This is a genomic window from Kitasatospora sp. NPDC049258 (assembly GCF_040678895.1).
Lineage (GTDB): Bacteria > Actinomycetota > Actinomycetes > Streptomycetales > Streptomycetaceae > Kitasatospora.
This window is the reverse complement of the sequence record NZ_JBFAQT010000009.1, coordinates 57,504-104,542: the sequence shown is the minus strand read 5'-3', so window position 1 is coordinate 104,542 and position 47,039 is coordinate 57,504. Positions and strand designations below refer to the sequence as shown.

Sequence of the window (47,039 nt, the reverse complement as noted above, 5' to 3'; positions counted from 1 at the left end):
GGTCGACGGCCGTGCGGTCGCGGTCACCGGCGGTATGGAGGGGACGGTGCTGGTGTGGGACCTGGCCACCGGGGAGCAGCTCGGCGAGCCGCTGGTCTGCCACATCGGGGACGGCGTCACGGCGTTGGCGACGGCGGTGGTCGACGGCCGTGCGGTCGCGGTCACCGGCGGTATGGAGGGGACGGTGCTGGTGTGGGACCTGGCCACCGGGGAGCAGCTCGGCGAGCCGCTGGTCCGCCACGACGGGGACGGCGTCACGGCGTTGGCGACGGCGGTGGTCGACGGCCGTGCGGTCGCGGTCACCGGCGGCGAGGACGGGACGGTGCTGGTACGGGATCTGGCCACCGGGGCGCCTATCGGTGAGTTCTCGCCCGGTCGCGCCCCGGTCCTCGCGATGGCGACGGCCGAGTCGGACGGCCGGGTCGTCGTCGCCGTCGGTTGCAGCAGTTGGATCGAGGTGTGGGACCTGGCCGCCCAGGAGCGCGTTGGGCGGTGGCGCTCCGGGGCGGATTGCGGAGCCGTCCATGCGGTGGCGACGGTGACGGTGGACGGTCGTGCCGTCGTGATCACCGGCACCGACGACGGGCAGGCGCGGGTGTGGGACCTGGCCACCGGTGAGCAGCTCGGCGAGCCCTTCGGGGGCCACCGTGACCGTGTGTGCGCCGTGGCGACGGCGGTGGTCGACGGCCGTGCGGTCGCGGTCACCGGCAGCGACGGGCAGGCGCGGATGTGGGACCTGGCCACCCGCGAGCAGATGGGGGAGCCGATCCCCGTCGACCGCGGTTGGAAGTGGGCCTTGGCGACGGCGGAGGTGAACGGCCGTGCCGTCGTCGTGACCGGCGGGGACGGAACAGCGCGGGCATGGGACCTCGCCGCCCCGCAGATCGGACGGCCTCGCCGTGACCGGCCGGAGGTCGGTGCGGTCGCGACGGCGGAGGTGGGTGGCCGCACCGTCGTGGTGACCGGTTGCGAGGGCGGGACGGTGGGCATGTGGGATCTGGCGACCGGGGAGCAGGTTGCCGGGCCCGTCGGCGGTCACGCCGGCACGGACGTGCTGGCGATGGCGATCGCCGTGGTGGACGGTCGCCCCCTGGCTGTCGTCGGCACCGACGACGAGCTGGCCCGGGTGTGGGACCTCGCCACCCGCGAGCAGCTCGGCGAGCCGTTCAGGGGACATGACCACGGTGTGTTGGCAGTGGCGACGGCAGAACTCGACGGCCGTACGGTCGCGGTCACCGGGACCATCGCGATCCCCTACCTGTGCGACGGGGCGCTGCGGGTGTGGGACCCGACCACCGGCGAAGCGGAGCGGCAGCCACTGAGCTGCGACGGCGAGGGCGTGGTGCGGGTGGCGACGGCGACGGTGGAGGGCCGCGCCGTCGCCGTCACCCTTGGCGGAAAGGGGACGGTGCGGGTGTGGGACCTCGCCGCCGGGGACCAGTTGGGTGCGCCCCTCGCGGGACCGGACGACAGGGCCTACTGGGTGGCGACCGCCGTCGTCGACGGCCGCCCCTTGGCGCTCACCGGCCACGACGAGGTGCTGCGGGTGTGGGACCTCGCCACGGGTGTGCCGCTGGGTGACCCGCTGGCCGGCGGAGGGGCTACGACCGGGGTGGTGGACGGCCGCGCCGTGGTGGTCGTCCACGAACGCGACGGAGCCCGGCAGATCCGGGACTTGGCCACTTTCGAACCGGTCGGACCGCCACTGGTGCTTCCGAGGCCTCTGAGGGCCATGGCCGTCACGCCGGACGGGCGTCTGATCTTGGCCTTCGGTCAGGAGGTTGCGGTGCTTCGATGTCGCCGACGATGGCCCGCAACGCGCTCAGGTACCGGCTCAGCGCGGTGCGTCCGGCCGGAGTGAGGGCCAACCAGGTGCGCGGCTGCTTTCCGACGTAGCCCTTGGTGACCTCCACGAGGCCCGCCGCCTCCAGCAGGGTGACCTGCTTGGAGAGGGTCGCCGCCCTGATCACCACGGTCTCGCGGACGACACGGAACTCGCTCCGGTCGGTCTTCGCCAGACAGGCCATGATGGACAGCCTGATCGGCGAGTGGATGGTGCCGTCCAGCTGGTAGCGGGGATGGCCCTCGCCGGCCCCGTCCGGGGCCTCGGGCAGCCGCGCCTCGCCGGCAGCTCCGTCGTCCGCAAGCTTCACGCCTCGCCCCTCTCGCTCATGGTCTCCCAAACCGCAGGAACATTACCGAATGTAAATGAGTGGTGTCACCATGGGCAAATGCACCCGCCCGCGGGGACATCAGGAGCCGGGGCCGGAGCGCGGCGTGTCGCCGACGAAGTGGGCGCAGAACGGTCGGCCGACGAGTTTCGGTCGCGGCGCGGCCCCGGGTCCGGTGAACCGGTCTGCTGCGGAGATTTTCGAGGTCGAAAGAAATTGATCGGAGCAAACGCCGGCTGCGCTAGGATTCCGGGATGAGTGGAACTGCCCTTTCGATCGAATTGGCCGGCCCGGTCCCGGCCGAAGACCTTGTGCGACTTCATGAGCTCCTGATCGGCCTTTCGGATGGGATGGAGGTGAAGTCGCCGGAACACTTCGACCTGGTGATACTGCCGCAGCGATTGGGCGTCGGCGGGAGCTGGGGGCCGTTCGATCCGGGCCCGTTCTGCGTCGCTCTCAATGGGCCGGGGTTCGAATGGGAGGAGATTTTCCACGGCGACCACGACTACGGGGACTTGGAACTGAGGAGCCTGATCGGATTCACCCCGGCGTATGACCTCCTTGTCTCGGGTTCCTGCAGTCGGCCGATCGACCACGCGGTCACGGCCCTTCTCGCCGCCTCGGTGATGGACATCGTCGGGGGAGTCGCGAACGTGGAGGTGGTAGCACACCAGATCCCCGTCATCCGAGCTCTTCCAGGATTTCTCGCCCTCGCCACCGAGTGGAGCAGGGCGTTCGGCTCCGCAGAATTCCTGCGGGCCTGGGCCGCGCATCCGGACTTTCGGCTCTGCTAGCCGCACCGACCAGCCCTTGGAGGACCTGTGCCAAGCCACGTACCGCGCGATCGGGCCGGGCGATACCCGACCCCGGCGGATCACCCCGCAGCGCACTACCACAGTCCGGAACTCACGGCCGGCGAAGTGCGCGCCCTGATGCGGAGGAACTACCTGCTGCTGCAGACCGGCGAAGCAGCACTCGGCCTCATCGGGCCGGACCTGCTCGGAATCGCGGTCGAGCCCGGACCGGACACGATCGTCCTCCACTTTGCCGTCACCGCCGGCACGGCCGAGGTGCAGGAATGCCTCGACGACATCACGTTCGAGCTCCAGGCGCTGCTCGTCGGTGGACCTGAACAGAGCTCGGAGATCATCACCACGATCCACCTCGGTGCGCCCGATGCGGCCTGGCCGGGGCACTCCCACGCCCTGCTCCACCTCGCGAAGCCGGGGTCCGAGCAGTGCGGCCGTCAAGTCAGCGTGTGAAGGCGGAGTTGGACGCCCTCGCGACCGCACCTCAGGTCACCTACCCCTGGTGCGGCGCGTGGTCAGCGGGCGAGCGAGCGGAGGAGGCGGACGTACGGGGACCAGCGGGACGGTCGGGCCACCGTGCCGGTGCAGGCTGCCTCGGCGCGGTCCAGGGCGTCCTCCAGGCAGGCGTCGTGCATCCAGCGGAAGGCCAGCGGCCAGCTCAGGCGCGCGGGGCCGGTGGCCCGCATCGCGAGGGTGTGCCGGAGCACCGTGCGCTCCCCGTCGAGCGGCAGCGCCGCGAACTCGTGGAAGCCGTCGAAACCGCGCGGCCCGCTGAAGGCGAACCGCACCCAGCTGCCCGGCACGTACGCGGCGACCGTGTAGCGGACCGGTCCGTGGCCGCCCACCGCGCCGACCGCCAGCGGGCGGTCGAACTCCATCGCGGGCCAGTCCGGTTGCGGCCACAGCCGGTCCGGCCGGTCGGCCGTCCCGCCGGACAGGCTGTCGATGAGCGCGCCAACCTCGCTCGCGTCGGCGGCCAGCACGCGCTCGTGCACGTTGTAGACAGGCATGGGTCTCCCCCGGAAGTAAATTAGAGAACTCTCTCTAGTTGTTCTGGAGGTTACTCTCTTATTCATGGCCAGACCACCCCGCTTCGACACCGGTCAACTCCTCGACGCCGCGGTCCTCCTCGGCGCCGCGGGCGGACCGGCCGACGTGACCATGACCGCCGTCGCCCAGGCGGTCGGCGCGCCGAGCGGGTCCGTGTACCACCGCTTCCCCGGCCGGTCGGCCCTGCTCGCCGAGGTGTGGCTGCGCAGCGTCGAGCGCTTCCAGGACGGGTACTTCGCCGCGCTCGGCAGCGACCCCGACCCCCGGCTCGCCGCCCGTGCGGCCGCCCGGCACGTCGTCTCCTGGAGCCGCGCCCACCCGCAGGAGGCCTCGCTGCTCCTGTACGGAGCCGAGGAGTTCGGCCGCGCCGACTGGTCCGAGGAGCACAAGGAGCGCGCGGACCTGGGCAACCAGCGCGTGTTCGGGTCCCTGGCCACCCTCGCCGAAGCACTCGGCGCGGCCGGCCCGCAGGACCGTGACCGCGTGACCTTGGCCCTGATCGACCTCCCGCTGTCCGTGGTCCGCCGCCATCTGCGCGCCGGCCGCCCGCTGCCGCCGTACGCCGAGGACCTCGCCGAGGAATCCTCGGCGACGCTCCTGGCGCACACCCGCACCGCGTAGCGGTCCGAGGCGGGTTCAGCGCAGGCACTGGGCGAGGGCGCCGGTGACGGCGGTGGCGAGGGTGACGACGGCGGCGAAGGTGGCCGCGGCGCGGGTCAGGGCGGCGGGGTAGCCGGCGCCGTCCAGGCGGGCGAGCGTGCCCGCGGCCGTGGCGGCCAGCAGTGCGAGCACCAGGACGAGGGCGGCGGCGAGCAGGACGACGGCGGTGCGGTTCACGGTGGTCTCCCTTGACGCGGAGGGGTGTCGACCCGGCCCAAGGTGGCCGAAACGGTGTCCGCCGTGGTGCGCGCCGGACCATGATGAACACCGTCGGACACGAGGGCCGAGGGCTTGGGGATCGGATGGGTGGGGAACGGGACCGGGCGCTCGTCGCGCTGCGCGAGCGGCTCGCCGACACCCTGGCCGGCGCACGGCTGACCAAGAGCCAACTCGCCGCCCGGGCAGGCCTGGGCCGCACCACCGTCCACGAGGCACTGCGGCCCGAGGCGGGCGCGCCGTCGGCGGAGACGGTCGCCGCACTGGCCGCCGCGCTCGGCCTGCCGGAGGAGGAGCGCCGGGAGCTGCTGGCGCTGCGACGGACGGCAGCGACGGACCCCGATCCGGCACCGGCGCCGGAACCGCTCCCGGGCCCGGGCAGACCGATCCGCGCCTGGGATCCGCACACGCTGGAGGTCCACCCCGCCGGCGCCGCCGCCGTCCCGGCCGACGCCGGTGCCCCGCGGGCCCTGCCCGGGTACGTTCGCCGCACCCACGACGGCATCCTGGCGCAGGCCGTCCGCGCGGCGGCCGACGGCGCCAGCCGGATGGTGCTGCTGGTCGGATCGTCCTCGACCGGCAAGACCCGGGCGTGCTGGGAGGCCGTACAGCCCCTCGCGGACCAGGGCTGGCGGTTGTGGCACCCGTTCGACCCGACCCGGGCCGAGGCCGCACTCGCCGACCTCCAGCGGGTCGGGCCGCGCACGGTGGTGTGGCTCAACGAGGCCCAGCACTACCTCGGCGACCCCCGGGCCGGCGAGCGGATCGCGGCCGCCCTGCACACCGTCCTCAGCGAGCCCGAGCGGGCTCCGGTGCTGGTCCTGGGCACCCTGTGGCCCGAGTACGCCGACCGGTACGCGGCCCTGCCGTCCCCGAGCGGCCCGGACCCGCACAGCCGGCTGCGCGAGCTGCTGGCCGGCCGCACCCTGACCGTCCCCGAGGTCTTCACCCCCGAGGCGCTGGCCGCCGCCGAGGCCCTCGCCGGCGCCGGGGACGGCCTGCTGGCCGATGCGCTCACCCGGGCCGCCGGGCACGGGCGCCTCGCCCAGGACCTGGCCGGCGCACCGGAACTCCTGCGCCGCTACGAGCACGGGAGCCCCCCGGGCCGGGCCCTGCTGGAGGCCGCGATGGATGCCCGCCGCCTGGGCGCCGGCCTCCACCTCCCGCAGGACTTCCTGGTGGACGCCGCCGCCGACTACCTCGCCGACCACGACTGGGACGAACTCGCCGACGACTGGGCCGAAGCCGCCTTCGCCGATCTCGCCCGCCGCGTGCACGGCAAGCAGGCGCCCCTGCGGCGCGGCGCCACCCGCTCCCCCCGCCCGCCGCTCGGCCGGCCGGCACCGGGCACGGCGGGCGGGCCGCCCGAAGGAGCCGCGCAGCGCCCGGTGTTCCGCCTCGCCGACTACCTCGAACAGCACGGCCGCGCCACCCGCTGGCGGTTCTGCCCGCCGGCCTCCTTCTGGTACGCCGCCCACGCGCACCTCACCCGCACCGACGACCTCGACCGCCTGGCCGACGCCGCCGAGCACAAGTACCACCTGGAGTGGGCCCAGGCCCTGCGGCACCGGGCCGCCGGCACCCGCCCCGGCGCCGGCGTCGCCCCGAGCGTGCTGAGCAGGCTCCGGGCCCAGGTGGCGAGCTGGAAGGGCGCGGAGGTCTTCTACCGGCAGGCCGCCGACGCCGGGTACGCGGCGGCGCTGGCCGAGCTGGCGCGGCTGCGCGAGCTGCACGGTGACCTGAACGGCGCCGAGGCACTCGCCCTGAAGGCCGCCGACGCCGCGTACGCCGCCGCCCTGACCGAGCTGGCGCGCCTGCGGGAGCAGGACGGGGATCCGCAGGGGACCGAAGTCCTCTACCGGCAGGCCGCCGTCACCGGGTACGCGGCGGCGCTGGCCGAGCTGGCGCGGCCGCGGGGGCAGGACGGCGGGCCGACGCGGGCCCAAGCGGCGCTCGCCCGGCAGGCCGTCGACGTCGGGTACCACGAGGCGCTGACCACGCTGGCGCGGGTGCGGGAGCTGTACGGGGACCGGAAGGGCGCGGAATTCCTCTACCGGGAGGTCGCCGACGCCGGGTACGGCGTGGCGCTGGCCGAGCTGGCGCGGCTGCTGCGCGAGCAGGACGGGGATCCGCGGGCGATCGGCCGCACGGGCTGACGGTTCATCGAATGGCGCACGGGCGATGGACGGTCGTTCGCCCACGATGGGGTTCTCCCTGAGGATGGGAGAACCCGCAGGACGGCCGGTGTGCCGGGCCGTCAGGGTGCGGCGCCGGGGCCGCGAGGCAGGAAGTGGACCCGCCGTCCGGGTCGATCGGACCGGCGGCCCCGGCGGCCCCGGTCCGGTCCGTCATCCGTCCGTCCGACGATTGAGGAGAGCATCCGTGGTCGTTCCCGCATGCCCGCAGACCCGGCGTGCCGCCCGGTTCGCCGTGCTGGTGCCCGGAGCCGCGCTGGCGGCTCTGGTGCCGTTCGCCGTGCCCAGCGGCGCCGACACGGGCACCGGTCCACCGCCGTTCCCGGTGGCGCAGGCCCTGGAGGGCGGGACGCCGCTGGCCTCCACCGGGGAGGTGACCGGCCTGTGCGCACAGGCCCCGGCGTGCAGCTTCCGAATGTACGACCGGGCTCCGCGCGAATTCGTGAGCGGGGTGCTGTCGGTGGGGAACGCGGCGATCAACTGCACCAACGGCGACATGGAGATCGACCGCACCGTCACCTTCGTGACCAGCAGCACCGACAACATCGGCGGCGCGATCTCCGGCAAGGCGGCCCTGGAGGGCGGGGTGGACACCACGGTGACCGTCTCGGGCTCGGCCACGGCGACGCCGGGCCTGGCGAACAGCGTCACCAGCTTCGGTCCGAACAAGGACAAGGGCCCGTTCACCGAGGACCAGATCAAGAACACGGCCGAGGCGACCGGGACGGTGGCGGGCTCGAACGCGCTGCACCTGGGTGCCAAGGCGACCTTCGAATCGGCCTTCGAGGTCACGTTCTCGCGGCAGTGGCAGGCCGTGACCACCGAGACGACCAGGGTGGTGTTCACGGTCAGCCCCGGTGACGAGATCCAGTTCGGGGTGGTGAACGCCATGTCCCGGGCGGCCGGTGAGCTGACGGTGAACGACACCGGCAAGCTGATCAAGAACATCACGGTGGACAGCCCGTCGAGCGTCAACGTCAGCTCGGTCGTCGCGCAGACCTTCGCCGTACCGGGCAAGTGCCTGTCGCTGCGGCCGCCGGGCCGCTCGGCGGGTGGCGGCCTGGTCGAGCTCGCCCCCGGGCGGGCCGAGAGTGCCCGGCGGGCGGCCGACGCGGTGTTCGTGCGGACCGCGCAGGGTGGTTGGAGGCAGCGGTGAGGAGCGGGAAGGAGAGGGATGTGCAGGGAAAGCTGGTCGCGCTGACGGTGGCGGTGCTGGCGCTGGCCACCGGGCCTGCCGTCGCCGAGGACGGGGCCGCCCCGCCGTCCGGACCCGACACGGTGGCGCCGGCCCCGGACGGTGACCTCGCGGTGCAGGACGCGCCCGCGATCGCGCGCGGGTGCGGGCAGGAGTACGACTGCTCGTTCCGGATCATCCCGGGGCTCTCCCGCGAGTTCAGCGCCGCGGTGGTCTCGGTCGGCAACGCGGCGGTGAACTGCACCAACAAGCCGATCGACATCTATCGCACCGTGGTCCTGGAGTCGAGCACCACGGACAACATCGGGGGTGAGATCTCCGGCAGGGTGGCCCTGGAGGGCACGATCGACAACACCACGGACGTCTCCGCGAGCGCCAGTGGCAGCAACAAGACCGAGATCACCCATACCGATCACACCGCGCCGAGCGACAAGGGGCCGAACGCGGACATCGCCAACGGCGCCACCCTGGCCGTCGGCGGCACCGTGACCGGCGCCGGCCAGCTCAAGCTGAGTGCGAAGGCCACGTTCGAACTGGCCTTCAAGGCCACCTACTCGCACGAGTGGAAGCGCTCGAGCACCGAGACCACCCAGGTCAAGTTCACCGTGAAGTCCGGTGACGAGCTGCAGTTCGGCATGCTGAACGCGATGAACCGCACCGTGGGCGAGCTGACGGTGGGGAACATCGGCAAGCTGATCAAGAACATCATCGTGGACAGCCCGTCGAGCGTGAACGTCAGCACGGTCGTGGCGCAGACCTTCAGCGCCACCGACCGCTGCCTGTCGATGCGCCCGCCGGGGCGCTCGGCCGCCGGCGGCCTGATCGAGGCCGCGCCCCGGACCGACGGGGCCCGGCCGATCGCGGTCCACCGGCTGACCGCCGACGGGAGTTGGGTGGCGGCGGACTGACGCCGCGGCGCGGGCCGGCCGCCCTCCCGAGGCCCGGGAGGGCGGCCGGCCCGCGCTCGGGCGCAGCGGCTACGGGGAGAGCAGCGTCGCCCGGCTCGGCACTCCCGCGGGCGGGGCGTCGAGGGTGATCAGGCGCTGGTCCGGCCCGGCCCCGTTGTCCGGGGTGCCGGCGGTCGGCCGGGCGGAGCCGCAGCGCTGCAGCTCGGCCTCGGTGAGCGGGCCGGTGCGCTGGTAGTAGCGGTCCGGGAGCGAGCTCGACGGCAGGTCGAAGGTGGCGTCCAGGCGGTACTTGTTGCGGGCGTTGGTGAAGCTGCCGACCACCCGTTCGCGGGCCGGCTGGACCTCGATCCAGCTCATCTCGCCGGGCTGGATGGTGGGACCCAGCTGCTTGGTGGTGGTCCGGCTCCAGGTCAGCGGATTGCTGGTGGAGACCGCGGCGGAGTTGCCGCCCGCGACGCTGAAGCCGGCGGCGACCTGCCCGGCCAGGTTGGGGCGGCTCTGCGAGAGGTCGGAGCGGCTGGGGGTCAGCGGGGCGCCCTTGAGCGCGTAGTACTGGCTGAGGTTGTCGTACGGGGGCTCGGTGTTCTCCATCCGGCGGTCGTCGACCACGGCGTTGCGGGTGCAGTTGAGGTACACCTCGCCGACGATCCTGGTCCGGCCGTAGTACCGGTAGGAGTACCGGTCGTCCACGGTGAACACGCAGTTGCCGGCGGAGCCCTCGCAGTCGTCCACCGCGACGCCGGGTTCCAGCGGGTCGTTGCCCCGGTACGCCTTGGGGCCGGGCAACTGCTCCTTGCGGACCTTCTGGTCGACCGGGGCGGGCGTCTGCCTGGCACCGACGTTGGTGATCAGGGGGCCGCAGGAGAGCGAGTCGCGCTGCTCGGCGGAGTCGAAGGAGACCATCGGGTTGTCCTCGGTGGCGGTGAACTCGAACGTCCGGCCGGTGGTCCAGTTGGCGACGCCGACGGTGTCGGTGCCCCCGGTGGTGACCTGCGGGTCGGGGGCGGGGCCGGCCGTGATCAGGGAGACGTTGTAGGTCTGGCCGTCCTTGAGCTGTTCGGGCTTGCACCGGCGGTCCACGCCCGGGCTGTCGTCCCAGGTCAACGTCACGTGCGAACCGGCCTTCACGCCCCACAGCCGGGTGCGCAGGGTGAGCGCGGCACCGTTCCAGTTGAGGGCGGCGGCCTGGTACCCGAGGGGGTGCTGGGCGAGGGACTTGCCGAAGACCACCCCGGTGTTGTCCGGTGACCAGTCGGTGTGGCCGGCCGCCGTGCCGTTGTCGGGTGCCACGGGCCGGGCGAAGGTGCCGTTGGGTACCTGGGCGTCCACCGTGTCGACGGCCTGCGCCGCGGGCGGGGCGGCGACGAGCGTCAGGCCGGCCGCCGTCAGCGAGCAGAGGATGCGGTGCGGGATGCGGCGGGCCATCAGCAGAACCACCAGTCGCTCGGGGGGATCACCGTGTCGCCGGGCCCGACCCCGGCGGTCAGGGCGTTCGGCAGGGCGCAGAGGTCGGCGGCCGCCGTGTTCGGGTCCTGGTCGCGGGGCACCTGGCCGAAGGCCTCGACGGCCTGGGTCTCCTTGTCGATGCCGGCGTTCTCCTTCTCGCCCTTGCCCGCGACGCCTGCCAGGCATTCCCGGTCGGTGGGCGGGCACTTGGAGATCTGGGCCTTGTCGTCGGCGACGTCCTTGCACTGCGGATTGCCCGCCGCCTCGCCCGCGCAGGGGTCGCTCGACGCCGCGCCCTGGGGCGCGCCGAGCGGCGGGGCGGTCTGCTTGGCGGCGACGTTGGTGATCAGCGCGCCGCAGCTGGGCTTGTCGGTGTCGGTCGAGGTGAAGGTGATCTGCGGGGCGTCCTCGGCGGCGGTGAAGGAGTAGGTCCGGCCGAGGAACCAGTTCGCCTGGCCGGTGGGGGTGTTGGTGGTGAAGCTGCCCGGCCTGTTGGTGCCGCCGGTCACCGACACGCTGTACGCCCGCTTGGCGTTGCCCGACGTCACGCAGGAGTCGGGGTTGTCGTCCCAACTGAGCGTGACCGTGGCACCGGTCCGGACGCCGCGAAGGCGGGTGGTGAGCGAGATCCCCCTGCCGTTCCAGCCGAGCGTGGCCGCCTGGAGGGCGATCGGGTGAGCAGCACGGGTGGTCGACGCGACGCCGCCGCCGGTCCAGCCCTCGACACCGCTCGCCCAGTCCTGGCCGGCGGGCACCGTCGGGGAGGAGAACGTCCCGTTCACCACCACGGCCGGCTCGGTGTCCTCCGCCCCCGCGGGTACGGGCGCGGCCAAGGCGACGACGCTACTGAGGGTGACGGAGAGAAGTCTGGCTCGTGGTGTCCGCAGCACGGTCGCTCCCACTGAAGTTGGCGGCAACATCGGTCACTTGGGACCTGATGGCCATTCAGTCCCAGCCGCCATGCTTCGGGCATCGGACACGCACCGCAACCATGGCGGTCCGATAGGGCGACGACGAACGATCTTCCTGGGCCATCGGTGTGGAAAATCCTCCGCATCCGCACAATCGTTCCGGCGGGCGGGCAGGGATTCGGGCGATCCGACCATCACGTCCATCTGTGGCCGAGCGGCCAAGGCGCCGCACCCGCGCTGCCCGCCAGCTACCTCCGCCCGACGCTCCCGCCTCCCCCGGTCGACTGACCGGCGGCGAGCCCGTCCGCCGCTGCCCGGTACCGCCCACCGCCTGAGATCCGCCGCGCCGGTCCGACGGCCGGTCGGCCGGGCGTGTCCACCATCCACCCCACCACCGCGAACGTGAGGAAGAGATGCACCCGCCGCACCGAAAGCTCCGCCACCTGACCGCGACCGCCGTCCCCGCCCTGGTCGCAAGCCTGACCCTGCTGTGCTCCGCCGCGCTGCCCACCTCCGCGGCCTCCGCCTACGACCTGCGGGTCCGGGCCTGGGGGAACAACGTCAACGGCCAACTCGGCGACGGCTCCGCCAAGACCCAGCGGCTGACCCCGATCTCCGTGGTGGGCCTGTCGGGGGCCGAGGTCAACGCGGTGGCCGCCGGTGGCACGGCCACCACCGGCTTCGCCCTGGCCCTGCTGGGCAACGGCACGGTCGAGGCCTGGGGAAGGAACGACAAGGGCCAGCTCGGCAACGGCGCCGCCGGTACCACCGACGAATGGTCGGTGCCGGGCCTGGTCGCCGGGCTGGCCGGGGTGGACGCGGTGGCGGCCGGCGGCACCCACGCGCTGGCCCTGCTGAAGGACGGCACGGTCAAGGCCTGGGGCCTGAACGACAAGGGCCAGCTGGGCGACGGCACCACCACCAATGCCAACCTGCCGGTGACGGTGGCCGGGCTCGACGACGTCAAGGCGATCGCGGCCGGTGACTCCTTCAGCATGGCCCTGCTGAGGGACGGCACGGTGAAGACCTGGGGTCTGAACGACAAGGGGCAGCTGGGCATCACCCCGACGCCCGCCAGCTCGACGGCCGCGGTGCCCGCGCCCACCCCGGCCAGCCGCGCCACCGCCGTCGCGGTGCCGGGTCTGACCACCGTCAAGGGGATCACCGCCGGCGCCTCCCATGCCCTGGCGCTGCTGGCGGACGGCACCGTGATGTCCTGGGGCCTGAACGACAAGGGCCAGCTCGGCGACGACACGACGGTCAACAAGCCCTACCCGGTGCCGGTGCTGGAACTCAGGGGCGTGACCGCGCTCGCCGCGGGCGCCGGCCACAGCCTGGCCCTGCTGCAGGACCACACCCTGCGCGGGTGGGGCAACAACGCCAACGGTCAGGTCGGCGACGGCACCACCACCCAGCGCAACACCAGCGTGCCCGTCCCCGGCCTGCCCGGCGTGACCGCCGTCGCCGCCGGGGGCGGCCACAACCTGGCGGTGCTCTCGGACGGGACGGTCCAGGCCTGGGGCCTGAACGACAAGGGCCAGCTCGGCGACGGCACCACCACCCAGCGCAACACCCCGGTCCTGGTGCTGGCCAAGTCGGGCAGCGTCTCCATGGTCGCGGCGCCCAGCAGCGGCAACTTCAGCCTGGCGCGCTGACTCCCCATCACCGAGCAGGAAGGCAGCACATGATGATCTCCCGAACCGCGTCGCGGAGCCGGCTCCGCCCGGCGCTGGCCGCCGGGGTGGCAGCCCTGACGGCGCTCGGTCTGGCGGCCGTGCCGGCCGGCAGCGCACACGCCCAGGAGAAGCGGCTGAAGTCCTGGGGCAACAACCGCGCCGGCCAGCTCGGCGACGGCACCTGGACGGACTTCCGCACCACGGCCACCACCGTGCTCGGGCTGACCAGCGCCGAGGTGGTGAAGATCGCCGCCGGTGGCGCCGGCCCCGCGACCGGCCACGGGCTGGCCCTGTTGACCGATCGAACGGTGCAGTCCTGGGGTGCCAACGGCTCAGGCCAGCTCGGCGACGGCTCGGTGTTCAGTCACAACGCGCCCGGCCAGGTGGTCAACCTCTCCAACGCCACCGACGTGGCGGCGGGCGGCGCGCACAGCCTGGCGCTGCTGGCCGACCAGACGGTCGTCGCCTGGGGGCGCAACAACTACGGACAGCTGGGCAACGGCACCAACGCGGACAGCAGCGTCCCGGTCCGGGTCGAGGGCCTCAACAAGGTGATCGCGATCGCCGCCGGCCTCAGCCACAGCCTGGCGCTGCGCGAGGACGGCACCGTCTGGGCCTGGGGCTACAACATCAACGGGCAGCTGGGCGACGGCACTTCGGCCAGCCGGAATGTGCCCTCGCCGGTCAGCAACCTGGCCGGTGTCACCCGGATCGCCGCCGGCTGCAACCACAACCTCGCCCTGGTCGGGCCGCCCAGTGGCCCCACCAGGCCGACCAGCGGCAACGCGGTGAAGGCCTGGGGCTACAACGCCACCGGCCAGCTCGGCGACAACAGCACCATCAGCCGCTACAGCCCGGTCGACACCCAGGCCATCTGGCTCGGCGGGGTCTCCCAGATCGCGGCCGGCTGCAACCACAGCATGGCCGTCACCGACAGCGACAACCGCCTCAAGGCCTGGGGTCAGAACACCTCCGGCCAGATCGGCGACGGCACGACGGACTACCGGATCACCCCCGTCCCGGTGCCTGGCCTGTCCGGCATCCAGCTGGTCGCGGGCGGCCGGGAGCACACGGTGGCCCTGCTCGGTGACAACACCGTGCGCTCCTGGGGCAACAACGGCTCCGGCCAGCTCGGCAACGGCACCACCACCGACAGCAGCACCCCGGTCACCACGCTCACCGCGCTGACCGGTGTCGACAAGATCGCCGCTCCGGTGGGTGGTGACTTCAGCCTGGCGAACTGACCCTGGCGCGTTCGGCGCGGACGACCGGGCCCCTGTCCCGGCCGGGACAGGGGCCCGGCCGTCGGGGCGGAGCGGGACAGCCGGACGCGGGCGCAGGCCTACGACGAGCCGTCCGGCCGCCCGGCGGCGGTCGGGGCCTCGAGGGATGCCAACGTGCTTCTCAGCCAGGCGAGTTCGGCCTGGGTGGTGGCGCGGGCGATGAGCAGGATGCCGCGCCGGAACGGGTCGTCGAGCTCCTCGGCGCCGACCGGGCGCGGGCCGTCGTAGAAGAAGCTGGCGGGCTCGGACAGGAAGGCCAGCCGGCGCCGGAGCACGGCGGCCTGCAGGGCCGGGTCGGCGAGCTGTCGCAGGAAGGCGAGCACGGTGAACCACCGGTTCTCGTCGCTGATGTCGAGGTCCTCGGGCGTGCGCAGGCGGGCGTCCAGGGCGGCCCGGCCGGCGTCGGTGAGGTGCAGGGTGTGCCGGGGCGCGGCGGTGCTACCCGGTTCGGTCCGGCGCAGCAGGAGGCCGTCGGACTCCAGCCGTCTGATCGCGGGGTAGAGCGTGCCGTCGCTGATCGGGCGGACGTGGCCGGTGAGCGCGGCCAGGTGGCGGCGCAGCTCGTAGCCGTGCAGTGGCTGGTCGTGGAGGAACCCGAGGATCGCGAGCTTGAGCATGGGGCCACTCTGCCAGAGGCCCCGGCCTGGTACAGCGCCGCCGATATACCTCGGTATCGAGGTATGCTCCGCGGGTGGCCCGGCAGGGGCCGATGGCAGAAGGAGTCGGCGATGCGCCATGCCCCCGTGACCCCGAACGGCGACCTGATCCGCTGGGTGGACATCCCCGGTGCCGAACCGGCCCGGCTCTATCTGCACGGGCTCGGTGCCAGCTCGCCCGCCTACTTCGCGGCCGCCGCCGCGCACCCGGTGCTCACGGGCCACCGGTCGCTCCTGCTCGACCTGTTGGGCTTCGGCCTCAGCGACCGGCCGGCCGACTTCCCGTACACCCGGGAGGCGCACGCGGACGCGGTGGCGGCCGCGCTCACGGATGCCGGCCTGGCCGGCGTCGACGTGGTGGGGCACAGCATGGGTGGCGCGATCGCCGTGGTACTGGCGGCCCGCCATCCGCACCTGGTGTCCCGGCTCGTCCTGGTGGACGCCGGCATCGACCCCGCGCCCGCGCCGCAGACGCCGGGCAGCACCGGCATCACCGGGTTCACCGAGGAGGAGTTCCTGGCGGGCGGGTGGCGGCCGACCCGGGAGAGGGTCGGTCCGGCCTGGTGGTCGACGATGCGCCTGGCCGGCCGGACCGCGCTGTACCGCAGCGCGGTCGACCGGGCCCGGGCCACCTCCCCGACCGTGCGCGAGCTGCTGCTCGGGCTGCCCGGCCCGCGCACCTTCCTGTACCCGGCGGCCGACGGCGAACTGCCGGGCGCCGAAGGCCTGGTGGCCTCCGGGGTGACGGTGCGGGCGGTGCCGGACTGCGGGCACAACATCATGCTCGACAACCCCGACGGCTTCGCCCGCGAGGTCGCCCGCGCGCTGGCCACGGACTGACCGACCGACGGAGCGCCGGGCCGGCCCGTCAGGAGGCGTTGTCGGCGGTGAAGATGAAGCTCGGGGAGTGGTAGTAGTCGGGCAACTGGGCGAGGTAGGTGCCGTTGCCGGGAGGGTCGCCGGCGGACCAGTCCTGCGGGCCGAACAGGTGCGAGGGGTAGTCGCTGGAGGGCACCGGCGGCACGAACAGGAGGCGGAAGGACGAACCGTCCGGCTCGGCGCGGAACGTCCACAGCTGCACGGTGCCGCCGGCGGCGGGAAGGCAGGTCGACTGGACGACCCTGACGATGTTTCCGCCGCCGGAGGTGCCGTCGAGGCACTTTCCGGTACCGGTGTTGCGTAGCTGGTAGGCGTCGCGGCCGGCGGCGACGCGTTCCCAGCGCTGGGAGAGGGCCCCGGTGCAGGCCTGGAGCTGGATGAAGGCCCCGTCGGGATCCTGCGGGCCCACGCACAGGCCGGTTCTCGTGTTGCGGAGGCGGAAGCCGGCGGGTCTGCCGGTGGGGGAGGGTGCCGGGGTGGTGGGCGCGGCCGTGGTGGGTGCGGCCGTGGCTGTCGTGCCGGGTACCGGGGGGCGGGTCGCGGCGGTGGTCGGTGAGGCGTCCGGGGACGGCGGGGCGGGCGCCGTGCCGTCCAGCGCGATCGGCGGCGCGGTCACGGGGACGGCGAGCGGCGCGGGGGACGCCAGATGGCCGTCGGCGCCGGGGGACGCCGCGGTGACCGCGACGATGGCCACGACCGTCGTCACGGCCACTCCGATGCACAGGGCCAGCGCGCGGTTGTGGTCGCGCCGGCGCTCTCCGTCGACGGGCGGGGAGGCGCGCCCGCTTGCCGGTGCGGCCGCCTCCGTTGAGCCCGGTACCCGGTCCGTGGTCCACGGCCGGTCCATGGTCCACGGCAGCAGGGCGCCGTACAGCACGTCACGGTCCCACCCGTGGATCGCGGTGAGTTCGGCCTGCGCCCGGCGGCACTTCACGCACCCGGCCGTGTGCCGGTCGAGGCTCTGGTGGGTGACCTGCCGTGCGACGGTGTCGCCCATGGCGGCGGCCAGGTGGCGACAGGCCCGGTCCGAGGTCTGGGCGAACACCTGCAGGTACGCCTCCCACAGGGCGAGCCGGGCAGGCTCGGCCGCCGGATCCTCCGGCGCCGACGCTGCCGGCCCGTCGGTGAGGGCGTGCCACAGTTCGGTCTGCCGGTGCTCGGGCAGGGCGCGCAGCGCCCGCAGCAGCACGGAGTCGGCCTCGGCCGTCGCGGCCGCGGGGCTCCCGTTGCCGGGCAGGTGGGCGATCCAGGCGGTGAAGCCGGTCGAGAGCCGTCCGGCGCGGTGGTCGGCGGCCCACTCGGCGGCGATGTGCCTGACCGAGGAGGCCAGGTAGGGGCGCCAGGCCGCGGCCGGGCCGTCACCCTCGCGGACGGCTTCCAGGGCCAGGGCGAACGTCTCGCCGGTGAGGTGCTGCGCGTCCTGCTCATCAGGGCAGTACAGGCGGGCGTGGGCGAGGACGGCCGCCCGGTGGTGCGCCAGGATCTCGACCGCCGCCGACGGGTCGCCGACGCGGATGCGTCGGGTGATCCGGATGTCGGCGGTCTCGGTGTCCGTGGGTTCAGGCACGGCCTTCCTCCTGGGTGTTGCGGTCGGTCGCTTGCGGTCGGTCGCACGGGAGTGTCACGACAGCGACCAGGTCTGGTTGCTCTGGTGGGAGAAGCAGGGCCACAGCTGGACCGGGGTGCCGTTGCCGGTGAGGCCGTTGTAGACATCCAGGCACAGGCCGGACCGGAGGCCGACCAGGGCGCCGCCGACCCCGACCTGCCACTTCTGGTCGGCCTCGCCGGAGCAGGGCTGCCCGTGCACCGGAGTCCCGGGCCGGGTACCGCCGTTCTGGGGATCGAGGCAGACACCCTCGCGGTTGCGGATCTCTCCGGCCTGGGTGAGGGTCCACTGCTGACCGGCGCCGCCGTCGCAGTCCCGGATGACGACGCTGCTCCGGCCGCTGAGGGTCAGACAGCGACTGGAGGCCGCGCCGAGCAGGGCCCGGGTGGCAGGGGTGGCAGGGGTGGTCGCGGCGGGCGCTGTGCGGGTGGGGCTCGCGGTCGCGCCGGTGGTCGCGGTGGTGGACGCGGACACCGTGGGGGAGGAGGCAGCCGACGGCAGCGCGCCCTGCGGCAGCCGCGCGGCGGCGACGGGTGCCGATCGCACGTCGGGCGTGATCATGACGGACAGGATGGACACGCAGACCGCGGTGGCAGCGGCTCCCGCGGCCATCACCGCGACGGCCTGCGCGGCACGTCCCCGGGGGCGGGGGATCGGCGGGAGCCTGCGGCGCCCCGCCCCGCCACGCCCTTCGGGGCCGGGCACGTGCTCGGCCGTCGGCCCGGTCGGCTGCGCCGGGGTGAAGGGCGGCAGGCGCACCGTGTCCGCCAGTGGGTCCGGTGGGACGAGGTGCCACCCTGCCGCACCCGTGGCCTCCGGCCGGCAGGAGCACCCGCGATCCCGCCAGGTCCGGTCGCACATCGTGCAACGAGGCTCAACCCTCATGACACAGATCCTCTCTTCTGCCCCCGGTGTACGGGGTGGTGGGCGGCGTCCGGCGCTCCCGGGGCGGGCGGGGCCTGCGGCCGGCGACGCCTCGGCCGAGCCGTCCGGTCCGGCCGCACATCTCTGGTGATCCGGCCCGGCGGACGGGATAACGGAAACCGCGGACCTTCTCGGTCGCCGCGGATCTGCCCGCCCGCCGCTCTGGGCTACTGCCGCAACCGCAGCCGCAGGCGTCGCCGCTGCGCCGGACGCCGGCGACGGTGGCCCCAGGTCCGGCCGGGGGCCGGCGCGGCGGTCGCGGCGAGGCCGAGGCTCACCTCCACCCTGGCCCCGCCCATGAAGCTGCGCAGCAGCCGCACCTGCCCGCGGGTCGCGTCGGCCGTGCTGCGGACGACGTCCAGGCCCAGCCCGGTGGATCCGCCGGAGCTGGCGCCGCGGGCGAGCGCGCTGGCCGGGTCGGCGATGCCGCGTCCCCCGTCCTCGACGACCAGGACGACGCCCTGCGCCGTGCGCCGCACGCTCACCGCGAAACCCGTCCCCTGGGGGGTGTGGCGGAAGATGTTGCCGACGAGGGCGTCGACGACGGCCGCGAGGTCGTCGGGGGCCAGCGGCACGGGCGTCGGTTCGTCCGTCGCCGCGAACGCGCATGCGCGGCCCTGCTGTTCGGCGAGCATCGACCAGAACCCGACCCGTTGCCGGGCGACCTCGGCGACCTGGCAGGTCGGGACGCCCGCACCGGGCGGCCCGGCGGCCGGGGCGGCGTCGCCGGCCCCCGGGCGGGCGGCCGGCGACCTCGTGGACAGCGGGGTTCCGGCGGCGCGGATGATGGCGTCGACCTCGGACTCCAGGTGGCCGATCGCCGCCACCATGCGGGGCGCGCCCGGGACCCGGCCGATCTGCTCGGCGGCGATGGTCAGCGCCATCAGGGGGGTTCTCAGCCGGTGGGAGAGATCGGCCACCAACTCCCGTTCGGTGGCGAGAAGTTGGGTGACGCGGTCGGCCATCAGGTTGAACGCCTGGCCGGCCTCGCGGAGTTCGGGCGGCCCGGCCGGCTCGACCCGGACGGCGAGGTCGCCGGCGCCCAGGGCGGCCGAGGCCCGGGACAGGCGGCCGGACGCCCGGACCACACGGGCGCCGAGCCGGTCGGCCACCACGACGGAGGAGATCACCAGGCAGACGGCCAGCAGCACCATGACCGTCCAGGCCCTGGCCACGCCGCGGGTCAGCTCGGCCTGCGGGACGAAGGACTCGACGACGGCGACCTGCTCCTGGTCCACCAGGACGGGCTGCAGGAAGACCCAGCCGCCCGGCACGGTGCCGGCACCGGAGTGCCGCTCGCGCACGACACGCAGCAGCATCTGCGCGGGGGCGTGCGTGGTGCCGACCAGCCGGCCGTCCGGCAGGTGCACGCACGGCCGCTCCGCGGGGGCCGCTCCGGCCAGGGCCTGGGCCAGCTTCTCGGGTTGGGTGGCCAGGGCGAGGGTGGGCAGCACGGTCTCGGCCCGCCGTTCGGCCGCGGTGGTCGCGCGGGTCTCCACCTGGGTGCGCACCAGCAGTGCGAGCGGGACCAGGAAGGACACGGCGACCATGGAGGTCACGACCAGGGCCACCATGGCCAGGGTCGCCCTCATCGCGGTGGCTCCGACTCCGCGCCCACGCCGCGCACCGCGGGCCGGCGCCGATGCGTCGATGCTGCGAACTCCCGCTGGGGGGCCTCGATCGGGTGGGTGGGGTTGGTCGGGTCGTCTTCGGCGACGAGGACGGACGTCATGGCGCACACCGTAGCCGACGATCCGACCACCTCCCACACTCCTGAGCTGCGGGAACGAGGCTTCTGGCGCCGGGGGTTAGCGGAACATTAGGGGTCTGTCAGCGGAACCTGTTGCCGGCGGATCCGAGGCCCGGCGGAGCCTACGATCGCTCTCATCGGTCATGCCGGCCCGTGCGCCCGCCCCGGAGTGCCGGCGGATGTGCGGGTGGTGGGACAGCTCGAGGACGTCGGCGCCGGCGCCCCGGAGGAAGTCGGTGACGGAGTCCGCGGTCCGGTTGTCGAGGGAGAAGACCCAGCGTCCCGGGATCAGCACCGTGTCGATGCGGCCCTCGGCCGCCCGGGCGAGCAGTCGCCGCAGTTGCGGCCGCGGGAGCCGGGAGGAGACGCCGTTGTCCAGGAAGACCTGCGGCACCGGGAGACGGAGCCGGGCGGCGTGCTCCTCCAGCGCCCGCAGGTGCACCGCCATCTGCCAGGAGTCGTAGGGGTAGCACCGCAGGTACACGGCGGTACCGCCGGTGAAACCGTGCGGGTCCTCGGCGGTCCCGCCGGCGGTACCGAGGGGGCGGATGACGGTCATGGTTGCTCCTCGTCGAGCAAGGCGCAGGAAGGAAGCTGCGGCACTCGCATCCGGAACCGCTGCGCGGAGCCGGGGCGGCCGGGGCCGTGACCGGCGGGTGTCGCCGGGAGCGGGGCGGCTCGACCGGGCGGGACGAGAAGCGCTGCGATCGGCAGGGCCCGCCGCTCCGGGGTGCCCGGGGCGTCCGTGCACACGTTCCCGGGCCAGGGCCGCGTGGCGGGCGACCCTTCTTTCCTACCGTGCATTGTGGACCTGACCGCTCCCGATTGTCTAGACCTGTACCCATCCGGGGCTCGGGTCCGCCACCCCGGGTGCCGCGGGGGTTGCCGGGGCTGTCGTCGTGGCTTCCTGGTGGGTCAGCGGGTGGGGACGGCGAGCAGCAGCGCGAAGCGGGCGTCCCGGTCGGTCCACCAGTGGCCGACGGTCAAGCCACCGGTGGCGAGTTCCGCGGTGAGCGCCTCGCGGCGGAACTTGCCGGAGATCTCGGTGCGCAGGCTCTCGCCGGCGCCGAGGTGGAGGACGAGGTCGACGGCCGGGATCTTCACCGTCTGCGCGGAGCGGGAGCGCAGGTGCATCTCGATCCGCTCCTCGGCGCCGTTCCACACCGCCACGTGGTCGAACGCAGCGTGGTCGAAATCGGCGTCGAGTTCACGGTTGAGGACGGTCAGCACGTTCTTGTTGAACGCCGCGGTCACGCCCTGGCCGTCGTCGTAGGCGCGCACCAGCGTCCCGGCGTCCTTGACCAGGTCCACTCCGAGCAGCAGGGCGTCGTCGGGGCCGAGCGCCTGGCGCAGGGCGGCGTAGAAGGACCGGCGCTCGGCCGGGTCGAGGTTGCCGATGGTGCTGCCGAGGAAGGCCAGCAGGCGCGGGCCGGGCCCGTCACCGACGGCGAGCTCCTGCTCGAAGTCGGTCACGGTGGCGGCGACCCGCAGATCGGGGTAGTCGCGGCAGAGCGCCTCGCCGGCCTCGATGAGCGCACAGTCGCTGACGTCCAGCGGTGCGTAGCGCCGCAGGGTGCCGGCGGCGGTGAGCGCGTCCAGCAGCAGGCGGGTCTTGCGGGAGGAGCCCGAGCCGAGCTCCACCAGCGTGCGGGCCCCGGTGAGGGTGGCGATCTCGGGCGCCCGCCGGGCGAGGATCTCCTGCTCGGCGCGGGTCGGGTAGTACTCGGGCAGCCGGGTGATCCGTTCGAAGAGTTCGCTGCCGTGGGCGTCGTAGAACCACTTGGACGGCAGCGTCCTGGGTGCGGCGGACAGGCCGTGCAGCACGTCGGCGCGCAGCGTGGTGGCGAGGTGGTCCTGGGGGAGCCGGTGGTCGAGCGTGAAGCGGTTCGTCATCGTGCTGTGATCCTCTGTGGTGTGGAACGGGCGCGCCACGGCGGGCCGCAGCGGGCTCACCCGGACGCGGCCGGGGACGGCGATCAGCAGGGAGTGGTCGGGGACTTCGTGCCACGCGCCCTCGCCGTCCGGTTCGGAGGCGACGAGCACGCTGTCGGGGGTCGTCCGGTACCAGAGCGTGTCGCCGTGGCGGCTGGCGGTGATGGTGCGGCCGTCGGTGAGCAGCAGATTCAGCCGGGCGTCCGGGCGGACGGCCGCGGTCCGGCGCACCACGGCGGTCAGCGCGTCGGCGGCCGGCTCGCCCCGGCGCAGTCGACGGGCGAGGATCGCCCACAGCAGGGCGGAGTCGCTGCGCGCCTCCAGCGCGAGCAGGTCGGCGGGGTCGAGTCCGCCCGCCGCGCCGAGCGCGGCGGGCAGCCCGGTCCAGTCCGGGACGGCCCCGTTGTGGCCGAACAGCCGGTGCCCGTCCCGGAAGGGGGCGGCGGCCGCCTCGTCCTGGGTGGTCCCCTCGGTGGCCGAGCGGACGGCGGCCAGCAGGGCCCGGGTGCGGACGGTGCGGGCGAGGTCGGGCAGATTGGGGTCGGCCCAGATCGGCACCGCGCGCCGGTAGCGGGCCGGTGGCCCGTCCGCACCCGGCAGGTACCAGCCGAGGCCGAACCCGTCCGCGTTCACCGTGCCGTGCCGCTGCTGCCGGGGCGCCCAGGACTGCCGGTACAGGCCGTGCGGCGGGTCGAGCAGCAGTGCGGCGGCGGTGGTCTCCGGTCCGAGGTAGGCGAGTTGGCGGCACATCAGGGTGCCTCGCCCGGGGTGGCGTCGCGGGCGGTGCGGAAGCCGGCGAAGATCTGCCGGCGGATCGGGAAGTCCCAGTTGCGGAAGGTCCCGCGGCAGGCGACCGGGCCGACCCCGAAGGCCCCGCCGCGCAGCACCTTGGACGCCGGGCCGAAGAACACCTCGGAGTACTCCTGGTAGGGGAAGGCGGTGAAGCCGGGGTAGGGCAGGAAGTCGCTGGCGGTCCACTCCCAGACGTCGCCGATCAACTGCCGTGCCCCGCAGGGCGCGGCGCCCGCCGGGTAGCTGCCGACCGGGGCGGGTCGCAGGTGGCGTTGGCCTAGGTTGGCGTGCTCGGGGGTCGGGTCCACGTCGCCCCAGGGGTGACGGCGGGAGCGGCCGGTCGCCGGGTCGTGGCGGGCGGCCTTCTCCCACTCGGCCTCGGTCGGCAGCCGCCGCCCGGCCCAGCGGGCATAGGCGTCGGCCTCGTACCAGCACACGTGCAGGACCGGCTCCAGCGGTGGCACCGGCTCGGTGCGGCCGAAGCGGCGGCGCAGCCATGCCCCGCCGTCCCGGCGCCAGAAGAGCGGGGCCTCCAGCCCGGCCCGCTGCCGGTGTGCCCAGCCCTGCGCGCTCCACCAGCGCGGGTCGGCGTAGCCGTCGTCCGCGACGAACTCCTGGTAGGCGGCGTTGCTCACCGGTGCGGTGTCCAGCCAGAACGGTGCCAGGTCCACGGCGTGGGCCGGGCGTTCGTTGTCCAGCGCCCATGGGTCGGTGTCGGTGCCCATGGTGAACGGGCCGCCGGGCACCAGGACTTCGTGCGGCAGGGCGGTGGCTTCGGCGCGGGCCGGCGGTGGGGGCGGGGCGTCCAGGACGGCGGGCCCGGAGCGCAGCTGGTGGGTGGCCAGCATGGTCTCGGCGTGCTGCTGCTCGTGCTGGGCGACCATCCCGAAGACGAAGCCTCGGGCGAGCAGGGGAGTGTGCGCACCGGACGAGGTGGCCGACGGGGCGCGGGCGTCCCCGTCGAACACCGCGGCGTCCAGGACCTCGAGAGCCCGCTCGCGGACCTGGCTCAGGTACCGGCGGGCGCCGTCGGGAGGCAGCAGCGGGAGTGTGGTGCGGTCGGCGCGCGGATGCCGGAAGGCGTCGTAGAGGTGGTCGAGGTCGGGGCGCAGCGCGGGGAGCCGGCCGGCCTCGCGGACCAGCCAGATCTCCTCCTGGTTGCCGACATGGGCCAGGTCCCACACCAGGGGTGACATCAACGGGGAGTGCTGGGCGACCAGTTCGGCCTCGTCCAGGCAGTCCGTCAGGGCGAGCGTGCGCTGCCGGGAGGACGCCAGCGCGGCGGCGGCGTCGGCCGGGGTGGGGTGCGCGTTCAGCGGTCCGCTCCTTCCAGGAGGTCGTCGGCGGGACATCGGCCCTGTTCGGTGTAGCGCTCGGCGAACGCGGTGAGGATGCCGCGCAGCCGGCCGCCGGGGCCGGGGCCGGGGTCGGGGTCGGTGGCGGTGGCGGTGGCGGAGTCGGCCAGCGCGGCGGTGGCGGCCGCGAAGCAGCGGCGGGCGGCCTTGCCGATCGCGGGGTCGGCGGGGCCGAGCCGGGCGGCGCGCAGCCACGTCCCGGCGGCCGGCTGGTCGCCGCCGCTCGGGCACAGCGGTGCGGTGGCCTCCCAGGCGGCTTCGGCCGCCGTGGGATCGTCCAGCAAGGTGGCCGCCAGCACCGCCGGGACGATCCAGCCGTCGCCGTCCTGGGCGTCGACCATCCGCAGCTCCAGCCAGCCGCGCGCGCGTACCGGTGGGAACAGCGTGGTCAGGTGGTAGTCCAGGTCGTCCAGGGTGGGCGGGCGCTCGCCCGCTCCGCCGCGCAGCCAGGTGCGGAAGTCGAGGCCGCGCGGGGCGGCCCAGGTCCCGGGCGCGGCGCGGCGCAGGCACAGCAGTGGGGCGTCCAGCGCGTAGCGGGCCCAGGAGCCGCGCGGGTCCTGGCCCGGCTCGGGCGGCCGGGTGCGGCCGGGGTCCGCGTACGCCCAGGCCCGTTGCCGGGTGGAGCGCCAGCCGGTGGGTCTGCCGTGCCACAGCGGGGAGTTGGCGAAGGCGGCGACCAGCACCGGACCGATCCGGTGCGCCAGCGTCCACCGCCGGCGGTAGCCGGTGATGCCGTCCGTGTCGTCACCGCTGTCGAGGTTGATCTGGACGGACGCGGTGGCCCGCATCATCATCCGTCCCCACGGGCCCAGTTCGTCGAAGTGCTGCTCCATGGCCCGGTAGCGCGGATGGTCCAGCAGCCGTGCCGGATCCCGGTGCGGGTCGAGCCCGCGGCCGGTGAGTTCCAGCCCCGCGCGGGAGAGGGCGTCCCGCAGCGCGTCCAGGTCGGCGGCCGTGGCGCGCACGCAGTCGGCGAGCGGGCCGGCCGACCTGGTGCTGAGCTCGATCTGGCCGCCGGGCTCCCGGGTGAGCCCGGAGCGGTGCGGCAGCCCACCGGCGGATTCCAGCGCGGTGAGCGCGGCGTCCAGCCTGGCGGCGGGGACCGGACGGGTGCGGTCGGCGCGGTCGTGCACCAGCCATTCGAGTTCGAGGCCGACGCGGCCGGGCGGGCCGGTCTTGAAGCAGACCCCGCGTACGTACGCCTCGGCCTGGGTCTCCGTCAGGGTGATGTCCATCTGCTCGCTCTCGGTGCGGTCGCGGGTGGCGCGAAGTCCTGCTGACACCCTAGGCACGGGAGCGGCGCATGATCAGGCGCGGATGTCTTACGGACTGCTAACCCCGAGTCACTCGAACGGTGCGGCGGCTGCCTGGAGGGCCAGGGCGATGGTCTCCGGGTCGTACGGGGCGGGCTCGCCGGGCAGGTAGGTGACGGAGTGGAGGGCGCCGGTGCAGCGGAAGCCGCGGTGGCGCTCGAAGACCGGCCGCCGGCACGGCGGTGGCGGGCGCCTCGGACCGGCCGGTGGCCCAGTTCAGCCTGGCGGCCGACGGCCGGGCCGCCGTCACCGACAACGGGAGCTGCACCGACCTGGCGTTCGACTACCCGCCCTCGGTGTGGCTCCGGGTCTCGCTGGTGCTGCACCCGTCGGCCGGCACGAACGAGGCCGTGCGCCTGGCCGCCGGCTCGGGAGCGGCGAGCACGCTGCGGCTGCGGGTCCAGGGCGGCGCCGGCGCGGCGGCCTTTTCGCGGTCGACGACGTCCTGGTCCGACAGCCGGGCTGATCCGGGGAGTTCGGTACGGTGCGGTCCGCTGGGGTCCGCGGTCAGGGAACGGCGGTGGCGGGCGGGGCCATCACCCAGCGGATCGTCCGGGTCAGCCCGTCCGTGGCCAGGCGGACCCCGGTGGCCTCGACCAGGGGCAGCCAGGGCAGCCGCAGCGGTGCCCGCGCCCACCAGGGCAGCAGCGCGACGGAGCCGGCCGCCAGCACCGCGTACGGCGGCCGCGCGGCCCAGGGGAGAGGAGGGCTGAGCAGCAGGAACCGCGCCGCCTCGCGGGCCTGCGGGGTGCTGCGGAGCTCGGCCCGGTACGCGGCGAGCCGGGCGGCCAGCGAGGCCTGGTCGCGCGGCGGGTCCGGGATGCCGAGGGCCGCCCCGATCACGGCGGTGTCCGCGACGTAGCCGTCGTACCCGGCCTCGTCCAACGGCCGTGCGCCGTAGCGCCGGTGGGCGCGCAGGAAGCTGTCGACCTCGCACACGTGCACCCAACCGAGCAGGTGCGGGTCGCTCGCGCGGTACGGCTCACCGGCCGAGGTGGTGCCGTGCACGCGGCGGTGCACGGCTCGGACCCGGTCGACCGCGCGCTGCGCGTCGTCGGCGGTGGCGAAGGTGGTCACGGCGAGGAAGGTGCTGGTGCGCTGCAACCGGCCCCAGGGATCGCCCCGGTAGCCCGAGTGCGCCGCCACCGCCGCCATGGCCAGCGGGTGCAGCGACTGCAGCAGCAGCGCCCGCAGACCGCCCACGAACATCGACGCGTCCCCGTGCACCTGCCGGATCGGCCGCTGCGGCCCGAACCACCGCGGGCCCGGGGTGTCGTGGATCCGCCGCCGTACGGCCTCGCCGTCCGGCCCGGCGATCCGGGCGAACAGCGCGGCCCCCGCGCGCCTGCGCACGGCGTCCAGACCGTCGGGCCGCACCCTGTCAGCCTCCATGCCACCCATGCTACGGGCGCGCCCCGGGCCACCGGGAGCCCGCGGGCCACGAAGCCCGGCCGCCGGGCCGCCGCACCGGCGCCGACCGCTCACGGTCGGTGCGGTCGGCCGTCGTCCGCCCCGGCCGGACCAGGCGGCTCGTCGGGGTCGCCGAAGGAGACGTCCACGTGCTCCTCGGGGCGGCGCTCCTCCTTCCGGGCGACGGAGGCCAGGACCTTCTCGTCGGCCGCGGTGAGCGGTGGCTGGAGGATGCTGCGCGGCCACAGCCGGTGGAAGAGCACCGCGTCGGTCTCGGCCGCGTACACGGTGATCTGCGCGGCGAGGTAGATCCAGGAGAGCAGGCCGATCACGGTCGCGAAGAAGCCGTAGACCTGGCCGGCGTGCCGCAGCTCATGGGTGACCAGCAGGGATCCGAAGGCCTGGAGCACGGTGAACAGCGGCCCGGCGAGCGCGCAGCCGGGCCACAGCGCCTTGGCGGGGATCTCCTTGGGGGTGAGCACCCGGAAGCAGGCCAGGCACAGGGCGGCGTTCAGCAGGGCCGAGACGATCAGCCCGCCGACCCGGGCGGGCGTCCCGGCCAGGGTGGAGCCGACCAGCGCGCCCGCCGCCGTGGTCAGCAGCAGCCCGGTGGCGAGCACCGCGAACAGCAGCAGGCTGCGGCCCAGCCGGGGCCAGTAGCCGGGCCGCTGCACCCCGGGGACGTTCCAGATCTCGGCCATCGCGTGCTGGAGCACCTGGGCGATGCCGAGCGCCCCGTACAGCAGCCCGAGCACGCCGATGACCAGCGCCAGCCCGCTGCCCTGCAGGGAGTGGACGTTCTGGCGCAGCTGGTCGCCGATGATCGGGAAGTCGGCGAGCGCGGAGTCCAGCACCGCCCGCTGCGCCTCGGGGTGGCCGCGCAGGAAGAAGCCGAGGGCGGTGCTGAGCAGGAGCAGCAGCGGGATCAGGGCCACGAAGCCGTAGTAGGTGACCAGGGCGGCGAGCAGCCCGCCGCGGTCGTCGCCGTACTTCCTGACCACCCCGACGACCAGGCCCGCCGTCCGGTGGCGCTGCTGGAGGCGGTCCAGGGCACGCAGGGTTCGCTCGATCGGATTCACGCAGGGGCGTCTGCCCCCCGCCGCGCGGTCGACACCTGGCCGGTGGCGGATATGACGGAGGGGAGGGCGGGTCAGCGCCCGAACTTCGCCCTGGCGGCGGGGGTGACCGGGGTGAAGAGGTTGACGAGGTTGCCGTCCGGGTCGCGCAGCAGCAGCGAGCGGTTGCCCCACGGCATCGTGGTCGGCGCGTTGACGAATCCGTCGACCTGCCCGTCGAGGGCGGCGTGCAGCGCGTCGACGTCGTCCACCAGGAACTCCACGATGCTGCTGCGGTTGGCGCGGGCCTGCGCGGTGCCAGGCCCGAACAGCGGGACGGTCCGGATGCCGGCGATCGCCAGGGTGGCCGACCCGAGGGCGAGTTCGGCGAAGTCCTCGGTGCTCCAGGCGGCGGACGCGCCGGTGACGCGTTCGTAGAACCCGACGAGGCGCGCGACGTCCTCGGTGATGACGCGGATCGAGACGAAGTCCATGGTGACTCCCGGTGGTCGTTGCTGTCGTTGCTGGGTCGGGATTCACGCTACGAGGGATACCGGACAGTTTCCGCCCGGTATCCGCAGGAGAATGTCGGTATGACGAAGCCGACCTCCCGCGTGCTGGCCCTGCTGGAGCTCCTCCAGGCGGGCGGGGTCCGCACCCTCGCCGAACTGGCGGGCCGGCTGGAGGTGGACGAGCGTACGGTCCGGCGCTACGTCGCTCACCTGGTCGAGCTCGACGTGCCGGTGGTGTCGGTGCGCGGCCGGTACGGCGGCTACCGGCTCGCGCCCGGATACCGGATGCCCCCGCTCATGCTCGGTGACGACGAGGCCGTGGCCGTGGTGCTGGGGCTGGTCGCCGGCCGGCACGCGGGGCTGCCGGCGCCGGGCACGGCGGCCGAGACCGCCCTGGCCAAGATCCGCCGGGTGCTGCCCCGCCGCCTGTCGGGCAGGGTGGACGCCGTGCTCGGCTCGCTCGCGTTCACCTCGGAGCCGGCCGGCCCCGCCGTGGACGGCACCGTCCTGCTCGCCGTCGCCGATGCCGTCCGCCACCGCACCCCGGTCGAGATCGGCTACACGGCCGCCGACGGGCGGCGCAGCGTCCGGACGGTCCATCCGTACGGGCTGGTCGGCCACTTCGGCAGGTGGTACCTGACGGGGCTGGACCCGGCGGCCGGTGAGGAGCGCACCTTCCGCCTGGACCGCGTCACGGAGGTGCGGAGTCGGCCCGGGACCTTCGAGCCGCCCGCCGACCTCGATCCGGCGCGGCGCGTCGTGGCAGGCTTCGCCACGGCCGGGTACCGGCACCGCGTGGTGCTGCGGATGCGGGCGACTCCCGAGCAGATCCGTACCCGGCTTCCCGTCACCGTCGCGACGGTGACGGGACTCGCGGCCGACCCCGACGCGGGCCCGGACGGTGAGGGTGCCGGCTGGTCCCGGGTCGAGCTTCGCGTCGAGCGCCTGGACTGGCTCCCCGCCGTGCTCGCCGCGCTCGACCGGCCGTTCGAGATCGAGCAGCCGGCCGAGCTGCGCGCGCTCGTGCTCGGCCTCGCCGAGCGCTTGGCGGCGTCGGCGGGCCGGGGCGGGCCCCCGGAGCGGCCCGCGCCCTGAACCCCGGTTCAGGCCGGCAGGGCGTCGACCGTGCGGACGACGGTGCCGAACAGGTCGGTGATGGTGGTCAGCGCGGCGGCGTGCAGAGCCGCGGCGGGCAGGACCGACCCGTCGGGGGCGGTGAGCGCGCGGGTGGCGGTGGCTTCGGCGACCACGGTGGGGCGGTAGCCGAGGTTGAAGGCGCGCCGGCGGGGCGCGGGGTGGCCCACGACCTGCGGGAGATCCTCGACGCACGGCTGCCGGACGCGCCGAGGCTGGAGGAGGCCGCGCGGCTGGTCCACGCCCACCCGACCCACCTGGTCCGCGCGTTCGGCGCCGCCTTCGGCCTCGCGCCGAACCAGTACCTGACGGCCCGCCGGGTCGACCTGGCCCGCCGGCTGCTGCTGGACGGGCTGCCGCCGGGCGAGGTGGCGACCGCCGCGGGCTTCTACGACCAGTCGCACCTCACCCGGCACTTCCGCCGGGTCGTCGGCACCACCCCGGGCCGGTACGCCCGCACCGGGGCGGCCGCGGCGCCCTAAGCTGGGAGGACAGGGTGGACGACCGTGGGAAGGTTGGGCGCGACCATGCAGCCGAGCGAGATCTCCGAGGTACTGAACCGTCCGCTCAGCCAGGAACTCCTGGCCCGCGACCTGGCCCGCCTGGCCTACGTCGCCAAGGACGGCACACCCCGGGTCGTCCCGATCGGCTTCCTCTGGAACGGCGCGGAGCTCGTCATGTGCACCGCGAAGAACGCCCCCAAGCTGCCGGCGCTGCGCCACCACCCGGCGGTCGCCCTGACCATCGACACCGAGGCCCACCCGCCGCACATCCTGCTGGTCCGCGGCCTGGCCGAACTGGACGTGGTCGAGGGCATCCCGGACGAGTTCCTCCGGATGAACGGAGCCCTCACCATGACCCCCGAGCAGCGGGTCGAGTGGGAGGCGGGCGTCCGCGCGCTCTACGACGGCATGGTCCGCATCGTCGTGACCCCGACCTGGGCCAAGCTGATCGACTTCGAGACCACCCTCCCGAGCGCCGTCGAGGAACTGGTCCGCCGCCAGGCCGACCGCACCTGACGCACCTCCCGAACGGTGCCCGGCCGGGCGTACTGTGGTGGTCCCGGGTGGCGAGGGGCGGGGGCGGACATGGTGGGGTCGGGGCGTGGTGCGATCGGGTGGCGTAGGCCGGTTGCCGTGCTGCGGGGGCGGCTGCTGGCGGAGATCAATGCCACCGTGCACGGGCAGGACCTGCATCTGGAGCGGTACGACCGGCCAGCGGGGGATCCGGGCCTGTTCGGGCCGGACAGCGTGGTGTGGCGGGTGCACGGACACCCGGCCGGGATGCTGGTGGGCGGGTTCGCGGCGCTGCTGCTGCAGTCCCTGCACCCGCTGGCGATGGCCGCCGTCGACGCGCACTCCGACTTCCGGGAGGACCCGACCGGGCGGCTCAACCGGACGGCCCGGTTCGTCACCACCACCACGCTCGGGTCGACGGCCGCGGCCGAGCGGGCGATCGAGGCCGTGCGCAGGATCCACCCGCGGATCCGCGGCACCGCGCCGGACGGCCGTCCCTACCGCGCCGACGACCCGGAGCTGCTCACCTGGGTGCACACCGCCGAGGTCCGCTGCTTCCTGAGCGGGTACCAGGCCCTCGCCGCGACCCCCCTGACCGCCGCCGAGTGCGACCGCTACCTCGCCGAGGCGGCCCGGGTCGCCGAGCGGCTGGGCGCCGCCGCCGTGCCTGGCTCCCGCGCCGAGGTGGCGGCCTATCTGGCCCGGATCCGGCCGGAGTTGCGGGCCACCCCACCCGCTTCGGAGGTGCTCCGGCTGCTGCGCGGCTTCGGTCGCAGCCGCCGCGAGCGGCTGGCCGTCCGGCTGCTGACGAACGCCTCGATCGGCCTCCTGCCGGACTGGGCCCGGTCCGAACTCGCGGTGCGGCGGCCTTGGTTGGTCCGCGCGGTCTGGGACCGCCCGTTGGCGCGGGCCGGCGGCCGGATCATGGTCTGGGCCTGTGGTCCGTCGCCGATCCGGGCGGCCGCCGAGGCCCGGGCCGCCGCCGGCGCGCAGGGGACCGGCTGAGGACGGGGCCGCGTCGGCGGGACACGTCCGGCTGTACGGCGCGTTCGGGGCACCGAGCACCAGGGCCCGCCGCCACCTGAGGACTCACCCAGGCGCACCGTCCCGACGCGCCGCCAGGATCACGACAGCAGCTTCGGGGTGGGCGCCGCCCCGGCGGTGAGCGCGGCGAGCAGGGCCACGCCGTCGGCCGACGGGGTGCCCGGTTCGGCCTGGTAGACGACGAGCTGCTGGCCGGGTGCGGCGTTGACGGTGAAGGTCTCGTAGTGCAGGTCCAGCTCGCCGATCCGGGGGTGGTGCAGCAGCTTGGCCTCGCGGGCCTTGCCACGCACCTCGTGGCGGGCCCAGAGGATGCGGAACTCGTGGCTCTTGATGGAGAGTTCGCCGACGAGTCCGGTCAGCCGAGCGCTCCCGGCGTGCCGGCCCGCGGCGACCCGCAGGGCCGCGACCGAGGCGCGGGCCGCGCGGTCGTGGTCGCGGTGGAAGGAGCGGGCGGCCGGGTCCAGGAAGGTCATCCGCGCCAGGTTGTCGACCCGCTCGAAGCCCTCGTACAGGGCGGCGGCCAGCGGGTTGAGCGCCAGCACGTCCAGCGCGTGGCCGAGGACGAGGGCGGGGGAGCCGGCCAGGCCGTCCAACAGCTGCCGCAGCGCCGGGGCGACCCGCTCCGCCGGCGGCCGACGGGTGCGGCGCGCGGCCGGGCGGGCGATCCGGACCAGGTGCGCCACGGCCTCCTCGTCCAACTCCAGTGCGCGGCCCAGGGCCTGGAGGATCTGCTCGGAGGGGTTGCGCTCGCGGCCCTGCTCCAGGCGGGTGTAGTAGTCGGTGCTCACCCCGGCCAGCAGGGCGACCTCCTCGCGGCGCAGCCCGGGGACCCGGCGGTACCCGGTGCCCGCGAAGGCCGTCGGCGCCGCGGTGAGCTGCCCGCGGCGGGCGCGCAGGTAGTCGCCGATCGGATTGCCGCCGATCGGGTCGTGGCCGATGGGGTCGGGGCCGATCGGATCGTGGTGGTGCGGGGCCTGGCCGGTGTCCATGGCATCGAGGCTAGTGGGCCCCCCGGTGTGGGTGAAGCGATGTGCCGGGGTGCGCCGCACCCCGGCACACCGCGGCCTGGTGGCGGCCCGGGCCGCGCACCACGCTGGTCGGCATGGACAACGAGCAACCGCATCCCTTCGTCGGCATGTGGGTGACCGCCGACGGCTACATCCGGCAGGAGCTGAGGGCCGACGGCCGCTACGACGAGGCGCGTGGCACCAGGCGCAGCGCCTACACCGGCAGTTACACCGTCACCGGCACCCACCTCGACTACCTCGACGACACCGGCTTCACCGCGACCGGTGACGTCCGCGAAGGGGTCCTCCACCACGAACACCTGGTCCTCCACCGGGAGGACCCGCACCACCACCGGCGCCCGGCGTGAGCCACCGACCGACCGAAACGAACGGACCCACCGTGCACCCCACCGTCCACCCGACCGACACGCCGCGCGAAGCACTCCTCGACCTGCTGCGCCGCACCGCGGCCGACCCCGAGCGCCGGATCCTGTTCACCGGTGCCACCGTCCTCACCGCCGACCCGGAGCTCGGCACCCTCGCCATCGGCGACCTGCTCGTCCGCGGTAGCACCATCGCCGCCGTCGGCCCCGACCTGCGGGCCCGCGGCGCCGCCGAGAACGCCATCGTGATCGACGTCGCGGGCGCGGTGCTGACCCCGGGCTTCGTGGACACCCACCGCCACGCCTGGCAGGCCCAGCTGCGCCGGATCATGCCCGATGTGGACGACCTGGGCGGGTACGTCACCGCCACCCTGGCCGGGTACGCCCCCGTCTACCGGCCCGAGGACATGTACGTCGGCACCAGGCTGGCCGCACTGGGCGCCATCGACACCGGCATCACCACGATGCTGGACTTCTCGCACAACTCGCGCAGCGCCGCCCACTCCGACGCGGCCGTCCGCGCCTTGGTCGACAGCGGGATCCGAGGGGTGCACGCCTCGATGGGCCCGCACTTCGGCGCCTGGGACCACCAGTGGCCGGCCGACCTGGCCCGGCTGCGGGCCGCGTACGCGGGCGACCTGATCACCTTCCGGCTGGCCGCCCTCGCCACCGCCGAGATCGCCGGCCCCGGCCTTGCCTACGGCCCCGAACTGGCCCGCCGGGCAGCGGAGTCGGGGGTCGGGGTGAGCGTCGACGCGGTCTTCGGGGCCGCCTCCTCCCGGGCGGTGCTCGACTGGGAGCGGCAGGGCCTGCTGGGGCCGGAGCTGACCCTGATCCACGCCACCGGCCTGAGCGCGGACGCCTGGCGGGCGATCGGCGCGAGCGGCACCACCGTCGCGCTGGCCCCGAGCTCCGATGCGCAGATCGGCCTGGAGAGCGCCGTGCCGGCCGTCGACGAGGCGCTCTCGGTCGGGGTCCGGCCCGGGCTGAGCATCGACGTCGAGGTCGCCCTCGCCGGCGACATGTTCACCCAGATGCGGGCGCTGCACACCATCCAGCGGATGCGCGCCGTGAACGGGGCGTACGGCTCCGCGCGCGAGCCCGTCCGGATCGGCACCGCCGACGTGCTGGACTTCGCCACCCGGCAGGGGGCCCGTACCAACGGGCTGGGCGCGGTGACCGGTTCGCTCACCCCCGGCAAGCAGGCCGACCTGCTGGTGATCACCGCCGAGGAGATCAACAACCTGCCGCTCAACGACGCCGTCGGCACCGTGGTGCTCGGCGCCGACGCCCGCAACGTCGACACCGTCCTGATCGGCGGACAGGTCCGCAAGTGGGCCGGCCGCCTGCTCGATCTGGACCTTCCGGCGCTGCGCGGCCAGGCCGCCGCCTCCCGCGATCACATCCTGCGCACGGCCGCCGCCGTCCGGCGGCCCGGTCAGGTGCAGGAGGGGCACAGCCCGCGGTAGGTGACCTGGGCCTCGGACACGGTGAAGCCGAAGCGCTCGTCCGCCGGGAGGTCGGCGAGCGGGTCGCCGGTCGGGTGGACGTCGCGGATGGTGCCGCAGCCGGAGCAGACCAGGTGCTGGTGCGGACGGTGGGCGTTCGGGTCGTAGCGCTTGGCGCGGCCGTCGGTGGAGACCTCGGTGACCTCACCGAGGGTGACCAGCTCGCCCAAGGTGTTGTAGACGGTCGCCCGGGAGATCTCGGGCAGCCGCCGGGCCGCCCGGGCGTGCACCTCGTCGGCGGTCAGGTGCACGTGGTCGCCGTCCAGGACCTCCGCCACGACCCGGCGCTGGGAGGTCATCCGCCAGCCACGTCCGCGCAGTCGCTCCAGCAGGTCGCTCATGTGGGTTCACCTGTTCAGGTTCATGGGGATGTCCGCAATCTGGCGTCGAGTGTTCCGAATCCGATCGGATATGAGTCTGATGTTCTTCTTGACTTAGAACCTGTCCATCGTAGGATCGGTTCCGGTGATAGCCAAGGGATGAGAAGCCCCGGTACGGCAGGAGACAGCGACGTGACGGCCACCGCGGAGGAGCTGCGCGGTGCCGGCCTCGGGACGACCGGCGAACGCGCCGTGCTGCTCGCGCCCGTCCGGGGAGGTGACCGCCCCGGCTCCGGGGGGATCGCCGCCGCGGTGTCCCCTCGTGTGGGCGGCGCCTCCCTTACAGTCGTCTGTGAGGCCCTCCGCCCACCGCGGCGTCCGGATCGACGAGGCCGACTCCAGCCACCGGGGCCCGCACCTCGACCGCTCCACCACCCGCACTTCCTTAGCATCGTGATCCGCCAGGTCCGGAAGGATTCCCATGTCTGAGAACCATGACGCAATCGTCGTAGACGCGAAGACGGAGGGCGCAGGTGGCTGCCCGGTCGCGCACGGGCGTGCCTCGCACCCGACCCAGGGCGGCGGGAACCGCCAATGGTGGCCGGAACGGCTCAATCTGAAGATCCTTGCCAAGAACCCGGCCGTGGCGAACCCGCTCGGCGAGGAGTTCGACTACGCCGAGGCGTTCCGCGGCCTCGACCTCCCGGCCGTGAAGCGGGACATCGCCGAGGTGCTGACCACCTCGCAGGACTGGTGGCCCGCCGACTTCGGGCACTACGGCCCGTTCATGATCCGGATGGCCTGGCACAGCGCCGGCACCTACCGGATCAGCGACGGCCGCGGCGGCGCCGGGGCCGGCCAGCAGCGCTTCGCCCCGCTCAACAGCTGGCCGGACAACGGCAACCTCGACAAGGCCCGCCGCCTGCTGTGGCCGGTGAAGAAGAAGTACGGCCGCACCCTCTCCTGGGCCGACCTGATGATCCTGGCCGGCAACGTCGCCCTGGAGTCGATGGGCTTCGAGACCTTCGGCTTCGGCGGCGGGCGCGCGGACGTCTGGGAGCCCGACGAGGACGTGTACTGGGGCCCGGAGACCACCTGGCTGGGCGATGAGCGCTACACCGGTGACCGCCAGTTGGAGGAGCCGCTCGGCGCCGTCCAGATGGGCCTGATCTACGTCAACCCCGAGGGCCCGAACGGCAACCCGGACCCGATCGCCGCGGCCCGCGACATCCGCGAGACCTTCCGCCGGATGGCGATGAACGACGAGGAGACGGTGGCCCTGATCGCGGGCGGCCACACCTTCGGCAAGACCCACGGCGCCGGCCCGGCGGACAGCGTCGGCCCCGACCCCGAGGCCGCCCCGCTGGAGCAGCAGGGCTTCGGCTGGAAGAGCTCCTTCGGCACCGGCAAGGGCGGGGACGCGATCACCAGCGGCCTCGAGGGCATCTGGACCAACACCCCGATCACCTGGGACAACAGCTTCTTCGAGATCCTCTTCGGCTACGAGTGGGAGCTGTTCCAGAGCCCCGCCGGGGCGAACCAGTGGCGGCCGAAGGGCGGCGCCGGGGCGGGCACCGTGCCCGACGCCCACGACGCGTCCAAGACCCATGCCCCGACCATGCTGACCACCGACCTCTCGCTGCGGGTCGACCCGGCCTACGAGCAGATCTCGCGCCGCTTCCTGGAGCACCCCGACCAGTTCGCGGACGCCTTCGCCCGGGCCTGGTACAAGCTGACCCACCGCGACATGGGCCCGATCGTGCGCTACCTCGGCCCCGAGGTCCCGTCCGAGGTGCTGCTCTGGCAGGATCCGCTCCCCGCGGCGACCGGCGAGCCGCTCGGCGCCGCCGAGATCGCCGACCTGAAGAGCCGGATCCTCGCCTCGGGCCTGTCGGTCTCCCAGCTGGTGTCCACCGCGTGGGCGGCCGCCTCCTCCTTCCGCGGCAGCGACAAGCGCGGCGGCGCCAACGGCGGGCGCCTGCGCCTGCAGCCGCAGAGCGGGTGGGAGGTCAACGACCCCGACCGGCTGGCCACGGTGCTGCGCACCCTGGAGGGTGTCCAGGAGGCGTTCAACGCCGCCCAGGGCGATGGCAAGCGGGTCTCGCTGGCCGACCTGATCGTGCTCGCCGGCGGTACGGCGGTCGAGAAGGCGGCCGGGGACGCCGGCTTCCCGGTCGAGGTCCCGTTCGCGCCGGGCCGGGTGGACGCCTCGCAGGAGCAGACCGACGTGGAGTCCTTCGCCGCGCTGGAGCCGGCCGCCGACGGGTTCCGCAACTACCTCGGCAAGAGCAGCCGGCTGCCGGCCGAGTTCCTGCTGATCGACCGGGCGAACCTGCTGAACCTGAGCGCCCCCGAGCTGACCGTCCTGGTCGGCGGCCTCCGGGTGCTGGGCGCGAACCACCAGGAGTCGCAGCTCGGCGTGCTCACCAAGACCCCCGGCAGGCTGACCAACGACTTCTTCGTCAACCTGCTCGACCTGGGCACGACGTGGACGGCGGCCGCCGGGGACGCGAACACCTTCGAGGGCCGCGACGCGGCCACCGGCGAGGTCAGGTGGACCGGCACCCGGGCCGACCTGGTGTTCGGCTCGAACTCCGAGCTGCGCGCGCTCGCCGAGGTCTACGCGAGCGACGACGCCAAGGAGAAGTTCGTCCGGGACTTCGTCGCGGCGTGGAACAAGGTGATGGACCTCGACCGGTTCGACCTGGTCTGATCGGGTGACGTCCGGGCCGGCCCGAGGTGGCCGGCCCGGACGTCTTCCGTTTCCGGGAGGTCGCGCGTCGCCCCCCTTGGCAGTGCCCGGCCCGGCCCCTACACTCGGGGCGGAACATGAGCGTGGCTCATATTCACCCCGGGGGAGGCGGTCATCGGCGCAACCGCACCGCCCCCGGACGCCCTGGCCGAGCCCGCCACCCCGGTCACGGCCGGCTGGACGGCCTCGCTCGGCCTGGCCTCGCTCGCCGTCTTCATGGGCTTCTTCACGCCCATCCAGATCCTGCTGCCGCTCCAGCTCGAAGCGCTCGACCCCGGCCGCAAGGCCGAACTGCTGGCCTGGGTCACCGGTGCCGGCGCCCTGGTGGCGATGCTGGTCAACCCGCTGGCCGGCGCGCTCTCCGACCGGACCACCTCCCGCTACGGCCGCCGCCGCCCCTGGATCCTCGGCGGCGCGCTGCTCGGCGCCGCCGGGCTGCTGCTCACCGCCACCCGGCACGGCCTGCCCGGCATCACGGCCGGCTGGTGCCTCGCCCAGACCGGCCTCAACGCCATGCTGGCCGGGGTCACCGCGCCCGTCGCGGACCAAGTCCCGGTCGGCCAGCGAGCCCTGGTCTCCGGGTGGACCGGGATCAGCCAGTCGCTCGGCCTGGTGGTCGGCGCGGTCCTGGTCACCGTGCTGGTGAGCGGGGTGCTGCCCGGCTACGCGCTCACCGCCGCGCTCACCGTGCTGCTCGCCCTGCCGTTCCTGCTGGGCCACCCGGACCCGGTGCTGCCACGCGGCGCCTCGGCCCGCACCGACCTGCGGGCGCTCGCCACCGGCTACTGGGTCAGCCCGCGCCGGTACCCGGACTTCGGCTGGGCATGGGCCACCCGCTTCCTGATCAACCTGGGCAACGCCCTCGGCACCCTCTACCTGCTCTTCTACCTCACCGACGCGGTCCACCTCGCCGCCCCCGACCACGGGGTGCTGGTGCTGACCGCCGTCTACACCGCGGCCGCGCTGCTCACCGCGATCCCCGCCGGTGTCATCTCCGACCGGACCGGGCGGCGGCGCGCGCCGGTGGTCGTCTCCTGCCTGGTGATGGCGGTCGCCGCGCTGGTGCTGGCCCTGTGCCACACCTGGGCGGCGACGGTGCTGGCGGCGGCGGTGCTCGGCGCCGGTTTCGGGATCTACCTCGCCGTCGACCAGGCGCTGGTCACCCAGGTGCTGCCGGCCGCCGCCGACCGGGCCAAGGACCTCGGGGTGATCAACATCGCCAACTCCGGCCCCCAGGTGCTCGCCCCGGCGCTGGCCGCCCCGGTGGTGGCCCACCTCGGCGGCTACACCGGCCTCTACCTCGCCACCGCCCTGGTCACCCTGCTGGCGGGCGCTCTGGTGCACCGCATCCGCGGCGTCGCCTGATCAACCGTCAAGTACTGTTCAGGAGATGGGTTGAGGCAGGAATTCCGGTGGCGGAACTCCTGCCACGTCCTAGGATCGGCGGTCATGGTTGACCTCTATCCTCCGACCAGTCCCTACGACCACGGCTTCCTCGACACCGGGGACGGCAACCGGATCTACTACGAGCAACTCGGCAACCCCGACGGCAAACCCGTCCTGTACATCCACGGCGGCCCCGGGGCGGGCACGCCGAAGCGGCCGACCAGGGCCTGGGACCCGGAGTGCTACCGCCTCGTCCGCTACGACCAGCGCAACTGCGGCCTCAGCACCCCGCACGCCAGCGACCCGGCCGCCGACCTGAGCCTGAACACCACCCGGCACCTGATCGACGACATCGAGCGGCTGCGCGAACACCTCGGCGTCGAGCGGTGGTTGCTCAACGGTGCCTCCTGGGGCTCGACGCTCTTGCTCGCCTATGCGCAGCAGCACCCCGAGCGGGTCGGCGAAGTCATCATCCAGGCGGTGACCACCACCCGCCGCTCCGAGATCGACTGGCTCTACCGGGGGGCCGGGCGCTTCCACCCCGAGGCCTGGGACCGGTTCCGTGACGGCGTCCCCGAGCACGAGCGGGACGGCGATCTGCTGGCGGCGTACGCGCGGCTGATGGAGCATCCCGACCGGGCCGTCCGGGCACGGGCCGCCGCCGACTGGCTCGCCTGGGAGGACGCGGTGATCTCCGGCGAACCCAACGGCATCCCCGGCATGTACAGCGATCAGGAGATCGACGAGCGGATCGCGTTCGTGCGGATCTGCGCCCACTACTGCGGCAGCCAGAAGAACTGGAAGCGCACCAACGTGGTGGTCGCCGGATGAGCCAGTTCACCGTGCTCGCCGACGGCGGGGCCCGCCAGGGCGAGGCCGACCTGTGGTGCAGCTACGCCGCGGTGCGCACGCTGCACTGGCTCGGCGAGGAGCCGGGCCGCCCGGCCGACGTGCTCGGCTACGTGCTCTCCCGGCAGAACGCGGACGGCGGCTTCGCCTGGCAGCGCGGCCTGCCCTCCGACATCTGGGCCACCTACTACTGCGCGCAGACGCTGTCCGACCTCGGGCAGCCGGTGCCGCGGGCGGAGCAACTGGTCGACTGGCTGGCCCGGCTGCGCACCGCGGACGGCGGCTTCGCGATGACACCCGGTCAGGGCGCCGACATCTGGGCGGCGTACTACGCCACCCGGGTGCACGCCGAGGTGGTCCGGGTGCCGGTGCCCGATCCGGCGGCGCTCGGCCGCTGGCTGGCGGCCGCGCAGCACGAGTCCGGCGGTCTCGCCTGGAGCCCGGGCGGTGCGGAGCCGGACGTGCGGGCGAGCTACTACGGCGCGCTCGCCTGGCGGGCGGCCGCCGGCGCGGCCGCGGCGCCGTGGCGGGACGAGGCGCTGGTGGCCTGGGTGCGCGACCAGCAGGTGGACGGCGGCGGCTTCCGCTTCGCCCCCTCCTCCCAGCCCTGCCTGTGGGGCACCTTCCGGGCCGTCCGGGCACTGGACGCGCTCGGCGCCAAGCCGCGGGATCCGGCCGGTGTGCTGGCCTGGATGGACGCCCGGCGGCTGCCGCACGGCGGGTTCGAGCGCTGGGAGGGGTACGGGGCTTCGGACGTCTGGGCGTGCTTCAGCGCGGTCGGCGCGTACCAGACCCTGGGCAGCGGCTTCGACCCGGTGGACCGCGAGCAGATCGCCGACCAGGTCCGGGGCTGCCAGCTCCCCGAATCCGGCTTCACCTACACCCTGCCCTCGCACGCCGGCGACAGCCTGGCGACCGCGGCGGCGGTGGTGCTGTGCGCGCTCCGGCCGGCCGCCGACCCGGCCCGCCCGCAGGCGCTGGTGGGCTGGCTGCAGCGGGCCCACCTGCCGTACGAGGGCGGCGTGATGTACATGCCCGGGCGCGGCGCCGAGGTCCGCTGCACGCTGTGGGCCGTCGAGGCGCTCGGTGCGGTCGGCTCCGCGCTGGACTCCGGGCGGCTCGGCGCCTGGGTGCGCGGCCTGCAGAACACCGACGGCGGCTTCGGCTACTGGCTCGGCCGGGGCTCGGACCTGGTCTCCACCGCCAGCGCCGTCGAGGCGCTGGCCGCCGCCGGGCTCGATCCGCGGGAGTGGATCCGGGTGCCGCAGGCGCTCGGCTTCCTGGCAGGCTGCGGCACCGGCGGCCGCTATGCCCCGGTGCCCGGCGCGGAGCCGACCCTGGCCGCCACCGCGCAGGCCGCGCGGGTGCTGCAGCTGCTCGGCGAGAGCGCCGCCGCGCATGCCGTCGGCGTCGAACTGTCCACGCTGAGCGGCCCGTTGGGTGGCTTCGGCGCGGCCTCCCGGGGCCTTCCCGACCTGCTGTCGACCTACCAGGTGATCCTCACCCAGCACGTGCTCGGCCTGCCGGTCGACCTGGACGGGCTGCGCCGGTTCCTGGCCAAGGTCCGGGTCGGTTCCGGCTTCGCCTGGAGTCCGCTGAGCCGGCAGCCGGCCGGCCTGCTGGCCGCCTGCCTCGGCAGGCAGCTCACCGTCCTCGCCGCCAGCGACGCGGCACCGACCCGCCTGCTTCGGCTGAACCTGTAGGCCGTGCCCGCCCGAAGGGAGCACCACCCGTGCCGACCACCAAGGTCGAGACCCCGCTCGCCGATCCGCTCTTCGAGCGCGAGGTGGCCAAGCGGCTGAGCTTCTGGTGGCGCCGGCAGGGCGTCGACATCAACCACGTGATCACCCGATTCGCCGACCTGCCCGGCGACCGGGTCTTCAGCGGGCCGTTCCCGCTGGCCGGCGCCGGGGGCGACCCCGCGGAGCTGTTCGCCGTCGTCACCTGCGTGGTCTCGCACGACCGCGACCCCGCCTTCCGGCGCGAGTACGCCCGCACCGTGCGCGCCGCGCTCGGCGCCCGCATCCCGGCCGACCGCGTCTTCCTTTCCTTCGAACCCACCGATCCGGCCGACCACTTCGCCCCGGGCGACACCTGGGCCGAGCCGTCCGAGGAGATACTGTGACCGCGATCCCCGCCGACGCCGCCACCCTGCGCGACCCCCTGCGGGCGGCCCTCGCCGCCCTGCTCGACCACCCGCTGACGGCCGCCGAGGACGAGGTCTCGCTCGCCGAGATCGTGCCCGAGCGCTACGACAGCCTCGGGGTGCTGGACGCCGTCGGGCTGGTCGAGAAGGACTTCGGCGTCTCGATCGACCTGGTCGTCGACGACCTGCGTTCCTCCTTCTTCAGCGTGGCCTCCATCGCCGCGCTGGTGGAGCGCAAGCGGCGCGACGCGGCCGTCCTCGGCCTGCTGTCGTGAGCGTCCGACTCGCCGGGCGGGAGGTGGAGTTCACCACCTCGGGCTCCACCGGGGCACCGCAGCGGTGGCTGCGCACCGAGCAGCAGATCGAGGCCGAGGCCGAGCTGCTGGCCGGGTTGTGCGCGGCGGACGGCGTGGACGGGGTGATCTCCTACGCGCCGCCGCGCCACCTCTACGGGCATCTGCTCAGCCTCGCCGTGCCGCGCCGGCTGGGCGTGCCCTGCCTGCAGGCCGGTCTGACCGTCCCGCTGACCCGGGCGGCGGCCGACTGGCGCCGGCCGGTGATCGCCGCGGTGCCGGCCGCGTTCGCCGTGCTGGCCCGCAGCCTGCCCCGGCTGGCCGCGGCCGAGCGGATCACGCTGGTGCACAGCAGCGCCGTGCTGCCGCCTGCCGCCCTCGAGCTGCTGGAGAGCCTCGGCGAACGGGCCCGGCTGGTCGAGCTCTTCGGGGCCACCGAGACCGGGCTGATCGCCACCCGGACCGGCGGCGCCGGCGACTGGACGCTCGCCGCGGACACCCGGTTCGCCCCCGACGGCAGCACCGAGGACGCCCCGGCCGGCGTCCGCCCGCTCCGGATCGCCGGCCCCCGGCTGGCCCGGCGCCCGGACCGGCCGGCACCGGCCGTCGCGGAGACCGGGGACCTGGTCACCGTGCTCGACGGGCGGACCTTCCGCTGGCACGGCCGCGGCGGCCGCCTGGTCAAGGTCAACGGCCTGCGGGTCGACCTGGACGAGATCACCGCACGGCTCTGCGCGGCCGTCCCCGGGGTGGCGATCACCTGCCGCCCCGAACCCGACGCGCTGCGCGGCGAGTGGTACGCCGTGCACGCCGGCACCGACGACCCGCGGCTGCTCGCCGCCCTGCGCGAGGCGCTGCGGCTGCTGCCGGCCGGCGCGCAGCCCCGCGCCCTCCACCCGCACCCGCCCCTCGACCGGGAGGTCCGATGACTGACACCGCCGCCGCCCTGCGGACCCTGGTCCGCGACGCCACCAGGTTCCCGCACTTCCGCGACAAGTACGGAAAGGTGGACCTCGACGGCGACTTCGACCTCGCCGAGCTCCCGGAGATGACCCGCGAGGACGTCACGGTGGCGGCCGAGCAGGCCGCCGCGCACCGCCCGCGGGCGGGCTCCGCCTACCTGTTCACCAGCGGCGGGAGCACCGCCGAGCCCAAGCTCGCCTGGATCCCCACCGAGATGCACCTGGGCGAGCTGACCCGGCACTGGCAGCCGCTGACCGACACCGACGTGCTGGCCAACCTGGCCAGCCCGGGCCGGCTGTGGTCCGCGCACTACTGCTACAACCGGGTGGCGGAGCTCGCCGGCGCCGACGTGATCGGGCTCGGCCACGTGGCGGACGAGGAACTCGGCCAGTGGCTGTCCTTCCTGACCAGGCACGGCACCACGGCCGTCGCCGGCACCCCCTCGCAGCTGGAGCGGATCCTGCGGTACTGCGAGCGGACCGGCCACCCGTTCGCCGGCACGCTGCGGGTCGGCATCTGGTTCGGCGAGCCGTGCGGCCCCGAACTCCCGCTGCTGCGCGACCGGGTGGCACCCGGCCTCGGCCTGTGGGGCCACTACGGCTCGACCGAGACCTGGGTGATCGGGCACAACGGCCCCGGCTGCCCGGTCGACACCTTCCACCTGCTGCCGTACCAGCACGTGGAGTTGGCCGACGGCGCGGTCCTGGTGAGCACCCTGCACCCCGGGGCGGTGGCCCCGGTGATCCGCTACCGGATCGGCGACCGGGCCGAGGAGGTCGCCTGCCCGTGCGGACGGGCCGGGCGGGCGCTGCGGATCGCCGGCCGGGAGGGCTCGCTGGTGAAGTTCGCGGGCACCCTGGTCGGCCCGCACCAGCTGGTCGCGATCGCCAAGGAGCTGCCCGGCGTCACGGCGGCCCAGATCGTGCTGACGGGCGACGCCGGGATCGCCGAGCGGATGGAGGTGCTGGTGGTCGGCGAGGCCGCCGAGGACGCCGTCCGGGCGCACCTGCTGGCCTCCCAGATCGACCTGGGCTTCGCCCTGCGCGGCGATGACGAGGAGTTCACCGTCCGCCGGGTCGACACCCTGCCGGCCAATCCCCGGACCGGCAAGACCCCGGACTTCCGCTGGGTGCAGGCCCACTGATGCCGACCCACGACCGGCCGCTGCCGACCCCCCGGCAGCTGCTGCTGCCGCTGGCCGAGCGCGACCGCCTGCTCGCCGAGGGCGCCCTCGACCCCGTCGCGTACCGGGCGGCGCTGCTGGAGCACATCCGGCGCGCCGACCCGCTGGTGCGCGCCTTCGTCGACTGGCGGCCCACGGACGTGGCCGGTGCGCCGCTGCCCGAGCGGCTCTCGGTGACCTACAAGGACACCATCCACGTGGCGGGCCACCCGACCCGGCTGGGGATCCGCAGCGGCTACCGCGAGTACCCGACCGCCTCGGCCGAGGTGGCCGCCCGGCTGGCCCGGCGCGGGCTGCACTGCCTGGGCAAGGTGACCACCACCGAGTGCGCGCTCGGAACGGCCAAGCCGAGCCGCAACCCGGTGCACCCGCACGTCTCGACCGCCGGCTCCTCCTGCGGTTCGGCGGTCGCGGTCGCGGCCGGCTTCTGCGACCTCTCGGTCGGCAGCGACTCGGGCGGTTCGCTGCGCTGGCCCGCCGTGTACTGCGGGGTGACGGCCCTGCGGGTCACCCCGCGCCCCGCGCTGCTGGCCGGGGTGCACGCGGTGTCGCCCCGGATGGAGTCCGTCGGGCTGGTCACCAGGACCGCGGCGGACCTCGGCCGGCTGTGGCACCACCACGCGCTGGCGGAGTGCTTCGGCGCGCCCCCGGTCGAGCCGCCGGCGCAGCTGCGCTTCGCGGTCGCCGCGCCCCCGGCGGAGCCGCTGCATCCTGAGGTCCAGGCGCTGCTGGACGCGGTCGCCCGGGTGCTCGGCGAGCGGGGCCACCGGCCGGTGCGGGCCGAACTGGACGAGGTCTGGGCGCTGCGCGCGCCGGCCGGCGAGCTGCTGGCCCGCGAGGGCTACGACAGCTACGGCCCGCTGGTCGGCGCGCCCGGTGCCGAGCTCGGCCCGGACACCCTCGCGGCGATCGGGCGCGGCACCGCCGTGGACGATGCCCGCCGCGCCGTGCTGCGGGCCGGTCAGGACCGCGCCGAGGCCCTGCTGACCGCACTGCTGCGCGAGCAGCTGGACGTGCTGGTGCTGCCGCTGGAGGCGGGCCTGCCGGACCTGGTCGGGGTGCCGGGCGATCCCGCGCTCGGGGCCGGCGGGGAGCTGACCCTGATCGCCAACTACGCCCGGCTCCCGGTGCTGGCGCTGCCGCTGGCGCGCAGCGGGCAGGACTCGCCGCTGGGCGTCCAGGTGCTCGCCGCCCCCGGCGCGGACGGCCTGCTGGTCGCGGTGGCCGACATTCTTGAGCAGCTCGCTGGGTCGATCACCCACACGATGAGACGGACGGCAGACGTATGACGAGTGCACCCACACCGCGCGGCGCGGTGGTCCTGCTCGGGGCGATGCTGGGCGGGCGGTACCCGGAGCTGGTGCCGGCCGCGCTGCGCCGGGGCCTGACCGTGCTGGGCATCGACACCGACACCCCGCGCGCCCGGCGCTTCGACCGGGCCCGGCAGGAGAACCCCGAGCACCCGCTGGCCGGCCTCGCCGAGATCGCCTGGCTGCCCGGGGAGCGGCACGAGGAGATCGTCCAGCAGGTGCTGGACTGGCACGCCGCGTACGAGGTCCGGGCGGTGGTCCCGTTCGGCGAGGACTACGTGGAGGCCACCGCGCTGGTGGCCGACCTGCTCGACCTGCCGGCCCCCGGGCTGCGGGCCGGCCGGGTGTGCCGCAACAAGCTGCTGCAGCGGCGCTACCTGGCCGACTGGAGCCCGCGCTCGACCCTGCTGCCCGGCGCCGATCGGGCGGACCGGGCGGCCGGCTGGGAGACCTTCCCCGCAGTGGTCAAGCCGCTGGACGGGCAGGCCAGTTCGGGTGTGGAGCGGGTGGACGACCTGGCGCAGCTGACGGCCGTGCTGGCCGAGCGGGACGAGGCCGAGGCGCTGCTGGTCGAGGAGCTGGTGGCCGGCCACGAGGTGTCGGTCGAGTCGCTGGTGCAGGGCGGCGCCCCGGTGTTCGCCGCGGTCACCGGCAAGCGCACCAACGAGGGCGCCGGCCCCGACGAGGCGGCGCGCTTCTTCGTCGAGCTGGGCCACACCGTGCCCGATCCGGACCTCTCCCCCGCGGCCCGGCGGGCGGTGCTCGCGGCCAACGCCGCCGTGCTGGCCCGGCTGGACTTCCGGGACGGCATCGCGCACGCCGAGTACCGGGTCACCGCCGAGGGCGAGGTCCGGCTGATGGAGATCGCGGCGCGGGCCGCCGGCGACAACATCCTGACGCTGTACCACCTGGCCACCGGCGCCCCGCTGGAGGAGGCGGTGCTCACCATCGCCCTGGGCGAGCCGACCGAGTACCCCGAGCCGCGCCGCTTCGTGCGGCAGGTCTACCCGGAGCACACCCCCGGGGTGCTGCTGGACGTGA

The 47,039-nt window shown here is 74.5% G+C and carries 42 protein-coding genes and 5 pseudogenes (1 of these 47 only partly in view); 26 read left to right on the top strand and 21 right to left on the bottom strand.

Annotation, left to right across the window (positions count from 1 at the left end; all coding sequences use genetic code 11):
• Positions 1-34: 34 nt before the first annotated feature.
• A pseudogene (locus AB0K43_RS10710) lies at positions 35-691 on the top strand (hypothetical protein); the annotation flags it as partial.
• 1,048 nt (positions 692-1,739) lie between these two features.
• Here AB0K43_RS10710 and AB0K43_RS10705 read toward each other — a convergent pair.
• Entirely contained in the window at positions 1,740-2,153 is a 414-nt protein-coding gene (locus AB0K43_RS10705; RefSeq protein ID WP_363638050.1) for a transcriptional regulator, read from the bottom strand.
• Between the two features lie 272 nt (positions 2,154-2,425).
• On the opposite strand from AB0K43_RS10705, the gene AB0K43_RS10700 reads away from it, so the two are divergent.
• Entirely contained in the window at positions 2,426-2,965 is a 540-nt protein-coding gene (locus AB0K43_RS10700) for a DUF6368 family protein (RefSeq protein ID WP_363638048.1), read from the top strand.
• 126 nt (positions 2,966-3,091) lie between these two features.
• Positions 3,092-3,433 carry a hypothetical protein gene (locus AB0K43_RS10695; protein ID WP_363638046.1) on the top strand — a complete coding sequence of 114 codons (342 nt, stop codon included), beginning with the start codon at positions 3,092-3,094 and terminating at the stop codon, positions 3,431-3,433.
• Between the two features lie 62 nt (positions 3,434-3,495).
• Here AB0K43_RS10695 and AB0K43_RS10690 read toward each other — a convergent pair whose 3' ends face one another.
• Complete coding sequence (locus AB0K43_RS10690) at positions 3,496-3,990, bottom strand: SRPBCC family protein (protein WP_363638045.1); 495 nt, start codon at positions 3,988-3,990, stop codon at positions 3,496-3,498.
• Positions 3,991-4,054: 64 nt separating this feature from the next.
• Between AB0K43_RS10690 and AB0K43_RS10685 the strand changes: the two genes are divergently transcribed.
• Positions 4,055-4,651: a TetR/AcrR family transcriptional regulator gene (locus tag AB0K43_RS10685; RefSeq protein ID WP_363638043.1), complete on the top strand. Its 597-nt coding sequence runs from the start codon at positions 4,055-4,057 to the stop codon at positions 4,649-4,651.
• Positions 4,652-4,666: 15 nt separating this feature from the next.
• Here AB0K43_RS10685 and AB0K43_RS10680 read toward each other — a convergent pair whose 3' ends face one another.
• Positions 4,667-4,867 carry a hypothetical protein gene (locus AB0K43_RS10680; RefSeq protein WP_363638041.1) on the bottom strand — a complete coding sequence of 67 codons (201 nt, stop codon included), beginning with the start codon at positions 4,865-4,867 and terminating at the stop codon, positions 4,667-4,669.
• Positions 4,868-4,992: 125 nt separating this feature from the next.
• On the opposite strand from AB0K43_RS10680, the gene AB0K43_RS10675 reads away from it, so the two are divergent.
• The 3 genes from AB0K43_RS10675 to AB0K43_RS10665 all read left to right on the top strand — a co-directional run bounded on the left by AB0K43_RS10675 (position 4,993) and on the right by AB0K43_RS10665 (position 9,204).
• Positions 4,993-7,062: a helix-turn-helix domain-containing protein gene (locus tag AB0K43_RS10675; RefSeq protein ID WP_363638039.1), complete on the top strand. Its 2,070-nt coding sequence runs from the start codon at positions 4,993-4,995 to the stop codon at positions 7,060-7,062.
• A gap of 226 nt (positions 7,063-7,288) precedes the next feature.
• Positions 7,289-8,257 (top strand): hypothetical protein, encoded by a 969-nt coding sequence (locus tag AB0K43_RS10670; RefSeq protein WP_363638037.1) that lies wholly within the window; start codon positions 7,289-7,291, stop codon positions 8,255-8,257.
• Between the two features lie 20 nt (positions 8,258-8,277).
• Positions 8,278-9,204 carry a hypothetical protein gene (locus AB0K43_RS10665; protein ID WP_363638035.1) on the top strand — a complete coding sequence of 309 codons (927 nt, stop codon included), beginning with the start codon at positions 8,278-8,280 and terminating at the stop codon, positions 9,202-9,204.
• Between the two features lie 69 nt (positions 9,205-9,273).
• Here the strand turns inward: AB0K43_RS10665 and AB0K43_RS10660 are convergent, their stop codons facing one another.
• Positions 9,274-10,629 (bottom strand): hypothetical protein, encoded by a 1,356-nt coding sequence (locus AB0K43_RS10660; RefSeq protein ID WP_363638033.1) that lies wholly within the window; start codon positions 10,627-10,629, stop codon positions 9,274-9,276.
• Complete coding sequence (locus tag AB0K43_RS10655; RefSeq protein WP_363638031.1) at positions 10,629-11,483, bottom strand: hypothetical protein; 855 nt, start codon at positions 11,481-11,483, stop codon at positions 10,629-10,631. Before AB0K43_RS10655 ends, AB0K43_RS10660 begins: the two co-directional genes overlap by 1 nt.
• A 491-nt stretch (positions 11,484-11,974) precedes the next feature.
• Between AB0K43_RS10655 and AB0K43_RS10650 the strand changes: the two genes are divergently transcribed.
• Positions 11,975-13,216 carry a hypothetical protein gene (locus AB0K43_RS10650; RefSeq protein WP_363638029.1) on the top strand — a complete coding sequence of 414 codons (1,242 nt, stop codon included), beginning with the start codon at positions 11,975-11,977 and terminating at the stop codon, positions 13,214-13,216.
• A gap of 29 nt (positions 13,217-13,245) precedes the next feature.
• Positions 13,246-14,481, top strand: a complete 1,236-nt coding sequence (locus tag AB0K43_RS10645) for a hypothetical protein (protein ID WP_363638027.1) — start codon at positions 13,246-13,248, stop codon at positions 14,479-14,481.
• Between the two features lie 98 nt (positions 14,482-14,579).
• On the opposite strand, the gene AB0K43_RS10640 is transcribed toward AB0K43_RS10645, so the two are convergent.
• Positions 14,580-15,137 carry a PadR family transcriptional regulator gene (locus AB0K43_RS10640; protein ID WP_363638025.1) on the bottom strand — a complete coding sequence of 186 codons (558 nt, stop codon included), beginning with the start codon at positions 15,135-15,137 and terminating at the stop codon, positions 14,580-14,582.
• A gap of 111 nt (positions 15,138-15,248) precedes the next feature.
• Between AB0K43_RS10640 and AB0K43_RS10635 the strand changes: the two genes are divergently transcribed.
• Positions 15,249-16,016, top strand: a complete 768-nt coding sequence (locus AB0K43_RS10635) for an alpha/beta hydrolase (RefSeq protein WP_363638023.1) — start codon at positions 15,249-15,251, stop codon at positions 16,014-16,016.
• Between the two features lie 28 nt (positions 16,017-16,044).
• On the opposite strand, the gene AB0K43_RS10630 is transcribed toward AB0K43_RS10635, so the two are convergent.
• The 12 genes and pseudogenes from AB0K43_RS10630 to AB0K43_RS10575 all read right to left on the bottom strand — a co-directional run bounded on the left by AB0K43_RS10630 (position 16,045) and on the right by AB0K43_RS10575 (position 28,686).
• Positions 16,045-17,622 (bottom strand): RICIN domain-containing protein, encoded by a 1,578-nt coding sequence (locus tag AB0K43_RS10630; protein ID WP_363638021.1) that lies wholly within the window; start codon positions 17,620-17,622, stop codon positions 16,045-16,047.
• Between the two features lie 54 nt (positions 17,623-17,676).
• A complete protein-coding gene (locus AB0K43_RS10625; RefSeq protein ID WP_363638019.1) occupies positions 17,677-18,222 on the bottom strand; it encodes an RICIN domain-containing protein in 546 nt (181 codons plus the stop codon).
• Positions 18,223-18,752: 530 nt separating this feature from the next.
• Complete coding sequence (locus tag AB0K43_RS10620) at positions 18,753-20,177, bottom strand: HAMP domain-containing sensor histidine kinase (RefSeq protein WP_363638017.1); 1,425 nt, start codon at positions 20,175-20,177, stop codon at positions 18,753-18,755.
• On the bottom strand, positions 20,174-20,317 hold the full coding sequence (locus AB0K43_RS10615; protein WP_363638015.1) for a hypothetical protein: 144 nt from the start codon (positions 20,315-20,317) through the stop codon (positions 20,174-20,176). Before AB0K43_RS10615 ends, AB0K43_RS10620 begins: the two co-directional genes overlap by 4 nt.
• Before the next feature lie 76 nt (positions 20,318-20,393).
• Positions 20,394-20,894 (bottom strand): recombinase family protein, encoded by a 501-nt coding sequence (locus AB0K43_RS10610; protein WP_363638013.1) that lies wholly within the window; start codon positions 20,892-20,894, stop codon positions 20,394-20,396.
• Positions 20,895-21,250: 356 nt separating this feature from the next.
• Entirely contained in the window at positions 21,251-22,228 is a 978-nt protein-coding gene (egtD, locus tag AB0K43_RS10605; RefSeq protein ID WP_363638192.1) for an L-histidine N(alpha)-methyltransferase, read from the bottom strand.
• A gap of 60 nt (positions 22,229-22,288) precedes the next feature.
• Positions 22,289-23,017 (bottom strand): annotated as a pseudogene (egtC, locus tag AB0K43_RS10600) (ergothioneine biosynthesis protein EgtC); the annotation flags it as partial.
• Positions 23,017-24,411, bottom strand: coding sequence for an ergothioneine biosynthesis protein EgtB (gene egtB / locus AB0K43_RS10595; protein WP_363638011.1), 1,395 nt, complete (start codon positions 24,409-24,411; stop codon positions 23,017-23,019). The gene egtB and the pseudogene egtC, both read right to left, overlap by 1 nt.
• The gene (gene egtA / locus AB0K43_RS10590) at positions 24,372-25,649 is read right to left on the bottom strand and encodes an ergothioneine biosynthesis glutamate--cysteine ligase EgtA (protein WP_363638190.1); all 1,278 of its coding nucleotides are present in this window, start codon (positions 25,647-25,649) and stop codon (positions 24,372-24,374) included. The genes egtB and egtA overlap by 40 nt, the downstream gene beginning before the upstream one ends.
• 585 nt (positions 25,650-26,234) lie before the next feature.
• The gene (locus tag AB0K43_RS10585; protein ID WP_363638009.1) at positions 26,235-27,119 is read right to left on the bottom strand and encodes an oxygenase MpaB family protein; all 885 of its coding nucleotides are present in this window, start codon (positions 27,117-27,119) and stop codon (positions 26,235-26,237) included.
• Positions 27,120-27,208: 89 nt separating this feature from the next.
• On the bottom strand, positions 27,209-28,216 hold the full coding sequence (locus tag AB0K43_RS10580) for a YihY/virulence factor BrkB family protein (RefSeq protein WP_363638007.1): 1,008 nt from the start codon (positions 28,214-28,216) through the stop codon (positions 27,209-27,211).
• Between the two features lie 71 nt (positions 28,217-28,287).
• Positions 28,288-28,686 (bottom strand): VOC family protein, encoded by a 399-nt coding sequence (locus AB0K43_RS10575; protein WP_363638005.1) that lies wholly within the window; start codon positions 28,684-28,686, stop codon positions 28,288-28,290.
• Positions 28,687-28,785: 99 nt separating this feature from the next.
• Between AB0K43_RS10575 and AB0K43_RS10570 the strand changes: the two genes are divergently transcribed.
• The gene (locus tag AB0K43_RS10570) at positions 28,786-29,799 is read left to right on the top strand and encodes a YafY family protein (RefSeq protein ID WP_363638003.1); all 1,014 of its coding nucleotides are present in this window, start codon (positions 28,786-28,788) and stop codon (positions 29,797-29,799) included.
• Between the two features lie 8 nt (positions 29,800-29,807).
• On the opposite strand, the pseudogene AB0K43_RS10565 reads toward AB0K43_RS10570, so the two are convergent.
• Positions 29,808-29,981, bottom strand: a pseudogene (locus AB0K43_RS10565) (cysteine hydrolase); the annotation flags it as partial.
• 9 nt (positions 29,982-29,990) lie between these two features.
• Here AB0K43_RS10565 and AB0K43_RS10560 point away from each other — a divergent pair.
• From AB0K43_RS10560 to AB0K43_RS10550, 3 genes and pseudogenes are all read left to right on the top strand, one after another.
• Positions 29,991-30,320: pseudogene (locus AB0K43_RS10560) on the top strand (AraC family transcriptional regulator); the annotation flags it as partial.
• A gap of 45 nt (positions 30,321-30,365) precedes the next feature.
• Positions 30,366-30,857, top strand: a complete 492-nt coding sequence (locus AB0K43_RS10555; RefSeq protein WP_363638001.1) for a pyridoxamine 5'-phosphate oxidase family protein — start codon at positions 30,366-30,368, stop codon at positions 30,855-30,857.
• Between the two features lie 117 nt (positions 30,858-30,974).
• Positions 30,975-31,859, top strand: a complete 885-nt coding sequence (locus tag AB0K43_RS10550) for an oxygenase MpaB family protein (RefSeq protein ID WP_363637999.1) — start codon at positions 30,975-30,977, stop codon at positions 31,857-31,859.
• Between the two features lie 119 nt (positions 31,860-31,978).
• On the opposite strand, the gene AB0K43_RS10545 is transcribed toward AB0K43_RS10550, so the two are convergent.
• Entirely contained in the window at positions 31,979-32,887 is a 909-nt protein-coding gene (locus tag AB0K43_RS10545; RefSeq protein ID WP_363637997.1) for a helix-turn-helix transcriptional regulator, read from the bottom strand.
• Between the two features lie 113 nt (positions 32,888-33,000).
• Here AB0K43_RS10545 and AB0K43_RS10540 point away from each other — a divergent pair, with 113 nt between their 5' ends.
• Together AB0K43_RS10540 and AB0K43_RS10535 are read left to right on the top strand one after the other, a co-directional pair.
• A complete protein-coding gene (locus AB0K43_RS10540) occupies positions 33,001-33,273 on the top strand; it encodes an Atu4866 domain-containing protein (protein ID WP_363637995.1) in 273 nt (90 codons plus the stop codon).
• A gap of 32 nt (positions 33,274-33,305) precedes the next feature.
• Entirely contained in the window at positions 33,306-34,757 is a 1,452-nt protein-coding gene (locus AB0K43_RS10535; RefSeq protein ID WP_363637993.1) for an amidohydrolase family protein, read from the top strand.
• On the opposite strand, the gene AB0K43_RS10530 is transcribed toward AB0K43_RS10535, so the two are convergent.
• Positions 34,727-35,137, bottom strand: a complete 411-nt coding sequence (locus AB0K43_RS10530; protein ID WP_363637991.1) for a Fur family transcriptional regulator — start codon at positions 35,135-35,137, stop codon at positions 34,727-34,729. The genes AB0K43_RS10535 and AB0K43_RS10530 overlap by 31 nt on opposite strands.
• A gap of 460 nt (positions 35,138-35,597) precedes the next feature.
• Here AB0K43_RS10530 and katG point away from each other — a divergent pair, with 460 nt between their 5' ends.
• From katG to AB0K43_RS10480, 10 genes and pseudogenes are all read left to right on the top strand, one after another.
• Positions 35,598-37,829, top strand: a complete 2,232-nt coding sequence (katG, locus tag AB0K43_RS10525; protein ID WP_363637989.1) for a catalase/peroxidase HPI — start codon at positions 35,598-35,600, stop codon at positions 37,827-37,829.
• Between the two features lie 129 nt (positions 37,830-37,958).
• Positions 37,959-39,233, top strand: a complete 1,275-nt coding sequence (locus AB0K43_RS10520; protein WP_363638188.1) for an MFS transporter — start codon at positions 37,959-37,961, stop codon at positions 39,231-39,233.
• An 84-nt stretch (positions 39,234-39,317) separates the two neighbouring features.
• Positions 39,318-40,034 (top strand): annotated as a pseudogene (locus AB0K43_RS10515) (alpha/beta fold hydrolase); the annotation flags it as partial.
• A gap of 47 nt (positions 40,035-40,081) precedes the next feature.
• Positions 40,082-41,806 carry a prenyltransferase/squalene oxidase repeat-containing protein gene (locus tag AB0K43_RS10510; RefSeq protein WP_363637987.1) on the top strand — a complete coding sequence of 575 codons (1,725 nt, stop codon included), beginning with the start codon at positions 40,082-40,084 and terminating at the stop codon, positions 41,804-41,806.
• Between the two features lie 29 nt (positions 41,807-41,835).
• Positions 41,836-42,228 (top strand): hypothetical protein, encoded by a 393-nt coding sequence (locus AB0K43_RS10505; RefSeq protein ID WP_363637985.1) that lies wholly within the window; start codon positions 41,836-41,838, stop codon positions 42,226-42,228.
• A complete protein-coding gene (locus AB0K43_RS10500; RefSeq protein WP_363637983.1) occupies positions 42,225-42,524 on the top strand; it encodes a hypothetical protein in 300 nt (99 codons plus the stop codon). The genes AB0K43_RS10505 and AB0K43_RS10500 overlap by 4 nt, the downstream gene beginning before the upstream one ends.
• Positions 42,521-43,471, top strand: a complete 951-nt coding sequence (locus AB0K43_RS10495; RefSeq protein ID WP_363637981.1) for a class I adenylate-forming enzyme family protein — start codon at positions 42,521-42,523, stop codon at positions 43,469-43,471. The genes AB0K43_RS10500 and AB0K43_RS10495 overlap by 4 nt, the downstream gene beginning before the upstream one ends.
• Positions 43,468-44,649, top strand: coding sequence for an AMP-binding protein (locus AB0K43_RS10490; RefSeq protein ID WP_363637979.1), 1,182 nt, complete (start codon positions 43,468-43,470; stop codon positions 44,647-44,649). Before AB0K43_RS10495 ends, AB0K43_RS10490 begins: the two co-directional genes overlap by 4 nt.
• Complete coding sequence (locus AB0K43_RS10485) at positions 44,649-45,977, top strand: amidase (protein WP_363637977.1); 1,329 nt, start codon at positions 44,649-44,651, stop codon at positions 45,975-45,977. The genes AB0K43_RS10490 and AB0K43_RS10485 overlap by 1 nt, the downstream gene beginning before the upstream one ends.
• Positions 45,974-47,039, top strand: partial view of an ATP-grasp domain-containing protein gene (locus tag AB0K43_RS10480; RefSeq protein WP_363637975.1) — the 5' portion only. Its footprint extends 260 nt past the window's final position; the window shows 1,066 of its 1,326 coding nt (coding positions 1-1,066); its start codon is at positions 45,974-45,976; its stop codon lies beyond the right edge, outside the window. Before AB0K43_RS10485 ends, AB0K43_RS10480 begins: the two co-directional genes overlap by 4 nt.

Excerpts from the sequence above, each read along its gene's own strand:
- AB0K43_RS10645 (WP_363638027.1), top strand. The coding sequence starts at position 13,246 with ATGATGATCTCCCGAACCGCGTCGCGGAGCCGGCTCCGCCCGGCGCTG.
- AB0K43_RS10540 (WP_363637995.1), top strand. The coding sequence starts at position 33,001 with ATGGACAACGAGCAACCGCATCCCTTCGTCGGCATGTGGGTGACCGCC.
- AB0K43_RS10625 (WP_363638019.1), bottom strand. The coding sequence starts at position 18,222 with ATGATCACGCCCGACGTGCGATCGGCACCCGTCGCCGCCGCGCGGCTG.
- AB0K43_RS10585 (WP_363638009.1), bottom strand. The coding sequence starts at position 27,119 with ATGGAGGCTGACAGGGTGCGGCCCGACGGTCTGGACGCCGTGCGCAGG.
- AB0K43_RS10615 (WP_363638015.1), bottom strand. The coding sequence starts at position 20,317 with ATGACGTCCGTCCTCGTCGCCGAAGACGACCCGACCAACCCCACCCAC.
- AB0K43_RS10660 (WP_363638033.1), bottom strand. The coding sequence starts at position 10,629 with ATGGCCCGCCGCATCCCGCACCGCATCCTCTGCTCGCTGACGGCGGCC.
- AB0K43_RS10620 (WP_363638017.1), bottom strand. The coding sequence starts at position 20,177 with ATGAGGGCGACCCTGGCCATGGTGGCCCTGGTCGTGACCTCCATGGTC.
- AB0K43_RS10700 (WP_363638048.1), top strand. The coding sequence starts at position 2,426 with ATGAGTGGAACTGCCCTTTCGATCGAATTGGCCGGCCCGGTCCCGGCC.
- AB0K43_RS10530 (WP_363637991.1), bottom strand. The coding sequence starts at position 35,137 with ATGAGCGACCTGCTGGAGCGACTGCGCGGACGTGGCTGGCGGATGACC.
- egtA (WP_363638190.1), bottom strand. The coding sequence starts at position 25,649 with ATGGACATCACCCTGACGGAGACCCAGGCCGAGGCGTACGTACGCGGG.
- AB0K43_RS10490 (WP_363637979.1), top strand. The coding sequence starts at position 43,468 with ATGACTGACACCGCCGCCGCCCTGCGGACCCTGGTCCGCGACGCCACC.
- AB0K43_RS10510 (WP_363637987.1), top strand. The coding sequence starts at position 40,082 with ATGAGCCAGTTCACCGTGCTCGCCGACGGCGGGGCCCGCCAGGGCGAG.
- katG (WP_363637989.1), top strand. The coding sequence starts at position 35,598 with ATGTCTGAGAACCATGACGCAATCGTCGTAGACGCGAAGACGGAGGGC.
- egtB (WP_363638011.1), bottom strand. The coding sequence starts at position 24,411 with ATGTCCCGCCGACGACCTCCTGGAAGGAGCGGACCGCTGAACGCGCAC.
- AB0K43_RS10650 (WP_363638029.1), top strand. The coding sequence starts at position 11,975 with ATGCACCCGCCGCACCGAAAGCTCCGCCACCTGACCGCGACCGCCGTC.
- AB0K43_RS10690 (WP_363638045.1), bottom strand. The coding sequence starts at position 3,990 with ATGCCTGTCTACAACGTGCACGAGCGCGTGCTGGCCGCCGACGCGAGC.
- AB0K43_RS10635 (WP_363638023.1), top strand. The coding sequence starts at position 15,249 with ATGCGCCATGCCCCCGTGACCCCGAACGGCGACCTGATCCGCTGGGTG.
- AB0K43_RS10485 (WP_363637977.1), top strand. The coding sequence starts at position 44,649 with ATGCCGACCCACGACCGGCCGCTGCCGACCCCCCGGCAGCTGCTGCTG.
- AB0K43_RS10675 (WP_363638039.1), top strand. The coding sequence starts at position 4,993 with ATGGGTGGGGAACGGGACCGGGCGCTCGTCGCGCTGCGCGAGCGGCTC.
- AB0K43_RS10610 (WP_363638013.1), bottom strand. The coding sequence starts at position 20,894 with ATGACCGTCATCCGCCCCCTCGGTACCGCCGGCGGGACCGCCGAGGAC.
- AB0K43_RS10545 (WP_363637997.1), bottom strand. The coding sequence starts at position 32,887 with ATGGACACCGGCCAGGCCCCGCACCACCACGATCCGATCGGCCCCGAC.
- AB0K43_RS10575 (WP_363638005.1), bottom strand. The coding sequence starts at position 28,686 with ATGGACTTCGTCTCGATCCGCGTCATCACCGAGGACGTCGCGCGCCTC.
- AB0K43_RS10640 (WP_363638025.1), bottom strand. The coding sequence starts at position 15,137 with ATGCTCAAGCTCGCGATCCTCGGGTTCCTCCACGACCAGCCACTGCAC.
- egtD (WP_363638192.1), bottom strand. The coding sequence starts at position 22,228 with ATGACGAACCGCTTCACGCTCGACCACCGGCTCCCCCAGGACCACCTC.
- AB0K43_RS10555 (WP_363638001.1), top strand. The coding sequence starts at position 30,366 with ATGCAGCCGAGCGAGATCTCCGAGGTACTGAACCGTCCGCTCAGCCAG.
- AB0K43_RS10570 (WP_363638003.1), top strand. The coding sequence starts at position 28,786 with ATGACGAAGCCGACCTCCCGCGTGCTGGCCCTGCTGGAGCTCCTCCAG.
- AB0K43_RS10685 (WP_363638043.1), top strand. The coding sequence starts at position 4,055 with ATGGCCAGACCACCCCGCTTCGACACCGGTCAACTCCTCGACGCCGCG.